Origin of the sequence: Actibacterium naphthalenivorans, assembly GCF_014196965.1 — a bacterium.
Classification (GTDB): Bacteria; Pseudomonadota; Alphaproteobacteria; order Rhodobacterales; family Rhodobacteraceae; genus Actibacterium_A; species Actibacterium_A naphthalenivorans.
Genome location: NZ_JACIEQ010000011.1, coordinates 1 through 42,701, shown reverse-complemented (window position 1 = coordinate 42,701; position 42,701 = coordinate 1). Strand labels below are relative to the sequence as shown.

Annotated in this window: 39 protein-coding genes and 1 pseudogene; 15 read left to right on the top strand and 25 right to left on the bottom strand. The window is 60.7% G+C overall.

Annotated features, from left to right (window positions below; genetic code table 11):
• Positions 1-378, top strand: a 378-nt coding sequence (locus GGR17_RS18230) for a DUF736 domain-containing protein (RefSeq protein WP_183314809.1), incomplete at its 5' end; no start/stop codon positions are given.
• Between the two features lie 426 nt (positions 379-804).
• Here the strand turns inward: GGR17_RS18230 and GGR17_RS18225 are convergent.
• The gene (locus GGR17_RS18225; RefSeq protein ID WP_054540525.1) at positions 805-1,737 is read right to left on the bottom strand and encodes a hydrogen peroxide-inducible genes activator; all 933 of its coding nucleotides are present in this window, start codon (positions 1,735-1,737) and stop codon (positions 805-807) included.
• Positions 1,738-1,913: 176 nt separating this feature from the next.
• Here GGR17_RS18225 and GGR17_RS18220 point away from each other — a divergent pair, with 176 nt between their 5' ends.
• The 6 genes from GGR17_RS18220 to GGR17_RS18195 all read left to right on the top strand — a co-directional run bounded on the left by GGR17_RS18220 (position 1,914) and on the right by GGR17_RS18195 (position 9,304).
• Positions 1,914-2,156, top strand: coding sequence for a TFIIB-type zinc ribbon-containing protein (locus GGR17_RS18220; protein ID WP_054540524.1), 243 nt, complete (start codon positions 1,914-1,916; stop codon positions 2,154-2,156).
• An 81-nt stretch (positions 2,157-2,237) separates the two neighbouring features.
• Entirely contained in the window at positions 2,238-2,858 is a 621-nt protein-coding gene (locus tag GGR17_RS18215) for a carbonic anhydrase (protein ID WP_054540523.1), read from the top strand.
• A gap of 37 nt (positions 2,859-2,895) precedes the next feature.
• Positions 2,896-4,320 carry a Na+/H+ antiporter NhaA gene (nhaA, locus tag GGR17_RS18210; protein ID WP_054540522.1) on the top strand — a complete coding sequence of 475 codons (1,425 nt, stop codon included), beginning with the start codon at positions 2,896-2,898 and terminating at the stop codon, positions 4,318-4,320.
• Complete coding sequence (locus GGR17_RS18205) at positions 4,317-5,225, top strand: universal stress protein (protein ID WP_054540521.1); 909 nt, start codon at positions 4,317-4,319, stop codon at positions 5,223-5,225. Before nhaA ends, GGR17_RS18205 begins: the two co-directional genes overlap by 4 nt.
• A 296-nt stretch (positions 5,226-5,521) precedes the next feature.
• Complete coding sequence (locus GGR17_RS18200) at positions 5,522-6,409, top strand: universal stress protein (protein ID WP_082386772.1); 888 nt, start codon at positions 5,522-5,524, stop codon at positions 6,407-6,409.
• A 171-nt stretch (positions 6,410-6,580) separates the two neighbouring features.
• On the top strand, positions 6,581-9,304 hold the full coding sequence (locus GGR17_RS18195) for a cation-transporting P-type ATPase (RefSeq protein WP_054540519.1): 2,724 nt from the start codon (positions 6,581-6,583) through the stop codon (positions 9,302-9,304).
• A gap of 53 nt (positions 9,305-9,357) precedes the next feature.
• On the opposite strand, the gene GGR17_RS18190 is transcribed toward GGR17_RS18195, so the two are convergent.
• The 3 genes from GGR17_RS18190 to GGR17_RS18180 all read right to left on the bottom strand — a co-directional run bounded on the left by GGR17_RS18190 (position 9,358) and on the right by GGR17_RS18180 (position 12,081).
• Complete coding sequence (locus tag GGR17_RS18190) at positions 9,358-10,980, bottom strand: cation:proton antiporter family protein (protein WP_054540518.1); 1,623 nt, start codon at positions 10,978-10,980, stop codon at positions 9,358-9,360.
• 493 nt (positions 10,981-11,473) lie between these two features.
• The gene (locus tag GGR17_RS18185) at positions 11,474-11,806 is read right to left on the bottom strand and encodes a hypothetical protein (RefSeq protein ID WP_054540517.1); all 333 of its coding nucleotides are present in this window, start codon (positions 11,804-11,806) and stop codon (positions 11,474-11,476) included.
• The gene (locus tag GGR17_RS18180) at positions 11,806-12,081 is read right to left on the bottom strand and encodes a hypothetical protein (RefSeq protein ID WP_054540516.1); all 276 of its coding nucleotides are present in this window, start codon (positions 12,079-12,081) and stop codon (positions 11,806-11,808) included. Before GGR17_RS18180 ends, GGR17_RS18185 begins: the two co-directional genes overlap by 1 nt.
• Positions 12,082-12,710: 629 nt before the next feature.
• On the opposite strand from GGR17_RS18180, the gene GGR17_RS18175 reads away from it, so the two are divergent.
• From GGR17_RS18175 to GGR17_RS18150, 7 genes and pseudogenes are all read left to right on the top strand, one after another.
• The gene (locus GGR17_RS18175) at positions 12,711-13,640 is read left to right on the top strand and encodes a DUF2493 domain-containing protein (RefSeq protein WP_054540515.1); all 930 of its coding nucleotides are present in this window, start codon (positions 12,711-12,713) and stop codon (positions 13,638-13,640) included.
• Positions 13,641-13,773: 133 nt separating this feature from the next.
• Entirely contained in the window at positions 13,774-14,790 is a 1,017-nt protein-coding gene (locus GGR17_RS18170) for a nucleotidyltransferase family protein (protein WP_255353470.1), read from the top strand.
• 7 nt (positions 14,791-14,797) lie between these two features.
• Positions 14,798-14,893 (top strand): annotated as a pseudogene (locus tag GGR17_RS20650) (DUF2493 domain-containing protein); the annotation flags it as partial.
• Between the two features lie 538 nt (positions 14,894-15,431).
• Positions 15,432-15,638, top strand: coding sequence for a hypothetical protein (locus tag GGR17_RS18165; RefSeq protein WP_007120662.1), 207 nt, complete (start codon positions 15,432-15,434; stop codon positions 15,636-15,638).
• Between the two features lie 519 nt (positions 15,639-16,157).
• A complete protein-coding gene (locus GGR17_RS18160) occupies positions 16,158-16,751 on the top strand; it encodes a transposase (RefSeq protein ID WP_054540514.1) in 594 nt (197 codons plus the stop codon).
• On the top strand, positions 16,738-19,071 hold the full coding sequence (locus tag GGR17_RS18155) for a relaxase/mobilization nuclease domain-containing protein (RefSeq protein ID WP_054540513.1): 2,334 nt from the start codon (positions 16,738-16,740) through the stop codon (positions 19,069-19,071). Before GGR17_RS18160 ends, GGR17_RS18155 begins: the two co-directional genes overlap by 14 nt.
• Before the next feature lie 8 nt (positions 19,072-19,079).
• On the top strand, positions 19,080-21,080 hold the full coding sequence (locus GGR17_RS18150) for a type IV secretory system conjugative DNA transfer family protein (protein ID WP_054540512.1): 2,001 nt from the start codon (positions 19,080-19,082) through the stop codon (positions 21,078-21,080).
• 164 nt (positions 21,081-21,244) lie between these two features.
• On the opposite strand, the gene GGR17_RS18145 is transcribed toward GGR17_RS18150, so the two are convergent.
• From GGR17_RS18145 to GGR17_RS18045, 21 genes are all read right to left on the bottom strand, one after another.
• Positions 21,245-21,961 (bottom strand): M48 family metallopeptidase, encoded by a 717-nt coding sequence (locus GGR17_RS18145; RefSeq protein WP_054540511.1) that lies wholly within the window; start codon positions 21,959-21,961, stop codon positions 21,245-21,247.
• Complete coding sequence (locus tag GGR17_RS18140; protein WP_054540510.1) at positions 21,958-25,179, bottom strand: type I restriction endonuclease subunit R; 3,222 nt, start codon at positions 25,177-25,179, stop codon at positions 21,958-21,960. Before GGR17_RS18140 ends, GGR17_RS18145 begins: the two co-directional genes overlap by 4 nt.
• Entirely contained in the window at positions 25,179-26,900 is a 1,722-nt protein-coding gene (locus tag GGR17_RS18135; RefSeq protein WP_054540509.1) for a TIGR04141 family sporadically distributed protein, read from the bottom strand. Before GGR17_RS18135 ends, GGR17_RS18140 begins: the two co-directional genes overlap by 1 nt.
• Positions 26,900-28,084 carry a restriction endonuclease subunit S gene (locus GGR17_RS18130; protein ID WP_183314807.1) on the bottom strand — a complete coding sequence of 395 codons (1,185 nt, stop codon included), beginning with the start codon at positions 28,082-28,084 and terminating at the stop codon, positions 26,900-26,902. Before GGR17_RS18130 ends, GGR17_RS18135 begins: the two co-directional genes overlap by 1 nt.
• Complete coding sequence (locus tag GGR17_RS18125; protein WP_183314805.1) at positions 28,074-29,591, bottom strand: type I restriction-modification system subunit M; 1,518 nt, start codon at positions 29,589-29,591, stop codon at positions 28,074-28,076. The genes GGR17_RS18130 and GGR17_RS18125 overlap by 11 nt, the downstream gene beginning before the upstream one ends.
• Positions 29,591-30,103, bottom strand: coding sequence for a restriction endonuclease subunit S domain-containing protein (locus tag GGR17_RS18120; RefSeq protein WP_328705654.1), 513 nt, complete (start codon positions 30,101-30,103; stop codon positions 29,591-29,593). The genes GGR17_RS18125 and GGR17_RS18120 overlap by 1 nt, the downstream gene beginning before the upstream one ends.
• A gap of 429 nt (positions 30,104-30,532) precedes the next feature.
• Positions 30,533-31,612, bottom strand: coding sequence for a type IV secretion system protein (locus GGR17_RS18115; RefSeq protein ID WP_183314801.1), 1,080 nt, complete (start codon positions 31,610-31,612; stop codon positions 30,533-30,535).
• 6 nt (positions 31,613-31,618) lie between these two features.
• Positions 31,619-32,023: a hypothetical protein gene (locus tag GGR17_RS18110; RefSeq protein WP_082386782.1), complete on the bottom strand. Its 405-nt coding sequence runs from the start codon at positions 32,021-32,023 to the stop codon at positions 31,619-31,621.
• Positions 32,020-32,208, bottom strand: a complete 189-nt coding sequence (locus GGR17_RS18105; RefSeq protein ID WP_054540613.1) for a hypothetical protein — start codon at positions 32,206-32,208, stop codon at positions 32,020-32,022. The genes GGR17_RS18110 and GGR17_RS18105 overlap by 4 nt, the downstream gene beginning before the upstream one ends.
• The gene (locus GGR17_RS18100; protein WP_043755074.1) at positions 32,205-33,191 is read right to left on the bottom strand and encodes an ATPase, T2SS/T4P/T4SS family; all 987 of its coding nucleotides are present in this window, start codon (positions 33,189-33,191) and stop codon (positions 32,205-32,207) included. Before GGR17_RS18100 ends, GGR17_RS18105 begins: the two co-directional genes overlap by 4 nt.
• Before the next feature lie 4 nt (positions 33,192-33,195).
• The gene (locus tag GGR17_RS18095) at positions 33,196-34,575 is read right to left on the bottom strand and encodes a TrbI/VirB10 family protein (protein WP_043755071.1); all 1,380 of its coding nucleotides are present in this window, start codon (positions 34,573-34,575) and stop codon (positions 33,196-33,198) included.
• Positions 34,572-35,258 (bottom strand): TrbG/VirB9 family P-type conjugative transfer protein, encoded by a 687-nt coding sequence (locus GGR17_RS18090; protein WP_173585992.1) that lies wholly within the window; start codon positions 35,256-35,258, stop codon positions 34,572-34,574. The genes GGR17_RS18095 and GGR17_RS18090 overlap by 4 nt, the downstream gene beginning before the upstream one ends.
• An 11-nt stretch (positions 35,259-35,269) precedes the next feature.
• A complete protein-coding gene (locus GGR17_RS18085; RefSeq protein WP_043755065.1) occupies positions 35,270-35,923 on the bottom strand; it encodes a virB8 family protein in 654 nt (217 codons plus the stop codon).
• A gap of 15 nt (positions 35,924-35,938) precedes the next feature.
• Positions 35,939-36,748 (bottom strand): type IV secretion system protein, encoded by an 810-nt coding sequence (locus tag GGR17_RS18080; RefSeq protein WP_040884167.1) that lies wholly within the window; start codon positions 36,746-36,748, stop codon positions 35,939-35,941.
• A complete protein-coding gene (locus tag GGR17_RS18075; RefSeq protein ID WP_173585991.1) occupies positions 36,748-37,902 on the bottom strand; it encodes a lytic transglycosylase domain-containing protein in 1,155 nt (384 codons plus the stop codon). Before GGR17_RS18075 ends, GGR17_RS18080 begins: the two co-directional genes overlap by 1 nt.
• A complete protein-coding gene (locus GGR17_RS18070) occupies positions 37,892-38,059 on the bottom strand; it encodes a hypothetical protein (RefSeq protein WP_008327378.1) in 168 nt (55 codons plus the stop codon). The genes GGR17_RS18075 and GGR17_RS18070 overlap by 11 nt, the downstream gene beginning before the upstream one ends.
• Positions 38,056-40,419 carry a VirB4 family type IV secretion/conjugal transfer ATPase gene (locus GGR17_RS18065; RefSeq protein ID WP_054540612.1) on the bottom strand — a complete coding sequence of 788 codons (2,364 nt, stop codon included), beginning with the start codon at positions 40,417-40,419 and terminating at the stop codon, positions 38,056-38,058. Before GGR17_RS18065 ends, GGR17_RS18070 begins: the two co-directional genes overlap by 4 nt.
• On the bottom strand, positions 40,409-40,687 hold the full coding sequence (locus tag GGR17_RS18060) for a type IV secretion system protein VirB3 (protein ID WP_054540611.1): 279 nt from the start codon (positions 40,685-40,687) through the stop codon (positions 40,409-40,411). Before GGR17_RS18060 ends, GGR17_RS18065 begins: the two co-directional genes overlap by 11 nt.
• Entirely contained in the window at positions 40,680-40,973 is a 294-nt protein-coding gene (locus GGR17_RS18055) for a TrbC/VirB2 family protein (RefSeq protein WP_009503803.1), read from the bottom strand. Before GGR17_RS18055 ends, GGR17_RS18060 begins: the two co-directional genes overlap by 8 nt.
• Positions 40,970-41,584 carry a lytic transglycosylase domain-containing protein gene (locus tag GGR17_RS18050; RefSeq protein ID WP_054540610.1) on the bottom strand — a complete coding sequence of 205 codons (615 nt, stop codon included), beginning with the start codon at positions 41,582-41,584 and terminating at the stop codon, positions 40,970-40,972. Before GGR17_RS18050 ends, GGR17_RS18055 begins: the two co-directional genes overlap by 4 nt.
• 43 nt (positions 41,585-41,627) lie before the next feature.
• On the bottom strand, positions 41,628-41,996 hold the full coding sequence (locus GGR17_RS18045; RefSeq protein ID WP_008327368.1) for a hypothetical protein: 369 nt from the start codon (positions 41,994-41,996) through the stop codon (positions 41,628-41,630).
• A 210-nt stretch (positions 41,997-42,206) separates the two neighbouring features.
• Between GGR17_RS18045 and GGR17_RS18040 the strand changes: the two genes are divergently transcribed.
• Complete coding sequence (locus GGR17_RS18040; protein ID WP_054540609.1) at positions 42,207-42,458, top strand: hypothetical protein; 252 nt, start codon at positions 42,207-42,209, stop codon at positions 42,456-42,458.
• Positions 42,459-42,701: the final 243 nt, after the last annotated feature.

Here is a 42,701-nt window from a genome sequence, read left to right as displayed (position 1 = left end):
GGCTCGATCTCGGGCGAGCTCACCGCCATGGACGCCGACAACGCCTTCACCGGCTACATCGCCAACATGATGTTCGATCTGGAGTTCATGCTGATCGAGAACAGCTACAAATCCGAGGAGACCCACCCCGATTACCGGGTCGAGGTCAGTTCGCCCCGGGGCACGCCGATCCGCGTCGGTTCGGCCTGGATTGCGAAGAGCAGTCGCACGGGCAATGACTACCTGTCGCTGCTGATCAACACGCCCGATGGCGATCTGCGCGTCAACGCCGTGCAGAACGAAGAACAGCGCGGCGGCCAGACCTTCTCGATCATCCCGTTCATCGACAGCGGTGAGCAGCCGCAGGACGCGGGCGCGGGGCTCTCCTTGGTCGCGTGACCAGCGCGCGCGAGGAGACGATCTGAACCGAAAGGGGAGCCGTGGGACCACGGTTCCCCTTTTGCTGTGCTGGTGTGGTTGAATGAACCCTGCCTACATTGTAGACGTTCGTGTCGCCTGCAGCTAATGCTACCGAAGAGCCCACACCGGAAGTGTCAGTTCCTTGCTGCGCGCGCACGCAGAATTTTTCCCCTGCAACACCGCGAGTTTCGTCGCTACAGCGCGGCGAGATAAGCCGTCGTTCACATCAGGCAAGTCGCAGTGAGATTTTGAGACGAATGAGCAAGTCGCGGGACAAAGTCGCTGCGTCTTGAATGTGTCGACTGCACGCGCACAAGGTGGTGATCGATGTCATCGGCGGGTGTGTCCTGAATGCCGTTGCCATTTCGGGAACTGACGTCACGCCGATGAGGATGTCAGAAGGTTTTACTGGTCGGCTGCAAGAACCCTAAACTCCTTTTGGACGACGTCCCTGATGAAATCAGCCAGGTCTGCGTAGCCAGATGACCGTCCCGCCCCTTTACGCCATACAAGTCCAATTGAGCGGGAAATGCGGCGCCCTTTGAGGGGGATGGTCACAACATCGCCGAGCCGGGAAATCTCGGACTGCGCGTAAAGCGCGGGCAGAAAAGTCGTGCCCATATCCATCGCCACCATTTGGCGTAATGCATCCAGGCTGGTTCCTTCATAATCGCGGATGAGCTGGGCCCCGAAGCTTTCACACAGGGCATGCACCTGATCGTGCAGATGGTATCCCGGGGAAAGCGATAGGACCGGCAACCCCTTGAGGTCGGCAACTGAAACAAACGCGCGCCCGGCCAGCGGGTGGTCGGCGGACATCGCCAGGAAAATCGGTTCGGTGAACAGCGGCGCGGCTTCGAAGTCAGGATTATGGATCGGCGATTGCGCTAGAATGACGTCATGAATTCCGGTTCCAAGCTCTGTCTCGAGGCTGGTTGGTTTGGCTTCGCGGATGTAAAGCTTTGTATCCGGATGTTCGCGATGCAAGGCCGCGAGAACCCGAGGAAGAAGATAGGGGCCCAATGTGGCATTTACTCCCAGGCGGATGGTTCCTGTCATGCCCTGAACAGCCGCAGCGGCATAGTCTTTGATCGATTGCACATCGAAAACAACGCGGCGCGCCCGGGCCACAATCTCGCGACCCAGGGGAGTAAAGATCACTCCACCGCGCGCGCGTTCAACCAATCGTACGCCCAAGGCGCCTTCCAGGTTCTGCAATTGCACACTGAACGACGGCTGGCTGATGTCGCAGGATTCAGCCGCTTTTCGGAAATGTTCGAAATCGGACAACGCTACGAGATATCGAAGCTGTTTCAGGGTCACCTGGGATCGGGTCATGGTCTCTTCATTTCTTTGAGGAGGCAGAGATTGATAGAATATTCCTATCAATACTTTCGAAGAATTACCATTCAACTATGGTTGCGAGATACCCAAATGAAAAGTGCGGCACCCGAAGCGGGCCACCGCGAGCGCTATGTGGGAAGTCCCCAAATCAAACAAAGATCGGAGATCACATGAAATGCCCCGTCGACAATACTCCCCTAATCATGGCTGAGCGCAGCGGGGTCGAGATTGACTATTGCCCCAATTGTCGAGGGGTCTGGTTGGATCGCGGCGAGTTGGACAAGATCATCGAACGCGCGACAGCGGCGGCTGTCGATCATCCCGCGCCCGACCGGGTCTATTCCGATCCGTCCGGGCGGAGGCGCAAGCCCAAAACGGCGAGCTCTCTTCTTGGCGATCTTTTTGATTTTTGACCGCTCACCCTGAACAACGCAGGCCAAACCGCCCTGGATTGCACAGGGCGATGTCTGTGCCGCCACATGAGGACTCTATTCATGCCGAAAGAACTAATCGCAGGGTACGCGCGTTTCCGGGATGGCTATTTCAAGGATAACCGCGCTCGTTTAGAGGCGCTGGCCGCGGGGCAAAGCCCGCGGATTTGTCTGGTGTCCTGTTGCGACAGCCGCGTCGATCCGTCCACGGTGTTTGATGCGCATCCCGGCGAGCTTTTTGTCGTGCGCAACGTGGCCAACCTTGTGCCGCCCTGCGAGGATGATGGCACGTTTCACGGCACAAGCGCGGCCCTGGAGTTCGCTGTTACCGGTCTGAACGTTCAACATATCGTTGTGCTGGGCCATGCGCAGTGTGGCGGCATCCGCGCGCTGGTAGACAAGGATCCCGACAGCGCCAACGGCTCGTTCATTGATCACTGGATGAGCATCGCCGAACCCGTGCGTGAGACACTGGATGCAGACCCCGATGCCAAGGGCGAAGCGCGCTACGCGGCCTGCGAAAAGCATTCTGTCGCGCATTCGCTGCACAACCTGATGAGCTATCCCTGGATCAAGTCGCGCGTCGAGGATGGGGCGCTGACGCTGCACGGCTGGCACTATGATCTTGCAGGTGGCGCGCTGTCGATCCTGGACGCGGACTCGAAAGAATTTCTGCCAGCGTGATCCGCGGGCTTATGAGTTGAAAGTTTGAAAGAAAAACATGAGCAAATCCGATCTGCACGCCTCTGATGACGGGTTGACCCTTGCCCCGTGGGAAAAGAGTTTTCGCCGCATCGTGACGCCGTTTGAGCAGTTTCTGCATCGTCAGACCACAAGCGGCCTACTGTTGATGGGTATGGCGGTGCTGGCGCTTGTCCTAGCCAACGGGCCATTTGCCGAAGCGTACGACAAGATACTGAAGACCTATGTCGGTATAGGTTTCGGCGACTGGACGCTGAAGATGTCGTTGCATCATTGGATCAACGACGCGCTGATGGCGTTCTTCTTCTTCGTTGTCGGGCTTGAATTGAAGCGAGAATTTCTGGTCGGAGAACTCGCCAATCCACGCAACGCTGCGCTGCCGATCGCGGCAGCCATCGGTGGCATGGTGGTGCCGGCGCTTTTCTACTTTGCCCTCAACCCAAGCGGCGATGCGGCAGCGGGCTGGGGCATTCCGATGGCGACCGATATTGCCTTTGCGATTGGTGCCATGGCGTTGCTGGGCACACGTGCCCCAAAGGCATTGGTGACCTTCTTGGTTGCGTTAGCCATAGTAGATGACCTGGGCGCGGTGATGGTGATTGCCGTTTTCTACACCGACTCCATCGCTCTGATGCCCTTGTTCATCGCCGTTCTTCTGTTCTTGGTGCTTCTTGTACTGAACCGAAGCGGCGTTCGCGACCCGGTCCCGTATTTTCTGGTCGCCGTGCTTTTGTGGTACGCGCTTCTGTCGTCGGGGGTCCATGCGACACTGGCCGGGGTGATCGGGGCGATGACCGTGCCCGCATACCCAAAATACAATCCGGAACGGTTCAGCGCCCATGTCCGCGCCTTGATGGACAGGTTCGATGCCAGCCATCGGAGCGGGCAGAATGTGATGACCAACATAGAGCTGCGCAGCGAAGTAGAGGCCCTGAGAAACGGTGTTACCCTGGTCGAAGCCCCTTTGCAGCGGCTCGAACAGTTCTGGCACATGCCCGTGGCCTTCCTGGTGATCCCGATCTTCGCGCTGGCCAATGCCGGTATCGCAATAGACACTGGCGCGTTGGGTGAAACCCTGAGCAATCCTGTCTTGATGGGGGTGTCACTGGGCCTGATCCTGGGCAAGTTCATCGGCATCACCGGAGCCAGTTGGCTGGCCATCAGGTTGGGCCTGGCCGTCTTGCCCAGTGGCACCCGGTTCACCCAAATCGCCGGAGCATCCCTTTTGGCCGGGATCGGCTTTACCATGTCGATCTTTGTCGCACAGCTTGCCTTCGAGGGGCAGGATGACCTGCTGTTGATGGCCAAGACCGGCATCCTTGGCGCGTCGTTTCTGGCGGGCGTGACCGGATTTGTCTGGCTCTATCTTGTCGGCAACCCGACACCTGACTCCGAGCAGCAAGCCGAACACCGCCGACCCGTGCAAAAGCAGGAGATGTCATGAAGCGGTTCACCAATATACTGGTGGTTTTCGATGATGCAATTGGCGCAGAGGACGCGTTGGAACAAGCGGTGTCGCTGGCCCGAGAAAACACTGCACGTTTGACTGTCACGGTGGTTTTGCGTGACGGTGAGGCTTCCCCTCAACTGGTCGCCGAAACCGAAAAGCGTCTTCGCCGACTCTCCCTTGGCGTCCAGAATGCCGGCGTATCCGATGTCCAGACGTTGGTCCTCACCGGAATACCATTTCTTGAAGTCATTCGGCAGGTTATTCGCGCCGAACATGATCTGGTGCTCGCGTGCGCCGAATCCGGCAGTACCATCAAACAGATTTTCTTTGGCAGCACTGCGACACATCTCGTACGGAAGTGCCCGTGCCCAGTGTGGATCGTCAAGCCGGATCAAGTCGTCCCTTACCAAAGAATCCTGGCGGCTGTAGATCCGCACAATTCGGATTCAGAAGACCAGATCAATACCTTGATCATGGGTCTGGCGACATCCCTGGCGTCGCGCGACCACGCTGTCCTGCACATCACGCATGCATGGGACGTCGATGGGAATGATCGCGATTCCCTAAGGTCAGAGATCACCATCGAACAGCGTGACGCCATCCTAAAGCGTCACCACGATAAACATCATGCAGCGGTCAACAGCCTCCTGTCCCGCTATTCGACATCGCAATTCAATCACCGCATTCATTTGCCGAGAGGACGCCCGGAGCGGGCGATTGGCCAAATTGTCCGACAGGAACAGATCGACCTGATCGTGATGGGATCCGTCGCGCGTGTGGGAATTCCTGGATACTTTATTGGCAATACCGCTGAAACAGTTCTGGGTTCGCAGAGGTGCAGTATTCTCACAGTAAAGCCGAACGGATTTGAAACACCGGTTTTGCTGCTAGAAGAGTGACCCTTCAGGTTCTCAACGGCCAATGCCAGCTTGGTAGCCCTCAAGGTGCTTGGCTAGTCCGCGCCGCAAGGTTGTCGCCTGCGGATCAAGGTGCCTACTGCGAAACCACGCGCTAGGGAACGCACCAAAGCAAGAGGCCTCCGTTTCACCTTTCTGCACAGGGGAAATCGAAGCGGGCCTTCCCATTTTCGACCTGATTCCTGCTGAATTCAGGAGTGCGAGTACCCATTTATTGCATAGTGCGGCGACGGGTTTCCGCTCTGTAGTGGCCGCGTGTTTAAAATGGAGGAAAATCAATGAGACGTATCCTGACAGCAACTGACTTATCTGCAAGAAGCGACCGCGCATTTGAACGTGCCTTGGCACTGGCAAAGGAGACTGGTGCTGAATTGCACGTTCTATATGTGATCGACGAAGACCTGCCGAGCCAGATCTTCGCCGATCTTTCAGAAGCTGCCCGGGGAGACATCGCCAAACTCCTGTCTGCAAAAGGCGAAGGCGATCGCGCGGTTGTCCATGTCGAAGCCGGTCAACCCTGGAAGGTCATCGTGCAGAAGGCGCAAGACCTGGAGGCCGATCTCATTGTCGTCGGCACCCACAAAAACCGTGGCATCGCAGAGCTTTTCGCAGGCACGACACTCGAACGGATGGCAAGATACAGCGATACCCCGGTTTTGCTGGTTCGGGATCCGGTGACAGGCCCTTACAATACGGCGATTGTTGGGGTGGATTTCTCCCCGATGGCGCGGCGGACGGCCGAGGTCGCCGCTCGCGTTGCACCCGTCGCCGATCTCACGCTCGTTCACGCCTATCATATCCCATTCAAGGGGCTGACCATGCGTACGAATGCGGAGGGCGACATTCCGAAAAAAGAACGCGACGCCATTGAGCGGCCGCTGTTTGCAGAGTTGACGAGGTTCATCGAAACTCTCGACCTCGCCAAGGACCGAACAAGGCAGAAGTTGCGCGAAGGCGGAACCACCTCAATTCTAGGGCAGGAAGTCCGTCGCAGCCGGGCCGATCTGTTGGCTCTGGGTGTGCATGCCCGATCGCCCTTGGTGCTCGGTTTGCTGGGAAGCACGGCGATTGATGCCATGTCGTCGCCCCCCTGCGATGTGCTGCTTGTTACGGCCATCCGTCAGGATGCGGCGGCCGAGACGTCGGAATTGCAGCCAACGGTTTGAAATGTGGACGCACCGAAGGCCGACTTGCCCTAGGATGATGTCTATCGGGTGTCGCCGCTGATATCGCGCACGCCGGAAGAAACCAGGTCAGAGGCTATTGTGACAACCGCGCAAAAGGAACACGTCCGGTCAGGAGCCAAAGACTTGGCGCGCTACGAATTGGAGAGATAAATGACAAAACCGGCACGGAGTCGGGATTTCCATGCTCTTTCGACGGATGATGCTCTGCTCGCCCTCGACGTGACGGCACAGGGATTGTCGGCCGCCGAAGCGGATCGGCGCTTGCAGGTGCATGGCGCGAACCGACTGCCAGACCCCCCCCGGCCCAGTGCCGTGCTGCGGTTTCTGGCGCATTTCAACAATGTGCTGATCTATGTGCTGCTGGGTGCGGCCGTCGTCACGGCGGCGCTGCAACATTGGATAGATACCGGCGTCATTCTCATGGTCGTGGTCGTCAACGGCGTGATCGGGTTCGTTCAAGAGGGGCGCGCCGAACAGGCGATGACGGCGATCCGGGGCATGCTTGCACCCCGCGCGGCGGTCCTTCGCAACGGCCGCCGCGTCAGCGTGGACGCCGCCGATCTGGTGCCGGGTGACATCGTCCTGATAGAGGCCGGCGACCGGGTTTCGGCCGATCTGCGCGTGATCGAGGCCCGCAGCCTCAAGGTCGAAGAAGCGATCCTGACCGGCGAATCCGTTCCGGTCGACAAGGGCGCTGGGCCGGCCGCGAAAAATGCATCCCTCGGTGACCGGACCTCGATGCTGTTCAGTGGCACGCTCGTTGCGACCGGAACCGGACGCGGCGTTGTCGTCGCCACCGGGGCCGGCACGCAGATCGGAAAGATCAGCGGCATGCTTTCCGAGGTGCAGACGCTGACCACGCCGCTCGTGCGCCAGATGGACATTTTCGCCCGCTGGCTCACGCTGTTTATCCTCATGATAGCGGCCATCCTTCTGGTCTATGGCTATTTCGTCAGCCACCTGCCATTCTCAGATCTTTTCATGGCCGTGGTCAGCCTCTCAGTGGCGGCAATCCCGGAAGGCCTTCCGGCAGTCCTTACAATTACGCTCGCGGTCGGCGTGCAGGCAATGGCCCGGCGCAACGCCATCGTCCGCCGTCTCCCGGCAATCGAGACGCTCGGCTCGGTCTCGGTGATCTGTTCGGACAAGACCGGCACGCTGACCCGCAACGAGATGATGGCGGCAACGCTCGCCGCCTCGGAGCACGTCTATTCCATTGGCGGGAACGGCTATTCCCCCGAAGGGGCCGTGCGCTGGCGCGAGGCCGATGTCGATCCGGACGAGCACCTGGTTTTGACGGAATTCGCCCGCGCCGCGGGATTGTGCAACGACTCGGTTTTACACGATCATATCGACGGATGGCGCGTCGAAGGCGACCCCATGGAGGGAGCGCTGATGGCGCTGGCCGGCAAGATTACCGGCCATGGCTCCGAGCCGTTTCAGAGCTGGTGTCGCACCGACGAGATCCCTTTCGACGCCGCGCATCGCTACATGGCGGTGCTGCATCACGACCATGACGGCAAAGCCCGTATCCACGTGAAGGGCGCGCCCGAGGCGGTGATAGCGATGTGCCAGAAGCAGTGTGCACCCGATGGCGGCCGCGAGCCGCTCGACAGCGGGCACTGGCACAGGGCGGTCGACGAACTGGCCGCCGAGGGGCAGCGGGTGATCGCGGTGGCAACCCGCGCGGTCCCTGGCGATCACCGAACGCTCGAGCTGGCGGATCTGGAGGGGAGGCTCATGTTGATCGGCTTGATCGGCCTGATCGACCCGCCCCGCGCCGAGGCGATCGAGGCCGTGGCCGAGTGCCACCGCGCCGGAATCCGGGTCAAGATGATCACCGGCGACCACGCCGCTACGGCGCGTGCCATCGCCGAACGCATCGGTTTGCAGAACCATGACCGGGTTCTGACCGGCGCCGATATCGAGGCCATGGACGCGACCGAATTGGCGGAAGCGGCGGTGAGTACCGATATCTTCGCGCGCACCTCGCCCGCCCACAAGCTGCGCCTCGTCACCGCGCTTCAGTCGCGTGGTCTAACCGTGGCGATGACCGGCGACGGGGTGAACGACGCCCCCGCGCTCAAGCGCGCCGATGCGGGGATCGCGATGGGGCAGAAGGGCAGCGAGGCCGCCAAGGAGGCCGCCGAACTGGTGTTGGCCGACGACAATTTCGCCTCCATCGCCGCCGCCGTGCGCGAGGGGCGCACGGTCTACGATAACATCAAGAAGGTCATCAGCTGGACGCTGCCCACCAATGCGGGCGAAGCCCTGACCATCGTGGTGGCGCTCTTTGCTGGTATGGCCCTGCCGATCACGGCGGTGCAGATCCTTTGGGTCAACCTCATCACGGCCGTAACGCTCGGCCTCGCGCTTGCCTTCGAGCTTTCCGAACCCGGCACAATGCGACGCCCGCCCCGGCCTCGCCAGGAACCCCTTCTGACGGGCGAACTGATCTGGCACATCGTGCTCGTTTCGACGCTTTTCCTGGTCGCGGTTTTTGGGATCTTTGCCTATGCCATCGACAAGGGCTACCCGCAGGTGCTGGCGCAGACCATGGCGATGAACACCTTGGTGGTGCTGGAAATCTTCCACCTCTTCTTCATTCGCAACATCCACGGCACGTCGCTGACCTGGGCTGCGGTGAAGGGCACCAAGATTGTCTGGGCCTGCGTCATCGCGGTCGCGACTGCGCAATTCGCGATCACCTATGTTCCGCTCCTGCAGGCTGTGTTCGGGACGCAAGCCGTCCCATTGCTGGACGGCCTGCTGATTGTCGGCGTCGGCGCCGTGTTCTTTGCGTTGATCGAAACCGAAAAGCAGATGCGTTTCGCCTTGCGGAGACCTGTGCTGGAGAACCGGAACAGAGGGTAGATCACCGGTCAGGAGAAGAGTGCAATGGGCCACCGATCAGCACCAGGTGGAGATCAGCAGTGGGGTGCATTGGCCTCAAAGTACGAGTCAGGTGTCTCTGTGTGATCGGCAAATCCGGTGCCGGCTTCACGGTAGATGTTGAAGACGCTCGTGGCGCCGTTTCGGCGCAGGGCTTCCTCCTCATCCGGAAACTTTGCCGTTGCCGCGATACGGCCCTCGAAACCGATGTTGCGCAGCTGTTCCAGGGCGTCCAGACTGGCCACAAGGTTCGGCAGCGCCAGCATCACCAGATTGATCTGGTGGTTCCGGTCAACCTTCTCCCAGAAATCTGCGTCACTTGGATCGCCGTGAATAACGTTTCGGCCCTGCGCTTGGTGCGCCCGCACTTGCTCGGAGCCGAAGTCGATCCCGATCACCGTATCGCCGTGCAGCGCTCGCATCTTGTCATAAGCGCCTGTGCCGACCCGTCCCATGCCGAACACCGCAATCGTCGCGCTGCTCGTATCCAGGTAGTCGTCGTCGGGTAGCCGTTCAGGTCTTTGGAACCGGGTCCAGAAGCTGCGGAACCGCCCATAGATGCGGTCATCTTTGGCGACCAGAGGCGCGGTGACGACAAAAGATGCCGCCAGCGCCACTGCGACGACAACAAGCCACTCGCTGTCGAGCCAGCCGTTGGCCACCCCTACCGCGGTGACGATCAGGCCGAATTCGCTGAAGTTCGTCAGGTTCAACGTCGCCAGAAGCGAGGTCCGGGACCGCAGCCGGAACCGGGTCATCAGCACAAGGAAAAGCGCCGACTTGGCAAACATGAGCGGGGCGAGCGCGAGGCCGACCAAAACCGCGGACCACGAGAGTTGGCCGGTCAACCCGATCGACAGGAAGAACCCGACGAGGAATAGATCCTTGAACCCGAACATGGACTTGGCCAGCTCGTTGGATTTCGCGTGACCTGCGACCAGTACGCCGAACGCAAGGGCGCCCAGATCTCCCTTTACCCCGACCAGCTCGAACAGTTCGGCGCCGCCCAAGGCGAGTACCAGCCCATAGAGGATCAAGAGCTCGCCGTGCCCGACACGGTGCAACAAGCGGATGAGCGCCGGGCGCAGGACCACCAGCAACACAAGCAATACGGCCCAGGGCGAGGGTAACTTGCCAGTCGAAACGACCAGAAATACCACCGCAGCCAGATCCTGCATGATCAGAATGCCGATGGCGAGGCTGCCGTGCAGCGCATTCATTTCGCCCGCCTTTTCCAGCGAGCTGACGGCAAAGACGGTGCTGGAAAAGCTCAGCGCGAAGGCCAGGGTCAGCGCGGCGCCAAAGTCGAGCTCGGCAAACAACGGAAGGCCCAATAGCGCCAGCCAAAAAACCAGGATACCGAATACGACCGTGACAGCGCCGGAATGCAAGGTGGTGACCGCCCAGACCTGGGGCTTGAGCAGCATTCTCAGGTTCAGCTTCAGGCCAACGGTGAACAACAGGATCGTGATCCCCAGATCAGCCAGTTTGTTGAGGACCTCACCACTCGAAAACCCCAGGAAGTGCAGCGCAAACCCGGTGGCGAGAAATCCGACCAGCGGTGGCAATCCGACCTGGCTTGCGAAAAAACCAAGGAAGAAGGCCAGCGAGATCCAGGCGACATCCCCAAGCGCGATCGCGACCCATTCGAATTCCATAATTCCCCCTAAAACGCTCACCGTATTTATGGCCACTTACTGGCTGCGGCGCAAACCATTGCCGAACAGAATCGGTAGCTATTTCTGTACCGATACCCCCCGGTTTCCAAGATCGCTGCTCTGGACGCGAACGGCCCGAGTGGCGGGCTGCACCGTTGCATCTCGAACTGGGGGTCAACGTCCCCAGAGGATCCGTTGCGATGCTTGATACTGTTCAGGCTAGGGTCGACAGAATCCGCATCTTGCTGCCTCACCTAAGATGCCGCACAAGGTCGGTTTGAATTCCGGCCATCGGCGCGCCTTTGAATGACTGGTTCGGTGGTTTTGCTCGTTGCCGGATCTCTGATGCTGCAGGTGCGATCTGCGATTGAGGGGTTTCTGCGGTCGCATCCGCTGCACTTGCATAGGTCCGCTTAGTCCGCATCTTGTCCGTTCAACTCGAGCGCAGCGAAGGTCCGGTCTACAACTTTCCCGCCACTCCTTGGCTCTAAGGCTAATCAGCGAACACCTGTCTCGCTGACGCCAGTCGCATCCAATCCCGGCCGCCGAACGCGACAAGAGCGAGATAAATCTGCCCGGCGTCTACATCCGGTTTGAATACGATGGTCAGTCGCTGACCGGCGCCGCCATGGCGCACGAGCCATCCATCCAGTTTGCCGCTGAGCCGAGCACCAGATGTTGGGTTTGCAGAAATTTCTTGGAGAAGGGCATCGATTTCATCCAGGCGGCGGCTTGCTGCTGCAACGTCACCGTCAGTCACGTCGACAATATGGTTAACGATACCGATAAGGTCCCGTTCAAAGAACGGATGCCTGATAAAACGCATCAGGTCTTTTGGGCCATCGCGGCAAGATGGGCCCGTGCGCCTTTAGTGACGCCGGCGGCATCGCCGACAGGTTCCCATTGATCGAGAGGCAGGGACAGTCGGCGCTCCAGTTCTGCCTCAAGCAAAGTACGCTCAAGGTCACGTTCAGCCTTAGCCTTCGCCAATTCACCCGAAACTGCGGCGCTCACATTGGGGTACTCGCCTGCTTCGACCAGTTCCCTTGCGAAGGTGTAGGCGGTGTCGGTGAAACTGACGGATTGCTTTTGAACGCTCATGGCAAACTCCTCGGTGCTCCAATAGACTACCAAGTATTGCTATACCTGGCAAGCCGGGCAGGCCGACCACGAGAAATGCGTCAACAGCCTTGCGGCCTCCCCAGCTCGGCTTCGCGTGTCGCAGGGGAGAACGGCCCTTCGGTCCGTCGCGCATTCGGCCATGCGGCCTCACCGCGGTGTTGCGCCTGGCATCCCGGTTTGCCCGCCTCGCGAGCACGTCCCTCCCCGGCCGCTCCGCCGGATTGCGCTCTGGTCTGTTTTGGCCCGAGGCCAAAACGTTCCCGCCGCTCCATCCGTCTCCCGCGTCCGGTCGGGCCGTTTGCCTGCTCGGGTCGGGCAAACCTACCGTCAAAACACACACACATGAGTGCGGAAGCATATCCTCCGGATGGCCCCCAAATCAGCCCGCGTCAAGGATCGCAAAACTTTTCGGCGAGGGCGGGGCCCGTGGCGCGGGGCGGTCCCGTATGTGAGGCCGCGCATGTTTCGAGTGCTGTGCGCAGAAAACTTTTGCGCCCGGCAAGCCGGCGGCTGCGCCGTCCCTGACCCGGGCAGATTCGGAAACCAGGCATTCGGCCATGCCCCCACACTCACGTGGTGGCCTTGGAACCGAACACTGGAGACCAGACATGGCTTACGACACCGCAAACACCTACGAGACCATCGAGCTTTTCGGACTAACCGAGAAGGACGCGCACCTGCCGATCCCGGAGGATCACATCCTGACCGACCGCATCATCCGCGAGAGCTTCGAGGCTTTGCTCGGGCAGCTGCGCGGGACCGGGCTTGAAGCCGAAATCGAACCGCTGGCCCATGGGCTCGCGACGATCCTCCAGCGCCGCAAGGTGGCGCTCGGCAAGGAGGTCGACCGCACCGCCGACAAGATCGGCGCGCTGGCAAAATCCCACGACGGATCGGAGATCGCCGAGACCGCGCTCGAAGAGGCGCAGGCCCGCTTTCTGCAACTGCGCGAGATTGTCGGCGCCATCGAGGTGATGAGCGAGGCGGCGGCGGAATGCTACGAGATCGAGACCGGCCATGCCTTCATTCCGGCGGCAGGCTCGCGCGCCAGCGTCCGGGCGCAAGAGACCGGGGCGGTCTTCGAGGCGCGGCAGCTCCTGGAGCAGCACGATCGCGAGACCGCCGAGAAGTCGAAAGTCGAGGGGGTGCCCCTGATCGTCTCGGGCGCCACCGACTGGACCGATGTTGATGTGGTCTTCAACACGCTCGACAAGGTTCGCGAACGGATCAAGCAGAACCGTAACCAGGATATCTTCCTCTGCCACAAGGGTGGCAAGCACGGGGCGGAGATGATTGCAGCTCGGTGGGCCCGGGCACGCGGGATAGCACAGGCGCGCTTCGATCCGCGCTGGTCCGCGCATGGGCGGGCGGCACCGTTCAAGTGCAACGACGAAATGCTGGACGACAAGTTCGCGGCGACAGGGGTTGTTCTCTTCGGCGGCAACGGGGTCGCGCTGAACCTCGGGCAGAAGGCGGAAGCGAAAGGCCTGAAGGTCATGCGGGTTGCGGACCCGGCGAAGAAGACCGCGGAGACTTGAACATAGAGGGTCGCCTTCGGGCGGCCCTTTTTCCTTTTCTCATCGGAGTGACGGTGCCACAAAAAACTTATGCCTAGCAATTTTATGTTTTGATAGGTATATGCGTGCCAAGCAAAACTTGGAAATGATTGGCATGACCCCACTCAGCAGCATCGCGATGAGCGCCTATACCGATCTGGTACGTCTTTTGAAGGACGACGCTTTGTCCGGTGTCGAAGGCAAGCCGACGCTCAAGGAGCGCGGCGACAAGGCCTATTGGTATGCGGCGCGGCGCGTCGGAACCGAGATGCGGTTCATCTATATCGGCGAGGACAGTGACGAGACGCGTGCACGAATCGACCGGATCGAAGAGCTGCGCGCGACCGCCAAGGATCGGCAAGCGGAACGGTCGAGGCTTGTTCGGCTCTTGCGCGCGGAAGGCATGACGCCCACCGATCGGGCAACGGGGTCCATCCTGTCGGCGATGGCGGCTGCCGGGACTTTCCGTTTGGGGGGCACCATCGTCGGAACCAATGCATTTCGCCTCTATGAAGGCGAGCTTGGTATCCGTCTGCCAATTGGCGGTATGGCCAATACTGGCGACATCGACATCGCGCAGTTCGAGAAGCTCAGCGTTGCCTTGCAAGATCAGGTCGATCCCGGTCTGGCCGAGACCTTCTCGGCGCTCAAATTTGATCCCTTACCGGCTCTTGACCAAGGTCGGACCTGGCGGTGGGCCCAAGGAGGCAGCGGCCAGTTGGTCGAGTTTCTCACACCGGCCTTCGGAGATGAGACCATCCGTGATCTGCCAGCGTTGGGCGTGAATGCCCAAGGATTGAACTATCTGAACTTTCTGATCGCTGAGCCGATCCACGCAGCGGCGATCTATCGATCCGGCGTTCTCGTGCAGGTCCCTCGTCCAGAGCGCTATGCGATCCACAAACTGATCGTTGCTGATCGGCGGCGTGATGGGGCAGGCAGCCTCAAATCCGCAAAGGACCGCGAGCAGGCGGCCTTCCTGATCGAGGCGATGGCCGTGGATCGCCCTGATGATCTGACGGATGCCTATGTCACCGCTAGTGAGGTTGGCCTGCGCTGGCGGGAGCATATTGGCAACTCGCTGAAGCGGATGCCTGAGACGAAACTAATCCTCGACGGGTTGGGAGAGTGATTGCCCCAACGGGGTCGCACAGAACCTCGGACAGAAGGCGGAAGCGAAAGGTCTGACGGTCATGCGGGTTGCGGACCCGGCGAAGGCGGCGTCACGGGATTGAAGAGAGGGGGTCGCGCTTGGCGCGGCCCTTTCGTCATGTCTCATGGCGCGTGCGGTCGGTCGCGCGTGATCGGCAGTCTGCGGCGGCCAGCACTGTCATCGCTCTACCCGGTCCGTCAGTGTTCGGTCCATCCGCATCGGTACGGGCTGGGGATTGTGCGCACCTCACGCACATCGAAAGCAGCGCAAGACGCGAGGGGTCGAGACGTCGCATATGAGGCTGAAGACCTGCACGTCCCTCGGGGCGTGTTTCGGAACATCGCATCCACGCGGGCGGGCTCCGTCAGCACTCCGGCCAGGCTCGGCGGGACGCGGACGCGGATGGTGGCGGCTGCGTGATGGCAAGGGTCATCCGGATCACTCCTTTTTGCTCATAGATGTGGATCGCACGGGGTCGGCCCGTCCGTGCCCTCAGCTCACGCTTCGGCAAGCACAAATACGGCTTCCATGGCTAGCCGCGGACCCTCCGCATTTGCGCTTGCGACCGGGCCTCTTGCCCCCGTGCCGGGTGATCCCCATCGCAACAAGGAGTAACCCAAATGACCAACCACTACGTCGCCACCGTCCCCGTCAAGTTCACCGACACCGATGGCCAGGAGCGCACCCGTTTTCAACGCGTGGGCGCGATGTTCCGCAACACCCGCAACGGGGATGGATCGGAGTTCTTCAGCCTCAAGCTCGACTTCCCGGTCGCGGTCTCGGAGCTGGTGATGTTCCCACCGAGCGCGAAAGATCCCCAGGACTAAATCCTCTGACGAGTATGGGCCGCCCCAGGACGATCTTGGGGCGGCCCGATCCCTGTTCCAGGGATGCCGGTCCCTGCGCATTCAAGGGACGCACTTTTCCCCGAATGATCAGGCCGCGACAGACCGGCCAGTCAGCCTCAAGGGGGCCATCCACAAAAACCTATCGGCCAGGGCCTCCCGGTTTTTGCGGCAGAGATTTGGGGACCCAAATCTGGCCCTCCTTGACCCTGCCTGTCCGCCCTGTCGGTGGGGTTAGCGCCCGCCCGCGGCTCCGTCCGAACACATGCGTGTTCGTCCAGACCCTCGGGCGGTGCTGGCGGACGGGACCCCTAGGACAGGTGGGTCGCCCGGTGGTGAGGGCGGCAGAGCCGCGTCCCTGCGGGCCGCGGCGTGAAGCGGACACCAAGGCTGCCTGAGACTGAATGCGACGTAAGTATATAATTGACATCTTGGTATAATATCGTAAGGTGGGGGCAGCCTTGGTGGAAGGTGGCAGGAAATAGGGGGTCTTTCTTCCGCATGTCCCGAACAAAACGCCTGACAGAGATGGAGAAGATGCAGATCGTTCGCGAGGCTGCGGAAGGTGTGTCCACCTCTGAGTTGGCGGAGCGTTTCGAGGTCACATCGCGGGCCGTGCGCTACGTCCTGAAAGCTGATGCCGAGCGCCAGGCTGATGCTGCGATCCCAGTCTCAGCTGTCAGCGTGAAGGTCACGGCTGCGGAGCTTGCGGCGCTCGACGCGGTGCTGGCCGAGGCAGGGATCGAGAGCCGGGCCGAGGGGCTGCGGCGGCTCATTCAGGCGGCGGGTGGGGTGTTCGTTCCGGACGCGCAGATGGCGGCCGAGATGGCGCGTTACCGCGCCTCTCTGCACGAGGTCGGGAATGGGGTCGCGCAAATTGCCAAGCAGATGACGCAGGCCAACCGGATGGGGCAGGGGGCCGTGGGCGGCACGCGTGCCGAGTTCACCGAATTGCGCCTTGCCCAGATGCGCGGGCTGGCGCGGTTCATTCTGGATTCTGCTGACGAGATCGATCTGCTCCTGCGCCGCCGTCGGGACGCAATGCAACTGCAGGCCACGGCCGCGCTGAGGGAGTTTGCCCATGCGGCTGAATGATGCCGTCCATGCCGTCACGGGCGAGGTCTTCCGGGATGGCTGGAGCCGCGTTCGGGGCTCGATGCAGGGGCTGCATGTGGCCAAGCAGAGCCAGCTTGTGCGCGCGGCTGCGGGGCATCGGCCAGCGGTCTTCAAGGCGATCCGGGGCGGGGGCACGCATACCAAATCGCAGCTCGCAAACCAGCTCGACTACCTTACCACCAAGTCTACCCATATCGTCGACAGTAGCGGGTTTCTGGATGGCAAGGCGAAGCTCGAGGTCAAGGACATCAAGGACCTGACCGAGCGCTTTGCCAAGCGGTGGGATGCGGGTTTCAAACCCAAGCTGGGCCAAACCACCCACATGCTCATGTCCTTCCCCATCGGTACGCGCGGCGAGGATGTGCGCGACATCGCGACGGACGTGGCCGAGCGGTTCTTCCAAACCGACGCGGGGCATTTCGACTACATCATCGCGGTGCATGAGGACCGCGATCACCCCCATGCGCATCTGGTGCTGAACCGTCGCTCGCAAGAGGGCGAGTTCTTCTTTCTGGGGCGGAACCACCGCTTCAACTATGACGACTTCCGCCTCGCAATGGTCGAGGAGGCGGAGAAGTATGGCGTGCGCCTGGAGGCCACGCGCCGAGTGGATCGCGGCGTCGTGCATTACCCGGCCCGCACCAGCGAGGTCTACGCCGCGAAAGAAGAGGGTCGCGCGCCCCGCGAGCGCGAACGCGTGGGGGCCGACCTGACCCGGACGCTGGCGGAGATCGCCAACACCAGAACCGTCTACCACTCGCTTGCTGCGGAGGCTTCGCGTGAAGCCCGCGAGGATATTGCGTCGGCCCTCTTCCGCGCGGGCGAGGTGCTGGCGCATGGCGGGCAGGTGGACCGAACAGGAGATGTGTATATGGCAGAGGATCAGAGTTTCGAGGATCTGAGAAGCCTCTATGCGGAGAAGCTCGCGCGGGTGCAGGGCATGATCGCCGAAAAATCTGACGCGGACCGACCCGTGCTGGAAAAGCGCCTTATCGAGATCCAGGCGCAGGTCCAGCACATGCAGCCTCTCGGATTGCGATCATCCACGCTGTCAGAGACCCCCTCGGAGGGCGGGATCTATTCCGAGGAGAACATTGACACCAACCAGCTCGCGCGACTGGCCGAGCCCGACCTGAGATCGCGCATTGACGCGGCCCTGCGGGGTACCGGGATCAGCACATCCGAAGTCGTGGCCCGGATCGAGACCGGTGCTTCGAGTGCGGCTCTCGAGCATCAATGGATCGCCGACGATCTCTCCAAGGTCGCTGAAGCCCGCGATCTGAATCTCGAACGCCGCGCCGATCTGGAACAGGCGCGCGACATTCTCAACAATGTCCATGTCGAGCTTGGCACGCTTCTGGAACGGGAGAACGTGCTGCGCCGGGATGGTGTCATGGAAGCGGAACCGGTCAGTGAGCGGTTCCATTATCACCGGGACGCGGTCCGGGCGATGGAAGGGACAATCCGTCAGGAGATGCGCGCAGAGGGCCTGACCGCGCAGCAGATCGAGGAGCGGGACTGGGAGGTTGTCTCAAGGGCGGAGCGCCGGATCGAGGCGGAGCAGCGCGCATATATCGAGGCACACCCGGACTTGCTCGCACGTCCCGGCGATGTGATCGACCGGTCTGAGCCCTACAGGGAGACCATCACCGATGCGGCCCGCGCCAGCGAGATCATCCGCGAGGTTGACCGGATCATGGAGGCACGCGACCTCCGCATGCCCGTTGCAGATGCTGTCACGGATGACTTACGAGCGCGCTATCCGGACATGCCGTCCCACCTCGCCCGCGGGCTCGGCGCGACCTACGCGGCCGTCGTCGAGATCCGGGACACGGAGGCCATCAATCAGGTTCGCCGCGACAACGAGTTGCGCGAGGGGCTTGGGGTTGGCACGCGTGACGCACCCCTCGCGACCCGCGATGAAACGGCGCCGCAGACTGACCGTACCGACCGCCTTGCAGACGAGATTAAGCGTGTTCTGGACCATGAGCGGGCGGGGGAGTTGTCCGCGCCCTTCGAGACCGAGGCGGAGCGGGACGCATTTCGCGACGAGATCGCGCGGGTGCTGGACGTTCGCCAACTCGACCGGCTCACATCCGGCGATGCCGATGCGCTGGAGAAGGTTCTCGAGGACCGCCTCGACCGGCTCTATGTCGCCAAGGTCTATCTGCAATCCGATGCCGCGACGGCCAACACGGAGGCCTTGCGCCAGGTGGTCGATGATCTTGCCGACACCGAATACGAAAAACACCGCACCACAGACGTGGATGGCGAGACCGAGCGGGGTCAGGTCCATTGAGCGCCTCCATGGGAAAAGCGCGGATCGCCACAGGCGTCCTGTTGGTGACGCTTGTGACCGGGGCCATGGGCTATACCATCGCCTCGGCGGTGCTGGCCTACCAGGATCTCGGCTTCGGGGCCGAGATCGACTTTGCCTATATCGCGCAGAACTATCTGGCGATCCTTGATCGCCGACCGGAGGACGCGCAACTTATTCACCTGATCATCGGCAGCTTCGCGGCTGCCGGCCTGATGCTGAGCCTCGCCCTCTCGGGCTCCGCCCTCACACGGTTTGGCCAGACCCATTGGCAGACCGAGCGCGAGATGAAGGCCAATGGCTTCTTCGGGGCGCCGGGCACCGGGTTCATCCTCGGCAAGCTGGGGCCGCCGGGCTCCCGCGCCAACTACATTTGCTCCAAGGTCTTCCCCCATGCGCTGATCGTGGCCCCCACGGGCCGCGGCAAGACCACGGGCTTTGTCATTCCGAACCTGCTGACCTGGCAAGGCTCCGCCGTGACGCTCGATGTGAAGGGCGAGTGTTTCGAGGCCACGGCCCGGCACCGCGCAGCCCAAGGCGACAAGGTCTATCGCTTTGCCCCCACCGATTGGGAGGGCAAGCGCACGCATCGCTACAACCCGCTCCTGCGCATCTTTGAGCTGAAAGATCCCGCGCGCCAGCAGATGGAACTGCAGCTCCTGGCGACGCTTTTCCTGCAAAGCGACAATGACCGGGTGCAGGGGCTCCTCAAAGGCGGGATCGATCTCTTCGTGGCGGCAGGCCTGCTGGCCTTCCAGCGCAAGCGCCCCACCTTGGGCGAGATCTACCGCATCGCCGCCTCGGGCGGGAACAAGCAGAAGGAGTATTTCGCGCGGGGCCATGAGGTGGACAACAGGGCGGCCAAGCTGATCTTCACGCGGCTGGCCTCGACCAACAATGACACCCTGACCTCTTACGTCTCGCTCCTGATGACATCGGGGCTCGACCAATGGCAGAACCCGGCGATCGATGAGGCGACGTCCGTGTCGGACTTTGACTTCCGGACGATCCGCAAGAAGCCCTTTTCGGTCTATCTCGTGGTCCAGCCGCTGATGGTGAAGCCGCTCGCGCCGCTGATCCGGCTGTTTTTCTCCGACCTTCTCTCCGCCATGCAGGAAAAGGATCCCGGACCGGATGAGCCCTGGCCCGTAATGATCATGCTCGACGAGTTCAATCGCCTCGGCAAGATGCCCATCGTGGTCGAGAGCATCGAGACCCTGCGTACCTATCGTGGACATCTGGCCGTGGTCACGCAAACGATCCCCGCCCTCGATGAAATCTATGGCGAAAACACCCGGCGCGCCCTGCAGGGCAATGCCGGCGTGAAGCTCTATTTGACGCCCTCGGATGAAAAAACCGTCGAAGAGCTGAGCAAGGCGGTTGGCAAGACCACGAAGACCGTTATCACGCGCTCTCAGTCCATCGGGAAGAACCCCTTTGAAGGGCGCAGCCAATCCACGCGGACTGAAGAGAGCTCTCTCCTGCCCGAGGATGAGGCGCGCCGCCTACCGCTCGACGAGATCGTCATGGTCATCGATGCCCAGATGCCGGTCCGCGCGAAGCGGATCCAATATTTTGACGATCGGCTGTTCAAGGCGATCCACGCGGCGCAATCAGGCGAGTTGCCGTTTCCGAAGCCGGGGGGAGGGGGATCGCAAGGCACGCTGCCGCTGAGTGTGCGCGCCATGCCGATGTCGCCGCCCGCGAACGGACCAGGTGGGTCTGACGCCGTTGTGGAGACCACACGCCAAGAAGCGGGCACTCAAAAGTCGGGGCAAACCGACGTCGCTTCAAAAAAGACCGCGCCTGTCGTTCAAGCTGTGATCGCTGAGGAACAGCGACAGATGGAGATGGATTTTGGGAGCCAGATTGCGGATGCCGAGGCTGCGAGCGTAGTTGATAAGGTGCAGATGCGCTCTGCTGTCGATGGCTTGGACGAGATGGAAGCGATGCTGCAGGACGGGGATGTCGGAAAGCTGGTTGCTCGATAGGATGAAAAAAGCGACTCTCTTGCGGGGTAGATTGCGGAAGTTCGAAGTGGCCGCGAATGGCCTTGAGGCAGCTCTCGAAACCGGACGTTCGACTCGCACCCTTTCCGCCCATGGCCTCCGAAAGAGCGTTCTCCAGATCTGGCTTCGGCCGGGTTCGATAGTTTTTAGGCCATGGCTCGCTCAAGCCGCTGCTTCCGACGCTCCCAATCGGGCATCACCTTGTCGAGAAGTTCGAAGAACGTCGCCCCGTGATTTGGCTCCGCCACATGGCAGAGTTCGTGGGTTATCACGTAGTCTATGGCATCGACTGGGGCTTGAACCAGACGCCGATTGAGTAGCAAGCGTCCGGTCGGAGACATGGATCCCCATCTTTGCCGGGTCTGGCGAACGATGAGACCTTTCGGCCGGAATGCCTCGGGATCCGGGAACAGACCGAGGCAGAGTTCGATCCGTTCCGGAAACTTGATGTGGGCCCGGTCCCGGTACCATGCCTCGACCAGTTCGCGTGTCACCTCCGGACTGGTCGGCCGGTGAGTCTGGACGACGATGAAGCCGCGGATCAGCTTTACGCTTTCCCGGACATGCGGGACGACCTTCAGCCGGTATTGGCGCCCGAGGTAGAGATGAGTCTCCCCGGCGACGAACCTGCGCTCCGGCGTGCGCGGCAGGAACTGGGAGAAGTACCGCTGCTGCCTTGTCACCCATGCCGCGCGCTTCCGCAGCTTGGCTTCGATGGCGTCTAGTGTCGCGTCCTCCGGGGCCGCGATCAACACCGACGCATCGGGCTCGACGGCGATCTCCAGTGTCTTCCTCGGGCGCCGGACAATCTCGTACTGGATCTCCTGCTCGCCGTACCGCAGGCAGTGCAACTCCCGTGTCATGCTGCGAACCGGGCCCGGGCAAGATCCATAATCTTGAGTTCGAGATCGTCGAGTACTTCTACGGGAAGGTCGATGTCCTTCTCGTCGCGCAGGACATCGAAGAAATAGTCATCAATGGCGTTTCGCAGATTGTTCTGGGCCACCTCGTTCGACCAAATGTCCACGATCAGTTGCGATTTGATGATGTCGATGATCTGTTGAGCGATCGCTGCGACCTCGTCGCCTGTCACTGACTCATCGGTTTTGGTCTTGAGCTGACCATCCAGGACGCCGAAGAAGGCCTGAGCATCCTCATCGCCCCTAATGCTTTCCGGAACATCCCGTCCCCGATCCTTGCGGGCCACCTTGCTCGCGAGATCCATGACACTGTTCAGGTATTCGCGCTCGGAGAGCCGCTTTTCGCGGTAGGCCCGGATGGTTTCTTCGAGCAGCTCGGAGAACTGTTTGTAGAACGTCGGGTCTTCACCCATCTTCTCTGTGATTGCACGGCGGGTGGCGCTGGCGATGCGGTCGGCCTTGGAGGCTTCGGAAACCCCCGTTTCCTCGACGACTGCCTTTAGCGCGTCGGGATCGTTGATGTTTACCACCTCGATGATGGTTTCCGCCGGCATCGCAACGACATGGTCATCGAGCAGCTTCTGGATTTTTGGTTCGAACTCGCGGACGTCCACCGTCTCCTGGTAGCGAAGCTGGACCGACCGCTTCAGTTCAGAGAACTGCTTCCAGTCCCGCTTGAGTGCATCGATCCTGGCCTCGTCGAAGACATCGAACAGCTTGTCCGACGAGAGCGAAATATGCAGGCACCGGCTGAAGGCTTTGAGGCGCGCGTAGAACTCGTGCCGCAGCGCCTCATCGGCGAGGTGCTGCTCGAACTGTTCCATGTCCTTCTTGTTCCGGACAGGCTTGAACAGGTCCCAGAGCTGGTCGTGCAGCTGGGGCAGCTTGCGGATTTCCTCGCGGACGTCATGAACCGTTCCGGCGAGGTCGACCGCCTCGTAGCCTTCGAAGGCGCTGTAAGTCGTCAGCGCACTGTCCAGCTCGCCCAGTAGCCCCTCATAGTCGACGATGAAGCCGAACTGCTTCTCAGTGCCGCCGTCTTCATACAGCCTGTTCACACGCGCAATTGCTTGCAGGAGGTTGTGCTCCTTCAAGGACTTGCAGACGTAAAGCACCGTGTTCCGAGGTGCGTCAAAGCCGGTGAGGAGCTTTGAGACGACGATCAGGATCTCCGGATCGCCGGAACCTTTGAATGCATCGATGATCTGGCGATTGTAGTCCTCTTCGGTCTTGTGCCGTGCCATCATCTGCGACCAGAAGCGGCGCACGAGGTCCTTGGACTCCTGGTCGACCTCCTCGTTGCCCTCGTTCTCATCCGGCGGCGAGATTACGATCGCACTCGAGACGTGGCCGATCTCGTCGAGGACTTCCTTGAAGCGGACGGCGGCCGCCTTTGATGGCGCAACGAGTTGAGCCTTGAACCCGGTTCCCTGCCAGTGCTGGCGATAGTGCTCGGAGATGTCGAACGCCTTGGCTCGAATGGCCTGGTCGGCCTTAGCCAAAGCGTCCATCCGAGAGAACTTCCGCTTCAGATCGCGCTTCTGGTTTTCGGTCAGGCCCTCGCTGATCTTCTCGAACCAGCGGTCGATTACGGCGCCCGAAACCTGCTGTTCGACAAGCCGGCCTTCGTATAGCAGCGGCACGACGGCACCGTCGGCAACTGCCTCGTCGATGGCGTAGCGGTGGATCAGCCGTCCGAAGGTAGAGAGCGTGTTCTTCTCCTTCTTGAGGAGAGGCGTGCCGGTGAAGCCAAGATAGCAGGCCTTGGGAAGGAGGCGGCGCATCTTGGCGGCGAACTGGCTATGGCCGCCGTATCGGCCCGTCTGTGTCCTGTGGCTCTCGTCCACCAGCACGAAGATGTTCGGATCGTCGTCCGCCAGCTTGCTGTTCTTCAGCGCCGTGTCGAACTTGTTGATGATCGTGGTAACCAGCGGAGCCTTGTTCTGGACAAGCTCCAGTAGGTGAGACCCGCTCGTCGCACGGACTGGCTCCAGATCGCAGGACTTGAAAGTGTCCTTGATCTGCTTGTCGAGATCGTCGCGGTCCGTGACGATGATGATCCGCGGGTTCTCGATGCTGCGTTCGAGGGCGAGCGATCTACCCAGCATGACCATTGTCAGCGACTTGCCTGAACCTTGGGTGTGCCAGATCACGCCGCCCTTGCGCGCGCCAATGATATCGTGCTGCTTGACCGTCTCGACCGCGCGGCGGATCCCGAAGAACTGCTGGTGGCGCGCGACCTTGCGAATGCCGCCATCGAATACGGTGAAGCGGCGGATGAGATCGAGCAGCCGCGCGGGTCGGCACAGCGCGTACACCGTCCGGTCTTGAACCGTGACCGCGCGCTCGCCCTCGGCGGCCATTGCGTCGAAGTAGGTACGCGCGCCCGCGAAGTCGCCGGAGAAGATCGAGGCTTTTTCCGTCGCCGCAAGGACGCGGTTGGCGAAGGGCGCGATGGCCTCGTCGGTGTCTTCTTCATCATGCCACTCGGCCCAAAACTTAGACTTGGTCCCAACTGTCGCATAGCGCGCGCTGTTGCGGTTCATCGAGACTAGCAGCTGGGCGAAGTGGAAGAGTTGAGGGATATTGTCTTCGTTCTGGTAGCCAATCAGCTGGCTATCTGCTTTCTTAAGGCTCTCAGTCGGCCGCTTGTTCTCGATCACTAGGATCGGAATGCCATTAACGAAAGCAACAATGTCGAAACGCTTGGTTTGGCTGGACGCGGTCCTCTCCACCGAATACTCGGCAGTCACGTGGAAGACGTTATTCTCAGGCTGGTCCCAGTCGATGTAGCGGAATGAGTAGCTCTTTGAATCGCCGTCGATGGACTTCGTGATCGTCGTCCCTAGGACAAGCGAGTCGTAGATGTCCTGGTTCGTCCCCCGGAGCCCCTTCATACGGTCGGGCGTGGGTTTGAGCCGCCGCATGGCTTCGTGCGCGTCCTCAAGGTCAAAGCTGTATTCTCTCCCCCGATGCGTGAAGCGGTTGATGCGCATCAGCTGCTCGGCGAGCACGTCATCCAGCACCACGTTCCGCAGGCGCCCGCCGCGCAGGCGCAGAGCTTCCTCCTGAGACAAGGGTGTAAACCCTAGCGCGACAAGAAGCTGAAGTGCAGGAAGTTGGGACTGGTGTTTTTCTGCTGCGATGAATCCCTCTTCCATCATACTTCTTCCAGAACTTCGTCTTCAGTTTCTTCGACTATTGCCAGTTGAGCAGCCTTTGCTTTTTTGGAGAGCTTCTTCTTAGCTGACGAGGCGGGCTTCTCTATCAGCTCAATTGCTACTTCGAAGCCAAGCCGACGCAACCGTTCAACCGATACTTGCAAGCTGACTTTGCTAAAGAACGGAAGGCCCAGCTTTCCGTTTGCATACGGCTGGCGCATGATACCGTAAACAATTGTGTAATTCTCGCGGGCCACACGTTCCGTGGATCTCGGCAAGTGGACTTCAAACCCTTTCTTTTCTGACTTCACAACAGAGCGCAGCTTCTTTCGAAAGCCATTGTCACCCACGAAGCTTTCTGCACTAACCACTCCTTGTGACCACAAATGACTAATAGGGCCGGACGAGTGACCATCCTTCAAATGAATGAAGTGCTTCTTGTCGGACAGAAAATCCGCAGGTTCGAGGTTCGCGTTTTTTACGCCAGTCGGGTTTATCTTTGTCTTGTCGAGCTTTAGTAAGTCGCCAGCCCGCGTTTTGACCAAGTCTTCTATGAGTTCCTGCTCATTATGCGCAGCGGTCTTACCAACGATAGCAACCCTATCGATGCCATCGAAAAAGCTATCGACGCTGTCTTTGAAAGAGGCTTCGACCTGAAACCAGTTTCCCGCGAACAGGATATAGTGACGTGTGGTCCCCCCTGAGCTCAAAGATGCTTCGTGGACAAAGCAATCGTACACTTTCCACTTTTCTGAGAATTCGTCCTTGTCAGAAGGTTTTGCCGATATACGATGCTTTTCCTTGATCTCCTTGATGTCACCGGCAAATTTGCATCTGTTTAACTCGCTGACATAGTCAGCTATCGCCAAGCTATGGAATGTGACGCCGTGGCTGCGGAAACCGTTGTAGTGCAGTTCACTTCCTTCCGTGTAGTCGACCACTTCCGGTGGTGACATGTGCAGGTCCGCCGGATTGCCCTTTCGCAACTCACTCAGGTCCGAAAACAACTCCTGGTCCAGCTGTTCAATGAGGTCCTTTTCGATGACGGGCCGCAGATTATCGACCCATTTGAAATCGGTTCGATAGTCTTTCTTCTCATAGACCTGGAATATCTCTGCACATTTCGCCTCGATATCGCCCGGGCCGATCTCACAGGTGATTGACAATGAGTCTTTGCCTGCAATGAAGCGTGCAAAATTCGGGTCCTTAGGCGTGCCGCCTGCAACCCTTGCTATATCGCGTAGTTGATCGACACCAAAGGTGTTCACGTCACTGTCTCGGCTGGCTTGCACCCGCTTTTGAAAGGTCACGGCATCAGGCGTTGCAAGGTCAAGCGAACGAATGCTGCTCCCAGGAACGGAATTCAGCGTGACCTTCAAGCCGAACTGACGTTCGAACGCATCGTCATTCAGCGCCATATGTATCTGGCCAAAACAGACAGCAACATACCTGCCTTTGACCGGGACGAAAACGACCGCACCGGCTCCGCCAGTCATCATGCCATCAAGCGTTCTTTCGAGGCCGGTGGAAATGAAGTCCGCCCAAACTGGCGGCTTGCGATATATCTGCCCAAAGTAGACCTCACCACCTTCGATTGGGGGCCAAGGTTCTGACGTGAGGGGTTTTTCACCGTCCTCCGCAAAGGTCGGAGAGATCGCTTTTGCGGGTGCCCGTCCTTTTCTGAGAAGGCGGAATGTCAGGGTTTGCATCTTCTTTGCCATCAGGAATCCTCCCCTTCGACCCGCCACTCGCCCGTCAGCAGCTTCTGCATGAGGCCGCGTTTCTGACGGGTGACGGCTTCGATTTCGCGCTCGGTGGCGGCGAGGTCGTCGCGCGCTGTGTTCAGGGCAGCGGCGATGGCTTTCTGCTCGTCCAGTTCCGGCAGGGGCAGCTTCAGCGCGGCGAGGTCGTCATAGTAGGTGCGCTGGCGCACGCTGCCGGAGCCGCCGCTGTTGATGTAATGGGCCCACCAGGACGTCTTGCGCAGGTGGTCAAGGTAATCGGGGTCAAGGCCATCGGCATTGCACGCGAAAACGACGTAGTCGGGGCTGACTAGGACTTCCTCATCGCGCTCGTTCATCGCGATAGAGCCGACATTGATGCGCATCGGGTTGTAGGCGAAGGCGCGCGGGGGAAGGCGCTTGTAGCGGCTGATGTCACCGGCGATGGTCTGCTCGCGCATGGGCACGACACCCTGGGCCTTGGTGACGCCCATCACGTAGTCGCGCCCGAACCCCTTTGCCCCGTTTCGGGCGGTCAGTTCATGGGTGACAGCGGCAAGGCGTGTCGGCACCCAGTTTCGGCGCTGGTCGCCAAGGCGCAACTCGCCGAAGAGCATCGCATAGCGAAGGGCACCCAAGCGCTTGTTCTTCGCTGCGCGGAGGGTGGCGAGCTTTTTGAGCGCGTCGTCCCAGATTCGCAGGATCTCGGCGATCTTGCGCTGTTCTGGGAGAGGCGGCAAAGGAAATTCAATGGCCTCCAAATCTTCTCGATTGATCTTTGGCAATCCCGTCCGGAAGGAACGAGAAGTCGCGGACGAGACGAAACCTTGTGACGTCAGCACAAAATAGATGAACTCTCGATTTGCACGCGCGGAATCTGAAACCCACATCGGATACATGTCCGCACTACAAATGCCGTCGAAGCTAGGCAGAGCCACCTTGTTCAGGTTGGGACGGATCTTTGAATAGAGGATTGCGTTTCGATCAAAAGCATACTTACCTGAGATCTGCCCAAGCTCTCGTGCAGATTTCAAACTACTCTTTTCAATACCGCCGCCTGACAACAAGTTGTCTGGCCCGACGCTGATCAGGTCAGCTATCGCTTCGTCCTTGGGGTCGACTTGCCCAGAAGCGATGTTGACGGTCTTGCCAACAGTGGTGATTTCCCAACCTTCAGGCTTCAACGCCGAGCTCCTTCAGATACCCGGCCATTTTCGTCCGGACGTCAGCAAGTTCACCCTCGATCCGCAGGATTTCCTTCTGCACGGCGGCGACGTCGATTTCTTCCTCCGGCTCGAAGGTGTCGACGTAGCGGGGGATGTTGAGGTTGTAGCCGTTCTCGGCGATCTCCTCAGGCGCTGCCCGATGAGAATACCGCTCGACCTCAGCGCGGGTGGCGTAGGTCTCCAGCACCTTGGCGACATGGGCCTCGTCCATCACGTTCTGGGTCTTGCCCGGCGTGAATTCCTTGCTGGCGTCGATGAACAGCACGTCGCGCCGGTCCGCGTTCGCGCCGCCTTCCTCGCGCGAACGGTCGAAGATCAGGATGGCGACCGGGATCCCCGTGGTGGTGAACAGATTGGCGGGCAGGCCGACGACCGCGTCAAGCAGGTTCTCCTCGATCAGCTGCTGTCGGATGCGCCCCTCCGCGCCGCCCCGGAACAGAACGCCATGCGGCACGATCACCGCGATGCGGCCGGACTGGCGCTTGGCGATCTCGATCATGTGGGTGATGAAGGCGTAGTCGCCCTTGGACTTGGGCGGTACACCCCGCCAGAAGCGGTTGTACTGGTCGCTGTCGGCGTCTTCCGCACCCCACTTGTCGAGCGAGAACGGCGGATTGGCGAGCACCACGTCGAAGCGCATGAGGTGATCGCCCTCGACCAGCGTCGGGCTATTCAGCGTGTCGCACCATTCGATGCGGGCCGCGTCCTTCGCGTGCAGGAACATGTTCATCCGAGCCAGCGCCCAGGTAGCGCCGTTCACCTCTTGCCCGTAGAGGGCGAAGTTTTCGGACCCGACTTCCTGTGATGCCTGAATAAGCAGAGAGCCCGACCCACATGCCGGATCGCAAATGGTATCGCCGGGCTGAGGCGCGGCCAGCTTGGCGAGCAGACCGGAAACAGCGGTCGGGGTATAGAATTCGCCCGCCTTCTTACCGGCGTCCGAGGCGAAGCGGGAAATCAGGTAGATGTAGCACTCGCCGATGATGTCCTCGGTCACCCGCGACGGGCGCAGGTCGAGGGCGGGCTTGGCGAAGTCCTCAAGCATGTTCTTGAGGCGGCGGTTGCGATCCTTCGGGCGGCCGAGATTGGCCTCGGAATTGAAGTCGATATTGCGGAAGACGCCCTCGAGCTTCGCGCGGTTCGCGTCTTCGATCTTTTCAAGCGCGATATTGATCAGCTCGCCGATGTTGGGCTCGTTTCGCTGCGCGTAGAGATCATAGAAGCTGGCACCCTCGGGCAGGATGAAGCGTTCACGTTCCAACCGCCGACGGATGCGCGCATCATCGTCCCCGTATTGCTTGCGGTAGGTCTCGATATGATCATTCCAGAGGTCCGAAATGTACTTCAGGAACAACATCACGAGAATGTAGTCCTTGTACTGACCGGCATCGACAGCACCCCGGAAGGTGTCGCAAGCCGCCCAGGCGGTCTGATTGATTTGCTGTTGAGTAATCTGGTCGGTCATCAGGCAATCTCCTTCTGGTCGGCGGCCTTCGCGGCCTCACCGAGAATGGCGCTCAGGAGGTTCTCCCGGCGAGCAGCGAGCCGGCGGAGCAACTGTCCCTCCTGCCGGGCAAGGGCATTGAGTTCGACAATGCTTTTTTGTGTGGTCAGGTCGGGGACAGCGATCTCGAGGTTCTCGAGAACCGTCTTCGGGATCATTCTTAGACTTGTGCCCTGTGCTTCCGCACCAAGCTGCCGCTGCGCATCAGGCTGGTTGATGGCCCAAGCCAGGTATTCCGGGAGAATGCGGCCCCTGTCGGGGCGAACGATCAATAATGGGACGATGACAACGATAGGCTCGGGCAGCGGATCGGGAATGGCTGCAGCAGCATTCGGCTCGCCGCGTGAGCGGAATACCACCTCGCCGCCGCGGACAAAGTAGCGGTCGGACAGCTTGTTCAGATTGTACCTTTGGAAGTCCGAGCCCGGCATCTCGCCGGTCGTTCCGACATCGCGCAGTTGCAGTGCCGGCACGCCACCCTCCAACACGGGATCGAGTCTTCCGCGCGCTGTGTATCCTGAGTGAATGTCGGAGAGATCCGAGAGTCGCATTAAAGAAAACCTCTGTAAGTCTTATTACAGAGAAATAGGCGGGTCAGGTTGGCGAGTCAACCCGCTGAAATGCAGTTTTTCCCCTACAGAGAAAAATAAGGGGTCTTTCACTACCATGCAAGGGGGGCCGACCATAGCCCTTGCGACGGTGTAAGCTCATGTCCCCACTTCCTTTTCATGATCGTTTCGATGAAGTCCTGCCCGAGTTCGCCAGACTTTGGTGATGTGGAAGGACTCCACGTTGCCGCAACCCATGCATACTGGGCCTGTTCTAACGTTCGCAGCAAATGTCTCTTCTGGCGGGCCGCTTCTCAGCATCGCGGTCCAAAGCAGTAACTCGGCTCCGTGCCGTCACCGTCTTCCGAGACGACCCAACCTTGAAAGCTGCGCCAGCATCCTAGCGCCAGTTCCGGTCCCGTCGCCGGCAGGAGATGCAGTTGGCCCACCCGCTGTGTTGGGCCGGCTTGGCAACGCTTGCACACCGAAGAATTGTCGCGCTCGAAGGGCTGCGTATTCAGCCCCGGTTGCACCCCCGATGGCGTAACGGTTGTAAACCTGTTGGCTACCTGCCAGCCCTCTGGCGAACGCATAGCTCCCCCCGAACCCTGCCGAAAGTGCCGGCATCATGATGTTGCCGGAAATTGCCCGAACCAGGAATGGCGTTGCTATGATGAATCCCTTTGCCATCAGCACCATCATGAAGAACGGAATGAGCGCACCGATGTTGGAGGCGCCTTCCGGGTCGCCCAGCTTAGCAAGAAGCGCACGCGAGACACCCGTGATGGTCGCGAACACGCCGGCAACGACGATCGGGTATATCGCGAAGGAAATCAGTGCCGAAAGCCAGCGTGCGAAATAATCCTTGGTCACCTCGAACAGGGTCAAGAAGATCATCACTGGCGCAATGCCAATTAGCAGAGCGATCATGAGCCGGGACGCCACAACAATAAATGCCGCCAACCCGCCAAGAATCGAGAGCAGCAGAACCCCAAGTGTGTCAAGCAAGGCACCCGCCATCCAGTTCAGCTCAGATCCCGCAGCATTCAGATAATCCCCTAGCGCTGCAATCAGTTCGTCAAATTCCTCTGCAAAGGTACCGGACGGACCAGGTGATCCGCCGCCGACAGAAGCCACAAGGGCGCCGGCAATGCTGTCAATTCCGTTCAGTATTGCTGAGGCAAGCGCATTGAACTGGACCCAGTTGGCCGCGAAGACCCCTATAAGTCCGACCTTCACGGCCAGCCAAAAGGCAGTTCGGCCGTCCATGGCGCGATACTGGTAGATCATGTTGATGAAGACCAGAATGACAACTAGTGTTGTTCCCAGAACCAGCAACGTGCCGACCGTTGCGGCGACCGCGCCGAATTGCGTCTCGGCAGCGGTATTGAGATAGCCTTCAGCGGTTTCCACGAAATAGGTGACGACACTCATGGAGACCTACCAGTTTCCGGTGGCTTCGCAGATAGGCATGGCTTCGCGTCGAAGCTCATTTGCTTGGCGTCGGTATGCGGAAGTCGCTTCCACGATGTCCCAGTATTCAGATGCGGCGAAATGCTCGATGTATACGCGTTCGGCTGCTGCCCAAGATGGATACCGCGTGGGACAGTCGCAGTTTTGCGATTCTACGACGCGCTCCATGCTTTGAGCCCGATATATCTGTTGGATTAAAAGGCGCTTATAGGATTCGCGCACATTGATGTTCTGCATCCACTTCGGCTCAGGTGGCTGGTCTGGGCAAACATTTGGGTGGTTGTCGAGCGTCGGGATCAGGTTCCGCTCGGCTACGCCAGCAGTTGTGCCAAAGATCAAGAGCAGGCCAGCGACTGCGATAGCCCGTGTCATTCCGATGCCGCCTTCATTGTACCAGTCTCACGCTTCAAGAAAGTGGTGTAGCCGTAGTCGCCGGCTTCGGCGGTGATAACCTCCCACCCTTCCGCGCCGCGCTCATTCAAAGCACGTCGCACCTCGTCGTAGTCCTTTTGCTTCTTCACCGGAAAGGACAGGATATCGTATTCAAAGGTTTTCATTGGGAAGCTCCGATCTCATTGGTGCCGGGGAGGTAGAATTCGGTGATGCCGCGTTTGCCATCATGGCGACCGGCCTGGATGATTACGTCGATGGAGTTCTCGATGTACTGGATCATGTCGGCATAGGTCATCGGGATCTCGGTCTTGAGTGCGGCGATGGCCAGACGCTGCACGGCAAGTTGCGGGGTTTCTGCGTGCAGCGTGGTCATTGAGCCGCCATGGCCAGTGTTGATCGCCTCGAGGAAGGTCATGGCTTCCTTGCCGCGCACCTCGCCCAGGATGATCCGGTCGGGGCGCATGCGCAACGTTGCGGTGAGCAGCACATCGGCGGTCTGGAACTCCGCATCGCGATTGGCGATGAGGGTCACGGCATTGGGCTGGGTCGGCAGAAGCTCGGCGGCTTCCTCGATGGTGACGATGCGTTCCTCGGATGGCACGTGCGAGAGGATCTTGCGTGCAGCCACGGTCTTGCCGGTGGAGGTGCCGCCAGAGACGATCATGTTAAGCTTGTTGTCGACGCAAAAGGCCAGCGCATCGTCGATCACGCCCGCGGCCACCACTTCGCGCAGTTCGTGGGTTTTCTCGAGGCGGAGTTCTTCAAGCTTGCGTTCCTTGCCAAAAAGGAAATCAAGCGCAATCCCGTCAAGCGGCAGGCTTGAGAAGAACCGAAGGCTGATCGACATGGCCGAGAGCACGGCAGGCGGGGTGATGACCTGTGCGCGGATCGGGCGCCCCTTGTAGGTGATCGAGACCGAGACGATCGGGCGGTCCTTGCTCATCGTTGTGTTGGCGGAAGAGGCGATCTGGTTGCCGAGGTCCTTCACTTCTGTTGCGGTCAACGCCTGGTCCAGCCTCCGCATGAAGTGATCGCCCTGGAATTCGCCCCAGCAGGTGCCATCAGGGTTGATGCAGATCTCGATGACATCGTCGCGAGCGGCGGCGTCGATCCGGTCGAGCGAGGTTTCGAGATAGCTCAGCGACATGGGCTCAGAATATCTCCAGATCGCGGTCGACCATGACCGTGACGCGGGCGCCCTGGTCGACATAGATGACGGGGCCGATGGAGAGGTAATCGCCTATGACGCTGTCCGTGGCATCTGCCAGATCATCGCCAACGTCTTCGAGAGCGTCGGCGGCAGTCTCATCCTGGACTTCGGAGGCGGCAGCACTGGGTGCTGCTGAGATCAGCGAGATCAGGGCGGCCGACCCGAAACGCTCGGCGAAGCGTGTGTCCACGAAACCGGTGACGCCAGAACGGCCCAGTTCATCACCTCCGAAGGAGCTGATCTGGACGGTCTGGCCCGCGGGCAGGATGATCCGGTCCCAGGCGATGGTGACCCGGCGCTGCGCGATATCGACGCCAGCGCGGTAGCGCCCGATGAGACGGGATCCGCGGGGGATCAAGAGGCGCGCGCCATCGACGCTGTAGACATCCTCGGACACCACGGCACGGGTCTGGCCGGGCAGGGAGCTGTCAAGGGCAGTTTCCATGACGGCCTGGATCATGGTGCCCTGTAGAATCGTGTTGGAGGGATTGGCGATCACCTCGGCCTGCGTCACGGTAGAGGGCAGCGCCCCGTTCAGCACGAAATCCGTCACCTCGCCAAAAGTGCGTTCGGTCAGAGCTGTTTCATTCGCTCCGGAGGCACCGCCAAAAGCGATGGTCGGCGAGGCGATGCGCCGCTCCTGGAAGGCGCGTTCCTCCGCGGCGCGGCGTTCAAGTTCCGCGAGCCGTCTTGCTTCTTCCTCGCGCCGGAGCCGCTCTTCTTCCCGCGCGCGTAACTCGTCCTCGGTGGGCCCGATGGGTGCCGGAAGGGGCCGGTTGGCCTCAAGCTGCGCGAGCTCAAGGTCCATGCGGAGTTGCTCCAGTTCGCGGTCGCGCGCCGTGAGCTCATCGCGAAACTGCTGTTGCGCGGTTTCCGACGCGGCTTGCAGGGCCGCGATCTGCGCGGTCAGCGCGTCAATCGCATCTGCGGCAGCGGTGTCTTCCTCGACAACTGGTTCAGGGGCGTTGCGCAACTCCTCGATCTGGGCCTGCAGCGCGGTGATCTGCGCCAGAAGCTCCGCGTTGGGCTCGACTGGATCCGGTCCGACAAACACAACCTCGGGCTCGGGCGGGGGCAAGGTCTCGATGGCGCCAAAGCCGTCCCCCTCGTTTTGGAAGACATCCGGGGTGGCCGTCGGCAAGGCTTCCTCTTCGTCGGGCTGTGAGAGAAGATAAAGCAGGGCACCACCCGCGCCGATGACGAGGACCACGATCAGCGCGAGAAGGGGCGACCGGCGCTGCGCCGCCGTGGGGGCGCGGGCACTGCCTTTCTCAAGGGCGGCGAGGCGTTTTTCCAGCTCGGTGTTCTCGGTATCGCTCATGAGGCGGCCTCCGCGGGCGGGATCGCCTCGATGCAGACCACCTCTTCGCCAAGTCGCAGGACCCATTGGCGGTTTACGCCGCTGACGCGGATCACACCGTCCTCAGGGGTTTGCGTGTTGACCGTGCGTTCACGGCCGCCCGCGTAGCGGAAGATCGCTGGCACAGGTGCGTTTCTTGGAAAGGCGAAATACGTGAACGTCCCGTCATCCCAGATGCGGGTTGGCGTGAACTCGGTCCGCGCGCTGGCGCCGTAATTGTAGTTCGGCGCTTGGGCGGCGATGGCCCGGATCGGGCGCGCAGCGTCGTCAGGGTAGCGGAACTGCACAACGTAGAAGGTCGGGCTGCGGACCTCCTCGACGTTGAAATAGTAGCTTCGCCTGTTCGTGTAGACCGTCACATTGGTATGGACACCGCGCGCGACGGGCTTGATTGCAAAGGCCTGACCACCGGGGACGCCATCGATCTCGAAGCCTTCCGTGTCGCCCGCGATGATCGAGCGGATGCTTTCACCCTCACCGAATTCGACCGTGGTCACATGGGTGAGCGACACGCTGAGACGGTAGACCTGACCCTCCTGGTAGGTGGCCAAGCGCACTCGGCTGTCGTTGGGACCGCCACGCGGGATGGTTTCGGCAGAGGCGAGGCCGGGCAACAGGGCAATGACAAAAATAAGCGATCTCATATACAACAACGTCAGTTCTCCAATCTGTCGGAGCGGATGGAATATTCGCGCACGGTGAAGCCGAAGGGGTTGGTCCAGACCTCGTCGATGGAGCGGCGGGTCTCCGGGCGGAACTCGAAGAGAAGCGTCGCAGTGAAGAGGCCGGTCTGGGTGCCGTTAATGGACGTCAGGCGCTTGCGCAGGCGGACCGTCGCGCGGTTGGTTCCGATCCGGTTGATGCTGAGGATTTCCACGTCGAGCCTGGCGTTGGGGCCATAGACGGTCGGCGGGTAATTCTCGTTGGCGCTGTTCCAGATCTGGCGCAACCCGCTCTCGGCAGCTCCGTCCGAGCGGCGCAGGACGCTGCGGATGCGCAGATCGTTGTCGAGCTGGTTATAGACCTCGCGGTCGGTCACGTAGCGGAAGACCTCCGCCTCGATGATCGCCTGGTTGGCTGTGACAGACGTCGCGCCCACCGAAGCCTCGGGCAGGGCAAAGCCGGTGGCGGGATCATAGGGCACGACCACAGGCGGCGGATCGACATCGAGGATCGCGACAGCCGCCGCGCTCAGGCATCCGAGAATGCCGAAGATGAGCCCGATGAGCCCAAGGCGCTGCCAGAGGCGTTCACGGCGCAGAGCACCATAGACCAGCTCTTCTTCGATGATTTCCTGTTCACTCGCCACGCGTCATGCCTCAAATCAGTCTGCGCGCAGGTCCGGCAGCGTAAAGTCCATGAAGCGCTGCTCTTCGGCGATGGTGGCGGCATCGATCACGCCGCCTGTGCCATCGCCCACGGTCTGCACCGCTTCGAGCTGCCACATGGCGACCAGCGCGATGGCCAGTTCCGCCGTGACGCGGGTGTTGAGATCGACGCTTTCCTTCAGCTCATCCATGTCGTCGATGAGCCCGACAAGGCGGTCCACCCGCTCGAGCGATTGGCCGGCATCCTCATAGCTGTTCTGGGCGGCGGCCGAGACAAGGGCACCGGTGGTGGCCTGCGTCGCCACGCGGTTGGCCCCGGGATTGCCGCTGGTGGCCATTTCCGAGAGGGTGTCATCGTCAAATCCGAGATCGGCCAGCACCCGGTCCATCTGTGTTTCGATCTCGCCTGCGCCAGAACCGGACAGGCCGGAGAAATCCCCAGTCTTGATCGCCTCAATCGTGGCGAGGATGTCGCCGAACTCCTGGTCGAGCAGACCATTCAACTCGTCTTCCATTTCCGTCCGGATGATCTCCGGCAGTTCGGCGAGGCGGGTGAGGGCCTCGTAGGTTCTTTGCAGCTCCGCGAGTTGGTCCGTGAGAAGGCCGAGCTGTTCGCGGAGCTGCGTCAGCTGCTCGTTTTGCAAGATCTCGTCCTCGATCATCTGCCGCAGCTGCTGGATGTTTTGCGCGATGTTCTGGGTATCGACGACGGGCACGCCTTGCGCGAGGACGGGGGATAGGGCGCCAAGATGCAGACCAACCCCAAGTGTCGTGGCCAAAGCTGTCCTCAAGAGCAGATGTCCCATCATTCAATCTCCCTGATCGTAAAATCCATGAACGCGCCTTCGGCCATGCGGGCGCTGGCCTGGGCCAGCTCTTCGGCGGAGAGCACGCGGGTGCGGGCGGCCTGAAGCCGGATGCGGGCGGCCACGAGACGCACGAGTTCGGCGCGGGCATAAGTGTTGAGCGCAACGCTCTCCTGCACATCCTCGGTCTCGGAAATCCGTTCGACGATATCCGCAATACGTAGGGCGGCTTGCCTGATCGCGGCGGGTGAGTTGTTGCCATAGAAGGCCGCGCCGTGCCCAGTGAGCGAGAGGTTGGCATTGGCCAGAAGCGCGGGGTCGATCGTGCCAAGCGCTTCGATCCCGCCGATACGGGTCAAATAGAGGTTATAGCGTTCGGGGATCACCTGGACGTAGTGCTGGGTCTCGCGAAAGGGTGGCACGCCGCCATACTCGAAAACCCGGCCGGGTCCCGCGTTATAGGCCGCGAGCGCATTGATGATATTGCCGTCGAAGGTGTTGAGCTGTGTCGCGAGATAGCGTGCACCGCCATGCACCTGCAGGTAGGGGCTGTCATAGTATTCCGGATTGATGCCCAGATCGCTGGCGGTACCGGGCATGATCTGGGTGAGGCCAAAGGCGCCGACGGGAGAGCGTGCACCGATGGTGAAACGGCTTTCCTGCCAGATCAGCGCCTGTAGGAGTGCGCGCCATTGGACCGGGGAGAGGCCCGCGCGGCCAACGCCGGCAAAGCCGCTGGTCTCCTGAGCCACGCGGATAATGAGCTGCTCGATGTTTTCCGCCGCATCCCCGAACATCTGCGCACCGCCGGGATTGGGGTCGATGTCGGCATTGCCATAGACCGCCTCGACTGACCGGGCCGGATCCCCGCTGCCGCTTTCCAGCCCCGAGACCATAGCCGGCAAGCCCTGACCGCCGAAGCTGGTCTGGGCATCGAGGATGCGTTGCAGGGTTTCCAGCTGCTCCCGTTCGATCTCGGCAATGAGTTCGCGCACGGCAAGCTTGTCGGCCTGAACGGCCAAGTCAGCCTCGCGATCGCCAGTCTCGACGATGTCACGCGCGGTCAGCCCACTGTCATTGGTCGGCACGCCTTGAGACAAAGCGAGACCGGGCAGCAGGCAAAGGGCCAGGATATGAGGCAGGCTAGACTTCAATGTCGCCCTCCGGTGCGCCAAGGGGCGTGAAGGTGCAATCAGGCGAGATGGCTGTCGTGGAGGCGAGGAAGGTGAAGCAATTGGCCTGCGGTTCCTGGTACTGGGCACAGGAGGCCAACGCACCGAGCGCGGCAACGAACATCAAAATACGGGTCATGAAAGCCTCCAGAAATCAGGGCGGTCGCGGTAATCGGCGCCGACAAGCGCTTCGCCCTTTTCCATGCCGCCAAGGATGGTGAGATTGGGTCCAAGCGCGCTCAGATCGGCATCGACGACGATCGAGCCCTGATCGTCGCGGATCAGCGCCAAGCGGCTGTTGCTGCCCGTGTTGAGAAGGACATCGAGCTCCTTCTCCGTGAGGTTCAGCATGGCGTAGTCCGCTGGCTGCGCGCGGATATTGGGGAGCAGGATCTGCGTCGGCACCGCCTCGATGATGGTCTTGCCGGTCCGGGTGCGCTCGAGCTGGCTTGCGTATTGCGTCATCATCACCGCGACCGTGTTCTGTTTGCGCGCTGTCACCAGCCAGTTCGACAGCCGCTCGGCGAAATACGCGTTATCGAGGGCCTTCCAGGCCTCGTCGATCACGATGATGGTGGGGCGGCGGTCCTCGATTTCGCGCTCGACCCGGCGGAAGAGATAGGACAGGACCGCCATCCGTTCCTTGTCGGCCTCGCTGTCGAGAATGCCGGTCAGATCGAAGCCCACCACATCGCCCTTGAGCGAGAACGTGTCCTCGAGGCTCTGCCCGAAGATCCAGCCATAGCGGCCGTCCTCGGTCCATTCGAGCAGGCGCTGGTGCAGATCGCCGCCATCGTCGGTGGACACAAAAAGCGATGCGAAATCCCGCCAGTTCCGCAGGGCCGGATTGGAGGCCTGGGCATTCTGGCGCACCACTTCCTGGATGCGATTGGTCTGTGCCGGTGTGAGGGGCTTGTCGGCGCGGTAGAGCAGTGTGGTGAGCCAATCCGAGAGCCAGGCGGTGCCGCGCGCATCGGTCTCGGTCCAGAGCGGATTGAGGCCCGTGGGCTGACCGGCGTTCAGGGAGGCGTAGCGCCCGCCATTGGCGCGGACCGCCATCTCCATACCGAGACGGTAGTCGAAGACGAAGACCCGCGCCCCTGCTCGACGGGCTTGGGTCATCAGGAAGGCGGACAGCACCGATTTGCCCGACCCGGGTCGTCCCATGATCAGGGTATGGCCGCTGGTCGGTTCTTTGTCGGGCGAGCCTTGCTCGTGATAGGAAAACCGGTAGGCGCTCTGCTCCGGCGTGGGCAAATATGTCACGACCTGGCCCCAGGGGGTAAGTGCTGCAGGTTTGCCGAGCTGTGTCCGGTGGAAGGCCGCAAAATCCGCGAAGTTGCGGTTGGTGACGGCGCTGGCGCGGACGCGCTTGGGCTGGTTGCCGGGATGCTGGCTGAGGTAATGCGCCTTGGCCGCGACCCGCTCGCCGATCATCTTTACGCCTTCGGTCGCGGCGGCGTTCACGATCTCGGCGCTGAGCGTTTGCAGCTCTTCGAGCGTGTCGCAAAAGAGCGTCACGACCATGTGGTGTTCGCCAAAGCTCTGGCGCTTGGCCTCGAGGTCATCGGCGGCGATGTCGAGGGCTTCCATGAGCGAGAGGGCCGCGTCCTGGCTGGCTTGCATCTGGCGCTTTTGTCGTTTGATCCGGCCTGCCATGAGGTTGGAATTGATTGGCGTAAAGGAGTGCGTCACGATCATGTCGACCGGCAGGTTCAGCATGTCGAACATGGTGCAGGAGGTGCCTTCCGAGTACTCCCCGATGGTGAAACTCTTGCCGTAGCGATGCCCCACGACGCCTTCGGAAAGCTCGAAATGGTCGCCGTTAAACGTCACGCGGGTATTGGCGACGTTGAAGGACAAAAAGCCGTAGGTGTTGGCCGGGTAGAGCGGCAGCTCGGTGCCCGTGTTGAGCGCGCCCAAAAATCCCACCAACTCTCCCGATCCGGCTGACAGCAGGCGCGGCTTGAGCTCGGTAAGCCCCGAGAGGAAGACGTTCACGGCCTCACCGAGGCGCTGCAGGCGTTTGCGGGTCTCCTCCTTCAGTCGGTCCGGCGCGCTGCGGCTGAGGAACGGCAGGAGGCTTTTCGGAGGCGGGCGGTGAATGACGGTGAGCGTCAGTGTTTTGTCGCGGAGCCCGCTGGTCTCGAGTTTCGCGCGCCAGCGCCGGTCCACCTCGCCCGCGAAGCTGTCCTCACGGATGGGGTCGAGATCAGGTTTGATGGCCTTGGAGACCTTGTGGACGTAATAGCTGAATTCCGGCCCAAGCTGCGCGATGATGCGGGCAAAAAGCGCTGTCACCTTGTCGAGATAGGCATCGTCGGTTGTGTAGCTGTTGATCCCCTCGAGCCGAATGCACCGAAAGAGCTCGTTGACCCGGGTGCGCACGGTCTGGTCGTCGACGAGGCTCACATAGGGCAGCATATGCGCAAGCCGGGTCTCGCGCGCATACCAGTCCGGCGTCATTGTGCGGGCATCGAGCGCAGCATCACGGGGCATAGCTGTCCCCGCCATGGATGCTGCGGTTCCGGGTCGGCGGCGTCTCCTGCAGCGCCGTCATCATCACGTCGATGAAACGCGGGTCCCAATCTGCGGCCTTCCACAGCACCGGATAGAGTAGGGCGGCGAAACCCAGCACCGCGATATGCTGGACCCAGACGAACATGAGCACCGAACCGAAGAGCCAGACCATCGCGTACATGATGGGCAGGCCCAGAAGCTTCGGCGGGCGCACGAGGCCGAGAAAGAGAGGCGCGCGCTCAGCCACCGGCAAAGACCGCGGCAACGATGGTGGGGGCGGCGGCAACACCGGCGATGCCCACGAGGACCCAGAGCGCCTGGCGCAGATCGATGATGTTGAAGAACCAGCTGAGAAAGACCCCCAGAACGGCAAGCGTCGCGATGACAACGCCAAGTGGGCCGGTCAGCGCATCGACGATGCCCTGTAACAGGCTCTGGATCGGGGAGAGATCAATGCTCTGGGCGAGGGCGGGTTCGGCAATCAGCAGGAATAGCGCCAGCGAGGCGACAAAGAGGTTTGAAATCTGTTTCATGAATTTGATCCTTCCAATCGGGCCACGACGGCCATGACGCGGGCCACGTGGTTCTGGGTTTCTCGGTAGGGGGGGACGCCGCCATACTGGCGGACCGCATCGGGTCCGGCGTTGTAGGCAGCCAGCGCCAGGTGCGGATCGCCGAACGTCTCCAGCATCATCGCGAGGTAGCGGGCGGAGCCGTCAAGGTTCTGCAGCGGATCACGCGGGTCGACGCCCAGATCACGCGCCGTCGCAGGCATCAATTGACCAAGGCCAATAGCACCTGCACTTGAAATCGCATCCTGCCGGTAGGCGCTCTCAACCTCGATATTGGCTCGATAGAGAGCTAGCCAATCCGTCACGGAAAGCCCCGCGCGACGCAGGCCGGGATGGCCGGCATAGCGCAAGGCCGTGGTCTGAATCCCGGAGAGGACATCGGCGCGGGGCAGGGGAGTCGGGCGGGCAAGGGCCGCGACTTGGACGCCCTCTTGCTCGGCCTCTACCTCGCCGAAGATCGCGATCCCATCGGAGGCCGAACTCTGACCAATCCCTTCATTGTAGTTTCGAGCAAAGCTGCTCTGAGAGCGGGACGGGGTCAGGGAGCCGTCGCTCTCCATGACCAGGACCATTTGCGCTGAGGCAGGTGCTGCGACCAGCCAGAGACAGACGAGGTTAGCTGCCAGCGCCCTTGTCTGATGGGGCTTTGTCTGGCGGCGCAAATTTGTGCGTACGGCTTGTCCCCGCCTCAAGCGGCAGGTCGACATGCGCAAAACCAAGGCCAATGAAGAAAGACACCACGCCGGAGATCGTCTTGAACTCGCGGATCTTGATATCGTTGTAGGTCGTCCGCGTGCGGGCGGTGACGAGGAGCTTTTCCACCCCGTCATCAGAGACAACACGCATGATCCAGACCCCGTAATAGCTGGGGCCTTTCTTGTGTGCCGACTCTTGGCACAGGATTTCTGCGCTATAGCCGCTTTCCACGAGTTCGCGGAACCTGGCTTCCGTAACCACATTTGGTGCTTCGATGTCCCAGTTCATGGCCCGGCTCACGCTTTCTCCAATGGCGCGACCCCAGGCATTCCTACTTGAAGCCCAGAGTTACGATAGTATATTATCAACCGCAAGATGTAATATCGTGCTTTGGCTGTAGTTTGGTTACGCAAACACTAGTCACGGCCAGTGTCCGCGATCAAGGAGATAACAGGTTTGAGAAACCCAAGGTTGACATGCCTGCTCCCATTGCAAGCTATGGCCCTTCTGATCTGCGTTCCTGGGCCGGTTTTGGCGGCATCCTGCTTCGCCCCGGCCCGTCCCTTCCTGCCAAGTGATTCGCAGGCCGCGCGGGACTATGCGGCTATCATCCGCAGCGATTTCGAAAATTACATCCAGGATATCCAGAGCTATTTCCGTTGCCTCGACAGCGAACGCGCCCGCGCGTTCGAAGAAGCGCGGGAAGTCAGCGAGGACTATGGCCGATTTCTACAATTGGTAGGGGATTGATGGGCAACCTCGGGAGCATCAGACTTGCAGCCCATGGAAACCAGACGCCGATAACACCCTCATATATCTACTTTTTAGATAACAGATTTCATCCGCTAGCGACGTCACAAAAGGTATGTGACGCGTGGCAAAGACAATCAGAAGCACAGGACAGGTGGCACTTTGCCAGGCATTGGTCGACGCCCGCATCAAGGCGGGCCTCGGTCAGGAGGACTTGGCGGTCAAGCTCAAGTGCCATCAATC

Bases quoted from the DNA above. Each gene is read 5' to 3' on its own strand.
- GGR17_RS18055 (WP_009503803.1), bottom strand. From the start codon at position 40,973: ATGAAACAGATTTCAAACCTCTTTGTCGCCTCGCTGGCGCTATTCCTG.
- GGR17_RS18175 (WP_054540515.1), top strand. From the start codon at position 12,711: ATGGCTTACGACACCGCAAACACCTACGAGACCATCGAGCTTTTCGGA.
- GGR17_RS18200 (WP_082386772.1), top strand. From the start codon at position 5,522: ATGAGACGTATCCTGACAGCAACTGACTTATCTGCAAGAAGCGACCGC.
- GGR17_RS18165 (WP_007120662.1), top strand. From the start codon at position 15,432: ATGACCAACCACTACGTCGCCACCGTCCCCGTCAAGTTCACCGACACC.
- GGR17_RS18140 (WP_054540510.1), bottom strand. From the start codon at position 25,179: ATGGAAGAGGGATTCATCGCAGCAGAAAAACACCAGTCCCAACTTCCT.
- GGR17_RS18180 (WP_054540516.1), bottom strand. From the start codon at position 12,081: ATGAGCGTTCAAAAGCAATCCGTCAGTTTCACCGACACCGCCTACACC.
- GGR17_RS18115 (WP_183314801.1), bottom strand. From the start codon at position 31,612: ATGAGTGTCGTCACCTATTTCGTGGAAACCGCTGAAGGCTATCTCAAT.
- GGR17_RS18145 (WP_054540511.1), bottom strand. From the start codon at position 21,961: ATGACACGGGAGTTGCACTGCCTGCGGTACGGCGAGCAGGAGATCCAG.
- GGR17_RS18155 (WP_054540513.1), top strand. From the start codon at position 16,738: ATGCGGCTGAATGATGCCGTCCATGCCGTCACGGGCGAGGTCTTCCGG.
- GGR17_RS18080 (WP_040884167.1), bottom strand. From the start codon at position 36,748: ATGGGACATCTGCTCTTGAGGACAGCTTTGGCCACGACACTTGGGGTT.
- GGR17_RS18100 (WP_043755074.1), bottom strand. From the start codon at position 33,191: ATGTCGCTGAGCTATCTCGAAACCTCGCTCGACCGGATCGACGCCGCC.
- GGR17_RS18050 (WP_054540610.1), bottom strand. From the start codon at position 41,584: ATGGTCCTGGTCATGGAGAGCGACGGCTCCCTGACCCCGTCCCGCTCT.
- GGR17_RS18110 (WP_082386782.1), bottom strand. From the start codon at position 32,023: ATGACACGGGCTATCGCAGTCGCTGGCCTGCTCTTGATCTTTGGCACA.
- GGR17_RS18205 (WP_054540521.1), top strand. From the start codon at position 4,317: ATGAAGCGGTTCACCAATATACTGGTGGTTTTCGATGATGCAATTGGC.
- GGR17_RS18225 (WP_054540525.1), bottom strand. From the start codon at position 1,737: ATGACCCGATCCCAGGTGACCCTGAAACAGCTTCGATATCTCGTAGCG.
- GGR17_RS18135 (WP_054540509.1), bottom strand. From the start codon at position 26,900: ATGGCAAAGAAGATGCAAACCCTGACATTCCGCCTTCTCAGAAAAGGA.
- GGR17_RS18215 (WP_054540523.1), top strand. From the start codon at position 2,238: ATGCCGAAAGAACTAATCGCAGGGTACGCGCGTTTCCGGGATGGCTAT.
- GGR17_RS18220 (WP_054540524.1), top strand. From the start codon at position 1,914: ATGAAATGCCCCGTCGACAATACTCCCCTAATCATGGCTGAGCGCAGC.
- GGR17_RS18190 (WP_054540518.1), bottom strand. From the start codon at position 10,980: ATGGAATTCGAATGGGTCGCGATCGCGCTTGGGGATGTCGCCTGGATC.
- GGR17_RS18095 (WP_043755071.1), bottom strand. From the start codon at position 34,575: ATGAGCGATACCGAGAACACCGAGCTGGAAAAACGCCTCGCCGCCCTT.
- GGR17_RS18040 (WP_054540609.1), top strand. From the start codon at position 42,207: ATGGCCCTTCTGATCTGCGTTCCTGGGCCGGTTTTGGCGGCATCCTGC.
- GGR17_RS18105 (WP_054540613.1), bottom strand. From the start codon at position 32,208: ATGAAAACCTTTGAATACGATATCCTGTCCTTTCCGGTGAAGAAGCAA.
- GGR17_RS18170 (WP_255353470.1), top strand. From the start codon at position 13,774: ATGACCCCACTCAGCAGCATCGCGATGAGCGCCTATACCGATCTGGTA.
- nhaA (WP_054540522.1), top strand. From the start codon at position 2,896: ATGAGCAAATCCGATCTGCACGCCTCTGATGACGGGTTGACCCTTGCC.
- GGR17_RS18185 (WP_054540517.1), bottom strand. From the start codon at position 11,806: ATGCGTTTTATCAGGCATCCGTTCTTTGAACGGGACCTTATCGGTATC.
- GGR17_RS18090 (WP_173585992.1), bottom strand. From the start codon at position 35,258: ATGAGATCGCTTATTTTTGTCATTGCCCTGTTGCCCGGCCTCGCCTCT.
- GGR17_RS18070 (WP_008327378.1), bottom strand. From the start codon at position 38,059: ATGACCCGTATTTTGATGTTCGTTGCCGCGCTCGGTGCGTTGGCCTCC.
- GGR17_RS18065 (WP_054540612.1), bottom strand. From the start codon at position 40,419: ATGCCCCGTGATGCTGCGCTCGATGCCCGCACAATGACGCCGGACTGG.
- GGR17_RS18160 (WP_054540514.1), top strand. From the start codon at position 16,158: ATGTCCCGAACAAAACGCCTGACAGAGATGGAGAAGATGCAGATCGTT.
- GGR17_RS18045 (WP_008327368.1), bottom strand. From the start codon at position 41,996: ATGAACTGGGACATCGAAGCACCAAATGTGGTTACGGAAGCCAGGTTC.
- GGR17_RS18125 (WP_183314805.1), bottom strand. From the start codon at position 29,591: ATGACCGACCAGATTACTCAACAGCAAATCAATCAGACCGCCTGGGCG.
- GGR17_RS18195 (WP_054540519.1), top strand. From the start codon at position 6,581: ATGACAAAACCGGCACGGAGTCGGGATTTCCATGCTCTTTCGACGGAT.
- GGR17_RS18150 (WP_054540512.1), top strand. From the start codon at position 19,080: ATGGGAAAAGCGCGGATCGCCACAGGCGTCCTGTTGGTGACGCTTGTG.